Annotated in this window: 53 protein-coding genes (1 of these 53 only partly in view); 29 read left to right on the top strand and 24 right to left on the bottom strand. The window is 66.2% G+C overall.

Annotation, left to right across the window (positions count from 1 at the left end; all coding sequences use genetic code 11):
* Positions 1–239, bottom strand: the 5' portion of a protein-coding gene (locus AC6I6X_RS19755; RefSeq protein ID WP_497932280.1) for a DUF7992 family protein. Its footprint begins 229 nt before the window's first position; only the first 239 of its 468 coding nucleotides appear in the window; its start codon is at positions 237–239; its stop codon lies beyond the left edge, outside the window.
* A gap of 166 nt (positions 240–405) precedes the next feature.
* Between AC6I6X_RS19755 and AC6I6X_RS19750 the strand changes: the two genes are divergently transcribed.
* From AC6I6X_RS19750 to AC6I6X_RS19735, 4 genes are all read left to right on the top strand, one after another.
* Positions 406–792 (top strand): SHOCT domain-containing protein, encoded by a 387-nt coding sequence (locus AC6I6X_RS19750; protein WP_497932279.1) that lies wholly within the window; start codon positions 406–408, stop codon positions 790–792.
* A 160-nt stretch (positions 793–952) separates the two neighbouring features.
* Positions 953–1732 (top strand): HAD-IIA family hydrolase, encoded by a 780-nt coding sequence (locus AC6I6X_RS19745; RefSeq protein WP_497932278.1) that lies wholly within the window; start codon positions 953–955, stop codon positions 1730–1732.
* A 75-nt stretch (positions 1733–1807) separates the two neighbouring features.
* Positions 1808–2419, top strand: a complete 612-nt coding sequence (cmk, locus tag AC6I6X_RS19740) for a (d)CMP kinase (protein ID WP_497932277.1) — start codon at positions 1808–1810, stop codon at positions 2417–2419.
* An 87-nt stretch (positions 2420–2506) separates the two neighbouring features.
* Positions 2507–3421, top strand: a complete 915-nt coding sequence (locus AC6I6X_RS19735) for a DMT family transporter (RefSeq protein WP_497932276.1) — start codon at positions 2507–2509, stop codon at positions 3419–3421.
* Between the two features lie 94 nt (positions 3422–3515).
* On the opposite strand, the gene AC6I6X_RS19730 is transcribed toward AC6I6X_RS19735, so the two are convergent.
* Positions 3516–5057 (bottom strand): cryptochrome/photolyase family protein, encoded by a 1542-nt coding sequence (locus AC6I6X_RS19730; RefSeq protein ID WP_497932275.1) that lies wholly within the window; start codon positions 5055–5057, stop codon positions 3516–3518.
* Positions 5058–5226: 169 nt separating this feature from the next.
* Between AC6I6X_RS19730 and AC6I6X_RS19725 the strand changes: the two genes are divergently transcribed.
* Positions 5227–6279 carry a S66 family peptidase gene (locus tag AC6I6X_RS19725; protein ID WP_497932274.1) on the top strand — a complete coding sequence of 351 codons (1053 nt, stop codon included), beginning with the start codon at positions 5227–5229 and terminating at the stop codon, positions 6277–6279.
* A gap of 36 nt (positions 6280–6315) precedes the next feature.
* Here the strand turns inward: AC6I6X_RS19725 and AC6I6X_RS19720 are convergent, their stop codons facing one another.
* Positions 6316–6762, bottom strand: a complete 447-nt coding sequence (locus AC6I6X_RS19720; protein ID WP_497932273.1) for an acyl-CoA thioesterase — start codon at positions 6760–6762, stop codon at positions 6316–6318.
* A gap of 103 nt (positions 6763–6865) precedes the next feature.
* Between AC6I6X_RS19720 and AC6I6X_RS19715 the strand changes: the two genes are divergently transcribed.
* The 4 genes from AC6I6X_RS19715 (at position 6866) to AC6I6X_RS19700 (ending at position 10623) form a co-directional block, all read left to right on the top strand.
* Positions 6866–8641 (top strand): TraB/GumN family protein, encoded by a 1776-nt coding sequence (locus AC6I6X_RS19715; protein ID WP_497932272.1) that lies wholly within the window; start codon positions 6866–6868, stop codon positions 8639–8641.
* Positions 8638–9288, top strand: a complete 651-nt coding sequence (locus tag AC6I6X_RS19710; RefSeq protein WP_497932271.1) for a zinc metalloprotease — start codon at positions 8638–8640, stop codon at positions 9286–9288. The genes AC6I6X_RS19715 and AC6I6X_RS19710 overlap by 4 nt, the downstream gene beginning before the upstream one ends.
* An 82-nt stretch (positions 9289–9370) precedes the next feature.
* Complete coding sequence (gene purM / locus AC6I6X_RS19705) at positions 9371–10366, top strand: phosphoribosylformylglycinamidine cyclo-ligase (RefSeq protein ID WP_497932270.1); 996 nt, start codon at positions 9371–9373, stop codon at positions 10364–10366.
* Positions 10367–10455: 89 nt separating this feature from the next.
* Entirely contained in the window at positions 10456–10623 is a 168-nt protein-coding gene (locus tag AC6I6X_RS19700; RefSeq protein WP_497932269.1) for a hypothetical protein, read from the top strand.
* 109 nt (positions 10624–10732) lie between these two features.
* Here AC6I6X_RS19700 and dpsA read toward each other — a convergent pair whose 3' ends face one another.
* Positions 10733–11278, bottom strand: coding sequence for a DNA starvation/stationary phase protection protein DpsA (gene dpsA, locus AC6I6X_RS19695; RefSeq protein ID WP_497932268.1), 546 nt, complete (start codon positions 11276–11278; stop codon positions 10733–10735).
* Between the two features lie 201 nt (positions 11279–11479).
* Between dpsA and AC6I6X_RS19690 the strand changes: the two genes are divergently transcribed.
* From AC6I6X_RS19690 to AC6I6X_RS19680, 3 genes are all read left to right on the top strand, one after another.
* Positions 11480–12949, top strand: coding sequence for an aldehyde dehydrogenase family protein (locus AC6I6X_RS19690; protein ID WP_497932267.1), 1470 nt, complete (start codon positions 11480–11482; stop codon positions 12947–12949).
* Between the two features lie 103 nt (positions 12950–13052).
* The gene (locus tag AC6I6X_RS19685; protein ID WP_497932266.1) at positions 13053–14345 is read left to right on the top strand and encodes an MgtC/SapB family protein; all 1293 of its coding nucleotides are present in this window, start codon (positions 13053–13055) and stop codon (positions 14343–14345) included.
* Between the two features lie 268 nt (positions 14346–14613).
* Positions 14614–15954 (top strand): aminotransferase class III-fold pyridoxal phosphate-dependent enzyme, encoded by a 1341-nt coding sequence (locus AC6I6X_RS19680; RefSeq protein WP_497932265.1) that lies wholly within the window; start codon positions 14614–14616, stop codon positions 15952–15954.
* Positions 15955–15996: 42 nt separating this feature from the next.
* On the opposite strand, the gene AC6I6X_RS19675 is transcribed toward AC6I6X_RS19680, so the two are convergent.
* Positions 15997–18264 carry a cation:proton antiporter domain-containing protein gene (locus AC6I6X_RS19675; RefSeq protein WP_497932264.1) on the bottom strand — a complete coding sequence of 756 codons (2268 nt, stop codon included), beginning with the start codon at positions 18262–18264 and terminating at the stop codon, positions 15997–15999.
* A 213-nt stretch (positions 18265–18477) separates the two neighbouring features.
* On the opposite strand from AC6I6X_RS19675, the gene AC6I6X_RS19670 reads away from it, so the two are divergent.
* On the top strand, positions 18478–18912 hold the full coding sequence (locus AC6I6X_RS19670) for a hypothetical protein (protein WP_497932263.1): 435 nt from the start codon (positions 18478–18480) through the stop codon (positions 18910–18912).
* A gap of 12 nt (positions 18913–18924) precedes the next feature.
* Here the strand turns inward: AC6I6X_RS19670 and purD are convergent, their stop codons facing one another.
* The 3 genes from purD to AC6I6X_RS19655 form a co-directional block, all read right to left on the bottom strand.
* Positions 18925–20217, bottom strand: a complete 1293-nt coding sequence (gene purD, locus AC6I6X_RS19665; protein ID WP_497932262.1) for a phosphoribosylamine--glycine ligase — start codon at positions 20215–20217, stop codon at positions 18925–18927.
* A gap of 139 nt (positions 20218–20356) precedes the next feature.
* Positions 20357–21136: a hypothetical protein gene (locus tag AC6I6X_RS19660; protein ID WP_497932261.1), complete on the bottom strand. Its 780-nt coding sequence runs from the start codon at positions 21134–21136 to the stop codon at positions 20357–20359.
* A gap of 161 nt (positions 21137–21297) precedes the next feature.
* Positions 21298–21741, bottom strand: coding sequence for a hypothetical protein (locus AC6I6X_RS19655; RefSeq protein WP_497932260.1), 444 nt, complete (start codon positions 21739–21741; stop codon positions 21298–21300).
* Between the two features lie 161 nt (positions 21742–21902).
* Between AC6I6X_RS19655 and thyA the strand changes: the two genes are divergently transcribed.
* From thyA to AC6I6X_RS19620, 7 genes are all read left to right on the top strand, one after another.
* Entirely contained in the window at positions 21903–22919 is a 1017-nt protein-coding gene (gene thyA, locus AC6I6X_RS19650) for a thymidylate synthase (RefSeq protein WP_497932259.1), read from the top strand.
* Complete coding sequence (locus AC6I6X_RS19645) at positions 22916–23467, top strand: dihydrofolate reductase (protein ID WP_497932258.1); 552 nt, start codon at positions 22916–22918, stop codon at positions 23465–23467. Before thyA ends, AC6I6X_RS19645 begins: the two co-directional genes overlap by 4 nt.
* Before the next feature lie 367 nt (positions 23468–23834).
* Positions 23835–24254 carry a calcium-binding protein gene (locus tag AC6I6X_RS19640; RefSeq protein ID WP_497932257.1) on the top strand — a complete coding sequence of 140 codons (420 nt, stop codon included), beginning with the start codon at positions 23835–23837 and terminating at the stop codon, positions 24252–24254.
* 586 nt (positions 24255–24840) lie between these two features.
* On the top strand, positions 24841–25266 hold the full coding sequence (locus tag AC6I6X_RS19635; RefSeq protein ID WP_497932256.1) for a calcium-binding protein: 426 nt from the start codon (positions 24841–24843) through the stop codon (positions 25264–25266).
* 680 nt (positions 25267–25946) lie between these two features.
* Entirely contained in the window at positions 25947–26549 is a 603-nt protein-coding gene (locus AC6I6X_RS19630; protein WP_497932255.1) for a twin-arginine translocation signal domain-containing protein, read from the top strand.
* Positions 26550–26811: 262 nt separating this feature from the next.
* A complete protein-coding gene (gene acnA / locus AC6I6X_RS19625) occupies positions 26812–29547 on the top strand; it encodes an aconitate hydratase AcnA (protein WP_497932254.1) in 2736 nt (911 codons plus the stop codon).
* A gap of 157 nt (positions 29548–29704) precedes the next feature.
* Positions 29705–31879, top strand: a complete 2175-nt coding sequence (locus AC6I6X_RS19620; protein WP_497932253.1) for a thioredoxin domain-containing protein — start codon at positions 29705–29707, stop codon at positions 31877–31879.
* 22 nt (positions 31880–31901) lie between these two features.
* Here the strand turns inward: AC6I6X_RS19620 and AC6I6X_RS19615 are convergent, their stop codons facing one another.
* Entirely contained in the window at positions 31902–32288 is a 387-nt protein-coding gene (locus AC6I6X_RS19615) for a thioredoxin domain-containing protein (RefSeq protein ID WP_497932252.1), read from the bottom strand.
* A gap of 45 nt (positions 32289–32333) precedes the next feature.
* A complete protein-coding gene (locus tag AC6I6X_RS19610) occupies positions 32334–32663 on the bottom strand; it encodes a VOC family protein (protein WP_497932251.1) in 330 nt (109 codons plus the stop codon).
* A 113-nt stretch (positions 32664–32776) separates the two neighbouring features.
* On the opposite strand from AC6I6X_RS19610, the gene AC6I6X_RS19605 reads away from it, so the two are divergent.
* From AC6I6X_RS19605 to AC6I6X_RS19595, 3 genes are all read left to right on the top strand, one after another.
* The gene (locus AC6I6X_RS19605; RefSeq protein WP_497932250.1) at positions 32777–33835 is read left to right on the top strand and encodes a Leu/Phe/Val dehydrogenase; all 1059 of its coding nucleotides are present in this window, start codon (positions 32777–32779) and stop codon (positions 33833–33835) included.
* Between the two features lie 93 nt (positions 33836–33928).
* Positions 33929–34909, top strand: a complete 981-nt coding sequence (locus tag AC6I6X_RS19600; RefSeq protein ID WP_497932249.1) for a PLP-dependent cysteine synthase family protein — start codon at positions 33929–33931, stop codon at positions 34907–34909.
* A gap of 173 nt (positions 34910–35082) precedes the next feature.
* Positions 35083–35844, top strand: a complete 762-nt coding sequence (locus tag AC6I6X_RS19595; protein ID WP_497932248.1) for a hypothetical protein — start codon at positions 35083–35085, stop codon at positions 35842–35844.
* Positions 35845–35889: 45 nt separating this feature from the next.
* On the opposite strand, the gene AC6I6X_RS19590 is transcribed toward AC6I6X_RS19595, so the two are convergent.
* From AC6I6X_RS19590 to cyaB, 7 genes are all read right to left on the bottom strand, one after another.
* A complete protein-coding gene (locus tag AC6I6X_RS19590) occupies positions 35890–36495 on the bottom strand; it encodes a DUF5804 family protein (RefSeq protein WP_497932247.1) in 606 nt (201 codons plus the stop codon).
* Positions 36496–36589: 94 nt separating this feature from the next.
* A complete protein-coding gene (locus tag AC6I6X_RS19585) occupies positions 36590–37768 on the bottom strand; it encodes a tRNA sulfurtransferase (RefSeq protein WP_497932246.1) in 1179 nt (392 codons plus the stop codon).
* A 93-nt stretch (positions 37769–37861) separates the two neighbouring features.
* Positions 37862–38746, bottom strand: a complete 885-nt coding sequence (locus AC6I6X_RS19580) for a dihydrodipicolinate synthase family protein (protein WP_497932245.1) — start codon at positions 38744–38746, stop codon at positions 37862–37864.
* Positions 38747–38919: 173 nt separating this feature from the next.
* Complete coding sequence (locus AC6I6X_RS19575; RefSeq protein ID WP_497932244.1) at positions 38920–40149, bottom strand: MFS transporter; 1230 nt, start codon at positions 40147–40149, stop codon at positions 38920–38922.
* A gap of 135 nt (positions 40150–40284) precedes the next feature.
* Complete coding sequence (locus AC6I6X_RS19570) at positions 40285–40614, bottom strand: DUF7344 domain-containing protein (protein ID WP_497932243.1); 330 nt, start codon at positions 40612–40614, stop codon at positions 40285–40287.
* Positions 40615–40919: 305 nt separating this feature from the next.
* On the bottom strand, positions 40920–42125 hold the full coding sequence (locus AC6I6X_RS19565; RefSeq protein ID WP_497932242.1) for a methionine adenosyltransferase: 1206 nt from the start codon (positions 42123–42125) through the stop codon (positions 40920–40922).
* A gap of 89 nt (positions 42126–42214) precedes the next feature.
* Positions 42215–42757 (bottom strand): class IV adenylate cyclase, encoded by a 543-nt coding sequence (gene cyaB / locus AC6I6X_RS19560; RefSeq protein WP_497932241.1) that lies wholly within the window; start codon positions 42755–42757, stop codon positions 42215–42217.
* A gap of 88 nt (positions 42758–42845) precedes the next feature.
* Between cyaB and AC6I6X_RS19555 the strand changes: the two genes are divergently transcribed.
* On the top strand, positions 42846–43823 hold the full coding sequence (locus tag AC6I6X_RS19555) for an FKBP-type peptidyl-prolyl cis-trans isomerase (RefSeq protein ID WP_497932240.1): 978 nt from the start codon (positions 42846–42848) through the stop codon (positions 43821–43823).
* A 138-nt stretch (positions 43824–43961) separates the two neighbouring features.
* Here AC6I6X_RS19555 and AC6I6X_RS19550 read toward each other — a convergent pair whose 3' ends face one another.
* The gene (locus tag AC6I6X_RS19550; protein ID WP_497932239.1) at positions 43962–44588 is read right to left on the bottom strand and encodes an RAD55 family ATPase; all 627 of its coding nucleotides are present in this window, start codon (positions 44586–44588) and stop codon (positions 43962–43964) included.
* Between the two features lie 215 nt (positions 44589–44803).
* Between AC6I6X_RS19550 and pyrB the strand changes: the two genes are divergently transcribed.
* From pyrB to AC6I6X_RS19530, 4 genes are all read left to right on the top strand, one after another.
* Positions 44804–45733 (top strand): aspartate carbamoyltransferase, encoded by a 930-nt coding sequence (gene pyrB, locus AC6I6X_RS19545; RefSeq protein ID WP_497932238.1) that lies wholly within the window; start codon positions 44804–44806, stop codon positions 45731–45733.
* Positions 45726–46202: an aspartate carbamoyltransferase regulatory subunit gene (gene pyrI, locus AC6I6X_RS19540; protein ID WP_497932237.1), complete on the top strand. Its 477-nt coding sequence runs from the start codon at positions 45726–45728 to the stop codon at positions 46200–46202. The genes pyrB and pyrI overlap by 8 nt, the downstream gene beginning before the upstream one ends.
* A gap of 300 nt (positions 46203–46502) precedes the next feature.
* Positions 46503–47348 carry a hypothetical protein gene (locus tag AC6I6X_RS19535; protein ID WP_497932236.1) on the top strand — a complete coding sequence of 282 codons (846 nt, stop codon included), beginning with the start codon at positions 46503–46505 and terminating at the stop codon, positions 47346–47348.
* A 231-nt stretch (positions 47349–47579) separates the two neighbouring features.
* Positions 47580–48587: a hypothetical protein gene (locus AC6I6X_RS19530; protein ID WP_497932235.1), complete on the top strand. Its 1008-nt coding sequence runs from the start codon at positions 47580–47582 to the stop codon at positions 48585–48587.
* 200 nt (positions 48588–48787) lie between these two features.
* On the opposite strand, the gene AC6I6X_RS19525 is transcribed toward AC6I6X_RS19530, so the two are convergent.
* The 6 genes from AC6I6X_RS19525 to mobB form a co-directional block, all read right to left on the bottom strand.
* Positions 48788–49372, bottom strand: coding sequence for a DUF8593 domain-containing protein (locus AC6I6X_RS19525; RefSeq protein ID WP_497932234.1), 585 nt, complete (start codon positions 49370–49372; stop codon positions 48788–48790).
* Positions 49373–49509: 137 nt separating this feature from the next.
* A complete protein-coding gene (locus AC6I6X_RS19520; protein ID WP_497932233.1) occupies positions 49510–50277 on the bottom strand; it encodes an enoyl-CoA hydratase/isomerase family protein in 768 nt (255 codons plus the stop codon).
* A gap of 185 nt (positions 50278–50462) precedes the next feature.
* The gene (locus AC6I6X_RS19515) at positions 50463–51131 is read right to left on the bottom strand and encodes a helix-turn-helix domain-containing protein (protein WP_497932232.1); all 669 of its coding nucleotides are present in this window, start codon (positions 51129–51131) and stop codon (positions 50463–50465) included.
* Between the two features lie 133 nt (positions 51132–51264).
* Positions 51265–52155, bottom strand: a complete 891-nt coding sequence (locus AC6I6X_RS19510) for an ABC transporter permease (RefSeq protein WP_497932231.1) — start codon at positions 52153–52155, stop codon at positions 51265–51267.
* A complete protein-coding gene (locus AC6I6X_RS19505; protein WP_497932230.1) occupies positions 52152–53102 on the bottom strand; it encodes an extracellular solute-binding protein in 951 nt (316 codons plus the stop codon). The genes AC6I6X_RS19510 and AC6I6X_RS19505 overlap by 4 nt, the downstream gene beginning before the upstream one ends.
* 173 nt (positions 53103–53275) lie before the next feature.
* Positions 53276–53809 (bottom strand): molybdopterin-guanine dinucleotide biosynthesis protein B, encoded by a 534-nt coding sequence (gene mobB, locus AC6I6X_RS19500; protein WP_497932229.1) that lies wholly within the window; start codon positions 53807–53809, stop codon positions 53276–53278.
* Positions 53810–54308: 499 nt separating this feature from the next.
* Between mobB and AC6I6X_RS19495 the strand changes: the two genes are divergently transcribed.
* Positions 54309–55742 carry a hypothetical protein gene (locus AC6I6X_RS19495; protein ID WP_497932435.1) on the top strand — a complete coding sequence of 478 codons (1434 nt, stop codon included), beginning with the start codon at positions 54309–54311 and terminating at the stop codon, positions 55740–55742.
* The last annotated feature ends 829 nt before the right edge of the window (positions 55743–56571 follow it).

The following is a 56571-nucleotide window of genomic DNA, read 5'->3' as shown; positions in this document are numbered from 1 at the left end:
TCGAACTCCGCGAAGAGGTCGAGGTCGCGAGCGATCTCGTACTCCCGCTCCTCGAGATCGGTGTCCGCCAGCCACTCGTCGAACGCCTCCTCCCAGGCGCCCTCCTCGAGGAACTCCTGGAGGTCCTCCCGGCGGTAATCGATGTCGTTCCCGTCGGCGCTGATCGTCGTGTCGTCGTACTCGTTCGGGTCGACGAACTCCAGTTCCGGCGGCGCGGGGGGTTCGACCTCGAGTCCCATACCCCGTGATAGAGCGGGTCGCGGCATAAGAATTCCCACCGCGATCGGCACCCGTCGCCTCGATCGACGTGTGGCAGTCGGCGCGCATCGATCGACGTGTCCCGACGGCCCAAGTCGATCGAGGCGACGGGGTTCCCCTACAGTTTTCCTGTCGACGAATACACGTATGGGCAGCGAGTCGGGTGGCCGGGATTACAGCCTGACGGAGATCTTCGCGATCAAGTTCGTCCTGGCGGACGTCCTGATCATCGCGGCGTTGCTGTTCGCCGGGCCGCTGTACGCGCTCGCGTTTACGGTTCTCATGGTTCTGAGCGTCGTTCTCGTCTGGTATCTCACGACGCGAACCGACACCGGGAGCGAGGACCGGGACCGCGAGACGGCGGTCGCCGAAGCCGACCGCCTGGCCCGCTCCGGCCGCGATCCCGTGACGCGACTCCAGGAGCGGTACGCCGCGGGCGCCCTCTCCGAGGACGAGTTCGAGGCGCGACTCGATCGGCTGCTCGAGTCGAACGAACGGGCCGAAGCGGCGGGCGTCGAGACCGACGAGCGATAGTAGCCGCTGAAAGTCAATGCACACCTGATCGTAAGGCGGCTTTGCGACCAGTGTGTGAATCGTTTCAGTTGTTACTATATCGCTGGAGCGGCGCGAGTGACCGGAGCACTGGCGCCTGGCAACCAAACACTCAATCCCCGTCCAGCCGTAGCCGCGGGCGATGACCGCGTACGAGGCGGCGATTCTCGACGTCGACGGCACGATCGTCCGGGGCGAAGAACTCCTTCCGGACGTGACCGACGGATTGCACGCGCTGGACGATGCGGGCTGTGCCAGACTCCTCTTCTCGAACAATCCCACCCGCGGCAGCGACCACTACGGCGAGAAACTCGAGCCCCACGGAATCGACGTCGATCCCGGAACCGTCCTCACGTCCGCGACCGTCGCCGCGGAGTACCTCGCGACCACCCATCCCGACGACCGCGTCTTCCTCGTCGGGAGCGATCGGCTCGAGGCGATCCTCGCGGAGGCGACGGTCGAACTCACCGACGACCCCGACGCGGCCGAGGTCGTCCTCGGCTCGTTCGACACGGACTTCTCCTTCGGCACGCTCTGGGAGGCTCTGCGGGCGCTCGAGGGCGACGTGCCGTTCTACGGGACCGACCCGGACGCCACCATCCCGATCGAGGACGGATCGATTCCCGGCTCGGGGGCGATCCTCGCCGCGATGGAGGCCGTCGCCGGTCGGGAACCGGACGCGATCCTCGGGAAACCCTCCGCGATCGCCGCAACCGCGGCGATGAACCGGCTCGATGCCGACCCCGAGCGAACCCTCGTCGTCGGCGACCGGCTCGACACGGATATCGCGCTCGGGAACCGGGCCGGGATGACGACGGCCGTCGTCCTGACCGGCGTGACGGATCGAGCTGCGATCGACGCGTCGCCCGTCGAACCGGACTACGTGCTCGAGTCGCTGGGCGACGTCGATCGGCTCCTCTGAACGGGCGTCTCACAGCGGCGCCGTCGGGGAGACCGCGCCCCATCATCTTTTCACCCTTCGAGAGAAACGGGGCCTATGTCCACGAACGGCGCTTCGACCGCGGAGATCGATACCAACCTCTTCGTAACCGTCTCGGGGCCACCGGGCTGTGGTGCCACGACGCTGTGCGAGCGCCTCTCGGAGGCGATGCGCTGTCCGTACGTCTCCGGGGGCGACATCTTCCGCGAACTCGCCGACGATCGCGGCGTCAGCCTCAACCAGTTGACGGCGCAGGCGGACTCGTCCGACGAGATCGACCGGGCGCTGGACGGTCGCCTCCAGTCGATCGCCGAACAGTGGGGCGCGAGCAACAAGCCGTTCATCCTCGAATCGCGACTCGCCGGCTGGCTCGCGGGCGACCGGGCGGACCTGCGGATCTGGCTCGACGCACCCGAGGCCGTTCGTCTGGAGCGGATCAGCGACCGGGTCGAGACGGAGGCGGAGATGCGGGTTCGGGAAGTCAGCGAAGCCGGACGGTATCAGGCGTACTACGACATCGACGTCACCGATCGCGGGTTCTACGACCTCCAGATCAACACCGCCCGCTGGAGCAAGGACGGCGTATTCAGGCTCGTCAGAGCCGCGATCGACGAGTACGATCCGGACGCCGACGAGGGGTCGTTCACCACACCGGCCGTCGATCTGTAGACGGCGGCCCCCGTTCGATCGACACCGATCCCCGATCGGATCGCCGGAACCGCCAGCCATTTGCGCCGGTCGACGAAACTCGATTGCGTGACTCGACTCGTCGACGTGTCGCTTTTCCTCCTGCTCGCCGTCCTCTGGGGGTTGTCCTTTCCGGCGATTTCGGTCGGACTCGAGTACCTGCCGCCGCTCCTGTTCGCGGCGATCCGCTACGACGTCGCCGCCGTCCTGTTGCTCGGCTACGCCGCGATCCGCGTCGACGACTGGCGGCCGCGGGGCCGGCACAACGCGGCGGCGATCGTCGGCGGCGGCCTCTTCCTCGTCGGGGGCAACGGCCTGCTGTTCGTCGGCCAGCAGACGGTCCCGAGCGGCGTGGCTGCGATCATCCAGGCACTGGTCCCCATCTTTACCGCGCTGTGGGCCCTAATACTGCTCGGGGATCGACTCTCGGCAGTCGGCGCCGTGGGCGTCGCCGTCGGCTTCCTCGGGATCGGATTCGTCGTCCGGCCCGACCCGAACAACCTGCTGGTCGGCGACACTGCCGCACGACTGCTCGTTGTCCTCCAGGTCGTCAGCGTCTCGCTGGGCGGGGTGCTCGTCCAGCGGGCCGGGCCGACCATCTCCCGGGTCCCCCTCACAGGGTGGTCGATGCTCGTCGGCGCGATCGTCCTCCACGTCGTCAGTTTCGGGGCCAGCGAGGCGCCCTCGAGCGGCGCGACGGCGCCGACGGCGATCGTGATGGTGCTCTATCTCGGGGTCTTCTCGACCGCGATCGCCTTCCTCCTCTACTTCACCATTCTGGAGAAACACGGCGCGTTCGAGGCCGGCCTCGTCGCGTACCTCGTCCCGATCGTCGCGACGATCGTGGGCGTGCTCGTGCTCGACGAGTCGATCACGGCCCTGACGATCGGCGGTTTCGGACTGGTCGCGCTCGGCTTTGCCCTGCTCAAGCGCCGGGCGATCGTCGAGGTGACGGGTCTCACCTCGAGCGTCGGCCGGCCGTGATCGGTATCGGCCGCCGCCGGAACGGGAACGAATCCCGACGAGCGCCGGAGGCGCGGGTTGGCCACGGTCGGCGAGACGGGCGGAGACTCGACGCTCAGAGCGTCCCGTCGCGCGCCGCCGATCGGATCTCGCTCGCCCGTTCGCGGAGCGCGTCGCGCTCCGCGTCGGACTTCCGGTCGAGGTGGGAGTAGACCAGTCCCATCCGATGGTTCGATCGAAGGCGCTCCTCGTTGCGATCGAGGAACTCCCAGTAGAGCGCGTTGAACGGGCAGGCGTCTGCGCCGGTCGTCTCGTCGGGATCGTACCGGCAGTCGCCGCAGAAATCGCTCATCCGATCGACGTAGTTCGCGCTCGCGGCGTAGGGTTTCGTCGAGCAGACGTCGGAGGCGAAGACGCCCATTCCGATCACGTTCGGCGTCGTCACCCAGTGGTAGGCGTCCACGTACGCGAGGTGGAACCAGCGGTTGAGTTCGGCCGGATCCGCGCCGTAGAGCAGCGCGAAGTTCGAGAGGATCATCAGCCGCTCGATGTGGTGGCTGTAGCCGCGCTCGCGGACGTGATCGACGACGGTGCCGAGACAGCGCATGTCGGTCTCACCGGTGTAATAGCAGTCGGGCAGGTCGCGGGTCGCCTCGAGCGCGTTGGCGTCGGCCAGGTCGGGCATCGATCGGCGGTAGACCTGGCGCATGAACTCCCGCCAGCCGAGCAGTTGCCGGACGAGTCCCTCCACGCTCTGAAGCGGCACGTCGCCCCGCTCGTAGGCCTCGATCGCCGGTTCGATCACCTCCCGCGGGTGGAGGAGCCCGAGGTTGATCGCCGGCGAGAGGACGGCGTGGTTCAGCGCCCACTCATCGGCGAGCATCGCGTCCTGGAAGGGGCCGAACTCGGGGAGGCGCTCCGCGACGAACGCGTCGCGAGCGGCGAGCGCCTCCTCCCGGGTGACCGGCCACGCGAACCCGTCGAGGCTCCCCCAGTAGTCGAACGTCGATCCGACCCAGTCGACGACCGACCGGGTGAGGTCGTCGGGGTCGAACGCCGGCGGGTCGGGGAACGAGTCGTCGTCCGACGGCGTCTCCCGGTTCTGCTCGTCGTAGTTCCAGTCGCCGCCGACGGGTTGCGGGGGATCGTCAGCCCCGCCGCCGTCCTCCGCTGCGGGCGCCGTCATCAGGTACCCGGTCCGGCGGCGCATCCACCGGTAGAACGTCTCGTGCCGGAACGAGTCGCGATCGGCGGCCCACTCGTCGAACGCGGCCGGCGAGCAGTAGAACGTCTCGTTATCGACCACCTCGAGGGTCCCGCCGTGGCGCTCGACCAGCGTCTCGAGTCGGGACGCCGCGCCGTGGCTCGCCGGTTCCATCACGGTCAGGTCGTCGCCGGGATAGGCGTCGAAGTACGTCGCGAGTCCCTCGTCGAACGTCTCCGCCTCGACGTACTCGACGTCGTACCCCAGGTCGCGGAGCCGATCGCGGAAGTGACCCATCGCCGCGAACACGAGTACGAGCTTCTGCCCGTGGTACGGGAGTCGCCGCGCGAAGTCGCGGGATTCGACGAGCAGGACCCTGGTCTCGGACGGCTCCGCGTCCGCGAGCGGTCCGACCGCCGTCGTCAACTGGTCGCCGAGCACCCAGATTGCCATGAGATCCCTTCGTTCGCTCGACGTGTAGGTTTCCGGCCTACGATCGTCGGCTCCGGGTCGCCATCGCCGCGGGATCGCCCGCGGGCCGGATTCCCGATCCGCACCTCGAGCATGGTGTTTGGTACCGCACGTCGATCAAATACTTGAACTGACTGCTCGAGGACCCGCTATGGACGAGTTCGTCACCCCGGCGTCGCTCGAGCGAGGCGATCGAATCGCGGTCGTCGCACCGTCGAGGAACCCGTCGACCGAGTTTCCCCGCGTCTACGAGCAGGGACTCGATCGGCTCCGGAACGTGTTCGACCTCGAACCGGTGGAGTATCCGACGACCGAGAAGGACGACGACTACCTCTATGCCCACCCGGAAGAACGGGCCGGGGACGTGATGGACGCGTTCGAAGACTCCGAGATCAGCGGCGTGATCGCCGTCATCGGCGGTAACGATCAGGTCCGGGTCCTCGACCACCTCGATCCCGACGTGCTCCGGGCGAACCCGACCCGGTTCTACGGCTACAGCGACAACACGCACCTCGCGTCGTACCTGTGGAACCTCGGGATCGTCTCGTACTACGGCCCGTCCGTAATGGCCGAACTCTCGATGGAGGGTAGCCTCTTCGAGCACACCGTCGAATACACCGAACGGGCGTTCTTCGAGGACTCGTTCGGCGAGCTTCGTCCCGCGGACGAGTTCACCGACGAGTCGGGCGACTGGGCGGACCTCGACTCGCTCGACGAGCCCCGGGAGACGGAGCCGAATCCCGGCTGGCAGTGGGCCGGGGGCGACGCTCCCGTCGAGGGCCGTGTCTGGGGCGGGTGTCTCGAAGTCCTCGACCAGCAGTTCGTCGCGGACCAGTATCTTCCCGACGAGTCGGCTCTCGACGGCACGATCCTCGCGATCGAGACCTCGAAAGAACTCCCGGACCCCGCCTGGGTCGCGGGTGTATTCCGGGCGCTCGGCGAGCGGGGCCTCCTCGAACGGTTCGACGGGGTGCTCGTCGGTCGCCCGGCGGCACAGTCCCACCTCGAGTCCAGGCCGGCGGACCGCCGAGAACAGTATCGAGCCGACCAGCGGGAAGCGATCGAGGACGTGGTCGCCGAGTACAACCCCGACGCACCCGTCGTTTCGAACCTCGACTTCGGGCACACGTGGCCGACGACGCCGATCCCGATCGGCGGTCGCGTCCGGATCGATCCCGGGGCGCAGACCGTCCGGTTCGAGTAAGCCGGCCCGCGATCGGGCCGCGTCCACGAACTCTCGCTACAGATCGCCGTTTTCGCCCTCGATCGCCTCCTCTCGGAGGCGCTCTCCCTCCTCGGTACTGACCGTCAGTTCGGGAACCGCCGTCGGCGTATTGTCGTCGTCGATCGCGACGTAGACGAAGTAGGATTCGGTGGTCTTCTCGCGTTCCCGCGTTCGCAGGTCCTCCCGTTCGGTGATCAGGCGGACCTTCACGCTGGAGGTTCCAGCCTCGTAGACGTAGGCCGTGATGAACGCGGTGTCGCCGACCGGGATCGGCCGCTCGAAGTCCATTCGGTTGACCCGCGCGGTGACGCAGGTTTCCCCGGAGAACCGCATCGCCGACATCGCGCCGACCTCGTCCATCCACTTCATGACGTTTCCGCCGTGAGTGACCTCGAGGTTGTTCGCGTGGTTCGGCTGCACCATCTCCCGGTTCTCGATCAGCGTCTCCATGAGATCGGTCATTGCCCGCAGTTTTGCGACGAGGCTGATGAGTCTTGTCGTCGTCGGCGTTTCCGGCCAGCGCGGGTCCGATACTGGTAAAAGTCGTCGCCGAGTTGACCCGGTAATGAGCGATGCAGGCGACGCCGACGTGCCGGAGCCCCCCGAGCCGCCGGCCGACGGAGGTGGATCCGTCCACGTCCTCGGGACGGCTCACGTCTCGCAGGCGAGCGTCGACGACGTTCACGAGACGGTCGATCGGGAGGACCCGGACGTCGTCGCCATCGAACTCGACGAGGGTCGGTATCGACAGATGCAGGGCGGGACCCCGGACGACGTCGAAGCCAAGGACCTCCTCTCGGGGAACACTGTCTTCCAGTTTCTGGCCTACTGGATGCTGTCGTACGTCCAGTCCCGGCTCGGCGAACGGTTCGACATCGAACCCGGGGCCGACATGCGGGCGGCGATCGAGGCCGCCGAGCGGAACGGTCACGGGGTCGCACTGGTCGATCGGGACATCCAGGTGACGATCCAGCGATTCTGGAGTCGCCTGTCGTTCGTCGAGAAGCTGAAGATGGTCGGCGGCCTCGCGCTGGGGATCACCGATCCGCGGACGATCGGGCTGGCCCTCGGTGCCGTCGGCGGGCTGTTCGTCGGACTCGTCTTCGCCGCATTTCTCGGGCCGGCGCTCGGATTCGGTGACCTACTGACCCTCGGGATCAGCGACCCCACGACGTTGCAGTACGTCGGTGCGACGGGGATCGGCGTCGTCGTCGGACTGTTGCTCGGACTGGTCTTCTTGCCCTCGCTCGAGTCGGCCCAGAGCTACACCGGCGGCCTCCTCAGCGGTTTCTCGTTGCGGCTCCTGGGCGGCGTCGCGATCGGGGTTGCCGGCTGTCTCACACTGGTCGCGACGAACACGTTCGTCGGGCCGTTCTCGGCGTCGACCGTCGAAGGAGCCGGCGAGTACGCGATCCGGGGGACGATCGGCGCGCTGGCCGGGCTCGGTGTCGGGGTCGCGATCGGTGCGGTGCTCGGATTCGTCTTCGACGCGCTCGGCGGCGACGTCGAGGACATCGACGAGATCGACATCGACGAGATGACCGACGGCGACGTCGTCGCGGCGATGATGGAGGAGTTTCGCCGGTTCAGCCCCCGGGGTGCGAACGCGCTGATCGACGAACGCGACGCCTACATCGCACACAAGCTCCACCTGCTCCGGGAACAGGGGTACGAGGTCGTCGCGGTCGTCGGGGCCGGACACAAGGCCGGCATCGAACGCTACCTTCGCAATCCCGAGGAACTCCCGCCGCTAGAGTCGCTGACCGGCACCGCGTCGGGACGGCGGTTCTCGCCGCTGAAGATCGTCGGCTACCTGATCATGATCGGCTTCGTCGGCTTCTTCTTCCTGCTGATCATGGCGGGCGTCCAGAACACGTTCCTCCTCCAGCTCTTCCTCGCGTGGTTCCTGTTCAACGGCATCTTCTCGTTCACCCTGGCCCGACTGGCCGGGGCGCGCTGGACCAGCGCCGGCGTCGGCGGAAGCGTCGCCTGGCTGACCAGCATCAACCCGTTGCTGGCACCGGGCTGGTTCGCGGGGTACGTCGAACTCAAGTACCGGCCGGTGAACGTGCGCGACATCCAGACGCTCAACGAGATCGTCGGCGACACGGAACGCCCACTGACCGACGCAGTCGAGGACATGTTCGACGTCCCGCTCTTCCGACTGATCATGATCGTCGCGCTGACGAACGTCGGGAGCATGATCGCGACGTTCCTGTTCCCGATCGTCGTCCTCCCGTGGCTGGCAGGTCCCGAGATCGGCGGCGTCGACGCCCTGTTCGACGAGCTGCTCAGGGGCGCCCGTAACACGATCGAACTCCTGTGGGGGCTTTTCACGTGAGCTACCGAAGTCGCCAGAGCCCCGACGCCGAACTCACGTTCAGCGATCGGGAACTGCTGGACCTCGCGCTGGCCTGGGTCACCCTGAGCGTCGCGTTCGCGCTGTTGCTCGCGCCGATCCACCGCGGCGGCGCGACGATCGGCGGGTTCGTGCTGACGATCGGCCTGAGCTTCGTCACCGTCGGCGTCGCGTTCCTCCTGCACGAACTCGCACACAAGGTCGTCGCGATCGAGTACGGCCAGATCGCGGAGTTCCGGGCGGACTACCAGATGCTCTTCCTGGCGATCATGAGCGCCCTGATCGGCTTCCTCTTCGCCGCGCCCGGCGCGGTCTACCACAGGGGACGGATCACGAACCGGGAGAACGGCCACATCGCGCTCGCCGGGCCGGTGACGAACCACCTGCTCGCGCTCATGTTCTTCCCGCTGATGCTCTTCAGCGGCCAGCCCGGGATCGTCGGGTTCCTCGGAACGATCGGCCACCTCGGCGTCCTCATCAACCTCTTCCTGGCCGCGTTCAACATGATCCCGTTCGGACCGCTCGACGGGAAGTCGGTGCTGCAGTGGAACAAACCGATCTTCGGTATCGTCTTCGCCGCGAGCCTGGTCCTGCTGGCGGGATTCTACGTCCAGTTCGGCTTCATCTGACGCGGGGGTCCAGCGCCGGGGCGTGCACGAGTCACCGGCGCTAACCGGTGACCTTTTGCTCGCGCCACGAGGTCGTTCATCCATGACCGATCCAGCGGACGACGGGAGCGAGCAGGAGCGACTCACCTACGCCGACACCGGCGTAGACATCGAGGCCAGCGAGGACGCGACCGCGGCGCTTTTGGCGGCGTTCGGCAGCGATCTGACGACCGAGTACGCCGGCCTCCTCGACATCGGCGATCGATACCTCGCGCTCGCGACCGACGGCGTCGGGACGAAACTCCTCGTGGCGGAAGCCGTCGCGGACTTCTCGACGATCGGGATCGATTGCATCGCGATGAACGTCAACGACCTCGTCGCCGCGGGGGTCGAACCCGTCGCGTTCGTCGACTACCTCGCGATCGACGAACCGGACGAAGAACTGACGAACCAGATCGGGGAAGGGCTCGCAGTCGGACTCGAGGAGGCCGACCTGACGATGCTCGGCGGCGAGACGGCGGTGATGCCCGAAGTCGTGAAGGGATTCGACCTCGCGGGTACCTGTGCCGGACTCGCCGCGAAAGACGACGTGCTGGAGGGCGAGGCCGCGGTCGGCGACGTCCTCGTCGGCTTCCCCTCGAACGGGATCCACTCGAACGGGCTCACGCTTGCCCGCGAAGCGGTCACGCGCAACCACGACTACACCGACCCGTTTCCGTTCCACGACGAGCGGACGATCGGCGAGGAACTCCTGCGCCCGACCCGCATCTATACGGATCTGCTCGAACCGATGCACGACCACGACGTCCGCGCCGCGGCCCACGTCACCGGCGGGGGCTGGACGAACCTGCTCCGGATGGGCGATCGAACGTACGTGATCGACGCTCCCCTGCCCGCCCAACCGGTCTTCGAATTCGTCCAGGAGGAGGGGTCGGTGACGGACGAGGAGATGCACCGGACGTTCAACATGGGCACCGGCTTCGTCGTCGCCGTCCCCGAACCGGAGGCCGACGCGCTCGTCGCCGAGACCGACGGGCAGATCATCGGTCACGTCGAAGACGGCGATAGCGTCGAGATCCGCGGTCTCTCGCTGTCCTGACCGATCGAGGAGCGGGGTACCGCCGATCGGTTTCGAACTCTTAGGCCGACCAAAACCCTTATAGTTTTAGGCTCACCTAACTCCACGTGATGGACGTACCCGCCCGCAGGCAGGATGCCGATCTCGACGAGACCGTCGAAGAGCCGGCGGCGGTCGTGAGCTGTCACGAGACCCGCCCCGGCAAGATCGTCTTTACCGAGCGAGACAACACCGACGGCTGGATCGCGACCGATCTGACCGTCGATCTCGACCCCTGAGCTCTCACCACGTCGCAGTCACGACTGTCGGTAGCTATCGGTCCGAAAGAATCGATCGTTTGAGTCGGCGAACGGCCGATCGTCGTCGTCCGGCGCTAGGAGTGTCTCCTTACTTCGTCGCTTCTTCGAGCACCAGCGTGTCGTCCTCGAGGTAGTGTTCGAAGTGGTGGCCGTCCTCCTCGGTCGTCACGAGGATCTCGCGCATGAGTTCGGCCGTCGCGTAGTCCCCGAGGTTATCGGCGAGTTCGATCGTATCGCGCATCGACTCGATGATGTCGCCGTACATCTCGAGGTCGTTCTCCATCATCGTCCGGATGTCGTAGACGTCCTCACCCTCGAACTCGACGGTCGCGCGCTCCTCCTGGTTCGCGGGGCCGGAGACGGGCACGCCGCCGAGAGCCTGGGCACGTTCGGCGATTTCGTCGGCCGCTTCCTCGACGTTCTCGTAGGCTTCCTCGAAGAACTCGTGCAGCGGCAGGAACTCTGCACCCTCGACGACCCAGTGGTGTTTCTTGAGCTGGTGGTACAGGACGTACGCGTTCGCCAGTTCGGTGTTCAGCGCGTCGACGATCTGCTCGGCTTTGTCCTGGTCGAGCCGGAGACTGTTCTCCTCGACGGCATCGGCCGATTGACGGACGGTCTTCTGGGTGCTCATCGTACTCCGTACTACTCGCGCAAGCCCCTTAAACGTTATCCATGACAAAACAATTTTTGGCGAGACTAAAAAATCACTTCCGATATTGTGTCTCCATCTTCTCGGTACCGAAATACACCAACGTTTTCCCGAACGTCACCGCGATTCGGGTTTTTTCGACCGTGAGTAAATATTTTTAGTGTGGGCGTTCAAGAGGGAGATATGGCAACGAGAGTGGCACAGCGGAGAGAGCGGATCTACGTCGACGGCGAGTGGCTCGAGACCGACGACACCCTGTCGGTCACGGACCTCGCGGACGGCGGCACCTTCGCACAGATCGCGGCTGCGGGACCGTCCGAGGCTCGGACTGCCCTCGCGGCGGCCCACGAGATCAAACCCGAACTGCGGCAGACGACCGTCGTCGAGCGCGCGACCTGGTGCGAAGCGATCGCCGAGGGCCTGCGCGAGCGCGAGGAGGAACTCGCCGAGGTCATCGTCCGGGAGGCCGGCAAGCCGATCTCCTCGGCCCGCGGCGAGGTCGCCAGCGCGGCCGAACGGTTCGATCGCGCGGCCGAGGAAGCCCGGAACATCGTCAGCAAGGGCGAGTTCCGCGAGGGTTCGACGAGCGGCCACGAGGGGTGGAACGCCATCGTGAAACACGAACCGATCGGTGCGGTGCTCTGTATCACGCCGTACAACTACCCGCTGGCGACGACGGCATTACAGGTTGCCCCTGCACTCGCCGCCGGCAACAGCGTCCTGCTCAAACCCGCGAGCAAGACGCCGGTTTCGTCGGCGATCCTGGCCGACGTCATCGACGACGTCGACGGCATTCCCGCGGGCGCGTTCAACTTCGTTCCGGGCGAGGCCAGCGAGATCGGCGACGTCCTCTCGGGGGACGATCGGGTCAACGCGATCGCGATGACCGGGTCCTCCGGCGCCGGCAAGCACGTCGCCCGCGAGAGCGGCATGGTCAACCTCCACATGGAACTGGGCGGGAACGCGCCGGCGGTCGTCTTCGACGACGCCGACCTGACCGACGTCGCGGGCAACTGCGTCAAGGGGTCGCTGAAGTACGCCGGCCAGCGCTGTTCGGCCGTCTCGCGCGTGGTCGCCCACGAGTCCGTCCACGACGACCTCGTCGACCAGATCGACACCCAGATGGACGCCTGGCAGGCCGGCGACCTCTTCGACGAGAACACCGCCTTCGGCCCGCTCATCAGCGAAGACCAGGCCGAGTGGGTCCAGGAACTCGTCGACGACGCCGTCGAGAAGGGCGCCGACCTCGTCCGCGGCGGCGAACGCCGCGCCCCCGAGGGCGTCCCGGACGAACTCGGCGATCAGTTCTTCGAACCGACGCTGCTGGCGAACGTCCCGCAGGACGCCCGCATCGTCGACGAAGAGCAGTTCGGTCCCGTCGCCGCCGTCACGACGTTCGAGGACGACGAGGAAGCCGTCGAGATCGCCAACGGCTCCGACCTCGCGCTCGACGCCGCCGTCTTCACCAGCGACTACGATCGCGCGATGGAGATGGCAGACAGGATCGACGCCGGCGCGGTTCGCATCAACGGTGCACCGAGCCACGGCCTCGGCGACGTCCCCTTCGGCGGGAACAAGGATTCGGGCATCGGCCGCGAGGGTCTCGACGCCTCGATCCACGAGATGATGCGCAAGAAGAGCATCATCCTCTGAACGGGCGACCCGATCGTCTCTCTCCCTGCTGACCGCTCTCTCCGCTTTTGCGTCGCCGATAGCCAGCACGTCGTTTATACGTACTCGCGAGGAATTATCGGAAGTGAACGAGGTTACGCTGCAGGTCGCCGATGCGCCCCTCGACGAGGCGGTCGTCCGTATTGCCCTCGCCGGCGCGCTGGGGATGTTCCTCGGACTCGAGCGCGAGTGGTCCCAGAAGTCGGCGGGCATCCGGACCTTCTCGCTGATCAGCCTGCTGGCCGCCGTCTTCACCATCCTCGCGATCGAAACTGCCGTCGGGCAGGGACTGCTGATGCTCGGCGGCCTGCTCGTGATCGTTCAGGGGGTGTTGCTCGCCGTCCAGGGGTTGCTCGGCGACGAGGGCGCCGGTCTCTCGCTGACGACCTCGGTCTCGATGCTCGTCGCCTACGGCGTCGGCGCGCTCGTGGCCGCCGGCTTCATCCTGGAGGGCGTGACCGTCGCCGTCCTCTCGTCGCTGTTGCTCGTGTTGAAGCGGGAACTCCACGAGTTCGCGTGGGGGCTCTCCCGCGAGGAGATGCGATCGACGACCGAGTTCGCCATCCTGGCGTTCGTCATCTACCCGCTGTTGCCGGCCGCGTACGACCTCCCCGTCGGGCCGATTACCATCCCGCTCGAACCGCAGGTGATCTGGCTGATGGTCGTCGCCGTCGCCGGGATCGGCATTGTCAACTACGCGATCGTCTCGACCTACGGCGGCCGGGGCATCGCCGTCACGGGCTTTTTCGGCGGCCTCGCGTCGTCGACCGCGGTCGTCGGGACGATGCTCGACCACGTCAGACAGCGGCCGGAGGCGTCCTCCTACGCCGTCGCCGCAATATTGCTGGCCAACGCCGCGATGGCGACGCGAAACCTCGCGATCGCCGTCGGGTTCACGATGGGCGGGACCACCCCGGTGCTCGTCGAGGCGATCGTCCCGCTCGGGGCGGTGATCCTGATCGCGTTCGCCGTCGCCGCGGTGACCGCGGACTGGCGCGAATCCGGCCCGATGGAACTCGAGAGCCCGTTCTCGATGAAAAACGCGCTGGCGTTCGGGGCGGTCTTCCTCGTCGTCCTCGTGTTCGGGTCGCTGGCCGAGACGTGGTTCGGGACGCTCGGCTTCTACGCGACGGCCGTCGCGAGCGGGTTCGTCTCCAGCGCCGGCGCGACGACGTCGGCCGTCGTCCTCTACCGCGGGGGCCAACTCGGCCCGGCCGAGGCGACGTTCGCGATCCTGCTGGCGACGGTCTCGAGCATCGTCGTGAAAGCGATGCTCGCAGCGACCTCGACGAACCACGGCTTTCGCAACCAGGTCGCGGCCTACAGCGCGATGTTGCTGGTCGGCGGCGCGCTGGCGTCGGTCATCATCGCGGTCTAGACGCGCGATCGCGCCCTCGTCTACACCGACCCGGATCGGCACGAGATTCCGTCTCGGCCGTCCGTCGTGGATCGGTACGGCAGTTTCCGCTCGGGAGGCCGTTCGATCCGTCGGTGCCGGCCGGGGGAATTCTCGCGTTCGATCGTCGGTGATGATTCTATGCCAATCGTGTAATAGATTGTGACAGAATCGAACAGATACGAGAGTATCTCGCCCGTTCGATGATATACATCGATTAATTTTACACAGTGGCTCACCAATCGGTGCTATGGACCGCGACACGGTCGAGCCGCAGGTCGAGACGATTCCGGGCGACGGTGCGAAACGGTGGGTCGACTACCACCACCAGTTCGCCGCCCCGAGTACCTACGTCTACGAGTTCGTCTGGGATTCGCAGGCCGAGGCGATCGGGCCGTTCTGTACCGACGTCGACGGCAACGTCCTGCTTGATTTCACGAGTCACGTCGCAGCCGCCCCGCTCGGATACAACAACCCGGCGGTTCGCGATCGGCTCCGGGAGTTCGACCTCGTCGATCCGCTGAAGATCGCCGGCCAGGACTTCTACGTCAGCGGCGGCGGCGCACCCGACGACGCGGACTTCCCCGGCCCGACCCAGCTGATGGACCGGCTTGTCGCGATGACCGACCACTACGACATGGACCGCGTGTTCCTCTCGAACTCCGGGGCCGAGGCTGTCGAGAACGCCATCAAGATCTGTTATGCGTCGGGCGGCCACCGCGCGGTCACGTTCGAGGGTGCCTTCCACGGCCGGACGCTCGGCGCGCTCTCGCTCAACCGATCGAAGGCCGTCCACCGTACCGGCTACCCCGAGGTGCCGGGCGTGATCAGCGTCCCCTACCCCGCCTCCCAGGAGGACTACGAGACGCGCTGGCGGACCGACGGCCCCGGCGGCAACGTCCTCGCGGACAAACTCGACCCCGAACGGGGCGTGATCGATCCCGACGAACTCGCGTACGTCATCCTCGAACCGCTCCAGGGCGAGGGCGGCTACCGAGTTCCACACCCGGAGTTCGCGAGCGACCTCGAGGCGATCCGCGAGCGATACGACGTCAACGTCGTCGCCGACGAGATCCAGTCGGGACTCGGCCGCACGGGTGAACTCTGGGCGGTCGACCACCTCGATCTCACGCCGGACGTCATCACCAGCGCGAAGGGGCTCCGCGTCGGCGCGACCATCTCCCGATCGGACGTCTTCCCCGACGAAACTGGACGGCTGTCCTCCACCTGGGGGGCCGGCGACCTGATCGCCTCGATGCAGGGGGTGCTGACGATCGACGCCATCCACGAGCAAGACCTCCTCGCGAACGTCCGCAATCGGGGCGAACAGCTTCGGGCTATCATCGAGGCGGCCGACCCCGAGGGTATCGTCGACGTGCGAGGCCGCGGCCTGATGCTCGCCGTCGAGTTCGACACGAAGGACCGCCGGGAAGCCGTCGTCGAGGCCGCGTTCCGGCGCGGCCTGCTCACGCTCGGCTGCGGGCACAAAACGTTGCGCCTGCTCCCGCCGCTCGACGTCACCGAGCGCGAGATCGAACTCGGTGCCCGACTGCTCTTCGAGGCGATCGACGACGCTGCCGCTGACGTCTGACGATCGGCTTCCAGCCTGCTCGCCGGGTCCGCCTGCGTGCGACTAGATCGAGGTAAGCACCGCCACCGGACACGACGCGTTCCGGATGACGTACTCGACGCGTCGCCCGAGGTACGCACGCTGTGAAATCGGGCGCACGTACGATCCCATGACGATCACGTCGGCACCGGTTCGATCGGCGCGCTCGACGAGTTCCGCTTCGGGACGCTCCGAGGTCGTCACCGTCGTCAGGACCGTCGCGCCCAGCTGCCTGCCGAGTTGCGCCTCTCGCTCGACGATCTGTTCGCCGATCCGGCGCTGCTGGGAGAGGTCGGGGTCCCCGGCGAACCGATCGTCGAACGGCGGCGCGTCGACCACGTGGACGATTTCGACGAGGGCGTTCTCCCGGGCCGCGATGGTACAGGCGAGTTCGGTGGCGAAGTGACTGGACTCCGTCCCGACCGTCGGGAGCAGGATCCGATCGATCGACTCGTCGATCCACTCGTCCGACGGCTCCGAACGCCAGGCTCGCGGGGTGCTGACGATCATCGCCGGGGTCGGTGCCTCCTGGACGACCCGATCGACGGTGTCGCTAAACAGGGGCTCCTCGGGGGCCCGGCCGGCGCCGGTCTCCCCGAGCACGACCAGATCGTACCCGACGTCGACCTCCGCGAGGATCGTCTCGGCGACGCTCCCGTCGCGTTTGCGAGTGATGCGTCTGGGCGCTCGCTCCGCGAGATCCAGGTGGCGTTCGACCGACGTGAAGACCCGATCGGTCTCGCCGGAAACGACGGACGGACTCGACTCGCGGCGGCCGCGCCACCGGCGCACGAATCGACCGTTCCGGACCCGGTCGAGGAGTCCGCCGGACGTGCCGCGTTCGACGTCGACCGGTTCGCTCACGCACAGCAGGTCCAGTTCGATATCTCGATCGCGGACCAGCGGCGCGAGCAGTCGGGCCGCGTACCGGGTGTCGGTTCCGCCGCGGGTCGGTAACATGATCCGCGTGAGGTTCTCGACGAAGCTCTGCTTGAGGTACGCCTCCCGTTCCATCCGCTCGCGCTCGTCCTCGCTCACCTCGATCTTCGGGATCGACCAGCGCATGATCGCGGGGGCCATCAGCGACGTTACGATCGCGATCGCGACGATGATGCTGTACATCTCGGTCGTCAGGATCCCGGCTCCGAGGCCGATCGTCGCGACGATGATCTCCATCGCCCCGCGGGCGTTCATCCCGCCGCCGATCGTGATCCCCTCCCATCGCGAGAGGCCGGCGAGCGGTGCCACTCCCATGATGCCGGCGAACTTCCCGAAACAGGCCACCCCGAGAACGACGAGGAAGACGCCGAAAACCGTCGGATCGATCAACCCGGCGACGTCCATTCGCAGGCCCGCGATCGCGAAGAAGATCGGGGCGAAGATCGAGAGCGTGACCACCTCGAACGTGTGCCGGAGGTCGTAGTCGAACCGCTTGACCTGACCGACGAGCACGCCGACGACGAACGCCCCGAGAATCGCCTCGAGCCCCATGTACTGGGTGACCGCCCCTGCAGCGAGTGCGAGCACCATCACCGTCGAGAGCAACGCGACGTCGCTCCCGGCCGCGTTGTCGACCCAGCGGAGGAGGGCCGCCGTGAGCCGTCGCCCGACCGTGAACGCGAGCGCGAGAAAGACGAGTACCGAGACGATCGTCGCCGCGGCCGACCCGATCTCGAAGACGCCGGTGCGGGCGAGTCCGGCGACCGTGGCCAGCAGGATCCAGCCGATCGTGTCGTCGACCATCCCCGCCGCGAGGATCAACTGGCCGATGTCGCGGCGGATGACGTCGAGTTCGATGAGGACCTTCGCGATGACGGGGATCGCGGAGATGCTCATCGCCGTCGCGATGAACAGGCTGAAGACGATTCGCTGGTCGGGGTCGGCGATGAACGCCGCGGGGAGGAACCACCCGAGCGCGAAGCCGGACGCGAACGGGACGAGGATTCCGCCGAGCGAGAGGACGGTCGCCGTTCGGCCCTTACTTATGATGAGGTCGATGTCGGTCTCGAGTCCGGTGACGATCAACAGCATGACGAGCCCGAGCCACGAGATCGCCTCGAGCAGGTGAAACTGCGCCTCGCTAACGACGAACAGGGACTCGTAGAGTCCCGGTGCGACGAGGCCGAGCACCGACGGGCCGAGGACGACGCCCGCGAGGAGTTCGCCGACGACCGCCGGCTGCCCGATCGAGCGAAACAGCTCCCCCAGCGTCCGCGCGACGAACAGCAACGCCGCAAGCTGTGCGATGACGAGAAACAGTTCGTGGTGACCGAGCGGGTCGATAATCTCCATCGAGTACCTCACCGGATCGTGTGCGTTCGCTCCGTGGTCCGGGACGGTCGCTACCACCTTCAGCTACTTCGTTCCACGGAGGTACAGCCCTCGATGACCCTTTTCGCCGGCACACAGTCAGGGAGCGATCGAAACGATCGACCGCCGAACTCGTCGCGACCCTCACCACGAAAGCCACAGTCTCTTGACGCGCTCGGGCGTACTACCGATCCAATGATCGGCGCATTCACGGTCGGCAAGAAAGCGGTCACGTTCGGCTACAAACGATACGGTATCCCCGGCGCGATCGCCTCCGGCGGGCTCGCGCTGGCGGGGTACGTCGCGGTGCGGCGCGCCCTGCGCTCGATGGGCGAGTCCGACGACGGGTCGGTCGACGCGGCGATCGACGCCGCGACGATCAAGCAGGCGATCGCGGCGGACGGACTGGGAGCGGTCGCCGACCCCGGTACGCTCGACGAGGCGATCGACGCGGAACGACTGGTCTCGGACGTACAGATGGACGATCTGGCGTCGTCGGTGACCGAGCAAACCGACGCGGTGACGGAGGGGATCGCAGACGACGTGATGGACGGTGCGGGAGACGAGTCGACGGGCGCCACCGGCGGCGACGTGACGGGTAGCGGCGGAGACGACGGGACGGACGACTAACCGCGGACGTCGTTACTCCCCTCGGAGTTCGTTCACGTGATCGATCCGCTGCTGGACGAGGTCCGGTTTGCCGATGTCGTGGCGGACGTGCAGTCCCTCCTCGCCGGCGACCGCGAGCGCGTCTTCGGCCAGTTCCTCGGCCTCGGCGATCGAGTCGGCGACGCCGACCAGGGCGAACGATCGGGAGGTCGTCGTGTAGATCCCGTCATCGCGTTCGTCCACGCTGGCGTAGTAGAGCAGTGCGTCTCCGGCGCTCTCCTCGTCGACCTGCACCTTCGCACCGGCCTCGGGATCCGTCGGGTAGCCCTCGGGAACTGCGTACTTGCAGACCGTCGCCTGGTCGGCGAACTCGAGTTCGGGCAGTGCCTCGCCGTCGCGTGCCGCTATCAGGACGTCGAGGAAGTCCGTTTCGAGGACCGGCAGGGTGTTCATCGCCTCGGGATCGCCGAAGCGGGCGTTGAACTCGACGACCTTCGGCCCCTCGCTCGTGAGCATGAACTGCCCGTAGAGGATGCCCCGATAGTCGTCGAGCGCGTCGACGGTGGCTTCGATGATCTCGACCGCCGCGTCGTAGTCGTCCTCGGTCATGAAGGGAAGTTCGAAAGTCGCGTCGGAGTAACTGCCCATACCGCCGGTGTTCGGGCCCTCGTCGCCCTCGTAGGCGCGCTTGTGATCCTGGACCGCGGGCGCGGTCTCGAACTCGCCGTTGGCGACGACCGCCTGGATCGTGAACTCCTCGCCGATCAGGCGCTCTTCGAGGACGATCCGATCGTAGTTCGAGTCGCGGATGTACGCCTTGCCCTCCTCGGCGGTGACCTGATCGCCGATGACCTTCACGCCCTTGCCGCCGGTGAGGCCGGCAGGTTTGATCGCGAGGTCGCCGTCGTACTCGTCGATGAAGTCGCAGGCGGCCTCCATGTCGTCGAAGGTCTCGAAGTCCGGACAGCCCGGGACGTCGTTCTCCGCCATGAACCGACGCTGGAAGGCCTTGTCCGTCTCGATGCGGGCGTCGGCTTCCTTCGGTCCGAAGGGGTAGATCCCCGCGGCCTCGAGCGCGTCCGCGACGCCGGCCGCGAGCGGCGCCTCGGGACCGACGACGGCGATCGTCGCGTCGACTTTCTCCGCGTATTCGACGACCGCCTTGGGGTCAGTCGTGTCGAGCGTTTCGAACCCGGTCGCGATCCGGGCGATGCCGGGGTTGCGGTTCCCGGCGCAGGCGTAGAGCTCCGCTTCGCTATCCTCGAGCGCGCGAGCGATAGCGTGCTCGCGGCCGCCGCCACCGATCAGCAGGACGTGTTCTCGCATGGTCGACATCGGAACGCACGAACCTGTAAGCGTTGCTCTTTCTGCCGGCGGAAATATGCACGATCGTGGTGTGCCGATCGAGCGGCGCGCCGATCGACGCTGCGAGCGAACGCTCCGGTCGGAATCGAGGGTGGACGAACTATCTGAGATACCCGTCGTCGAAGGGCAGACTCTCATTATCGACGGGGCTGAACGAGACGGCCGCGAGGTTGCCCGCCGGATCGAAGATTTCCGACTCGTCTCGCATCACGTAGAGCCGTCCCGTCTCCGTTCGGGCGGCCTCCTGTGCGAAGAGGAGGAACCGGTCGTTCGTGCCGAGATACTCGGCGTGGACGGTGTTGTAATCGGTGAAGAGACCGCTCTGTTCGATATCCTGGGGGACCCAGCCCTGCGCTCCCGACGTGATCTCGAACAGCGCACTCGAGAAGAAGTCGTCGGGACGGACTGCGGCCTCTCCACCTCCCTGATCGATGATCTCGAAGTCCTCGTTCGCGTCGTATTCGAACGGGAGGTCCGCCTCCGTAAGGGGTCGGTACTGGACCCGCAGGAGATTGTCGATAGCCAACTCGTCCTCGATCGGCGACGACAGCCGATCGTCGAACACGTACTGTTCCCCCTCCTCGATCTCGGCGTCCGGCGGAACGAAGAGGTAGCCCTCCTCGTTCGTGTTGAAGTACTCGACGACGCGCGCCTCGTAGTTCCGAAGGGTTTCCGTGTTCTCTACGGCGGGGCTGTCCTGGAGTGGTGGCGAGACGACTCGAAAGACGGCGCCCGAAAAGTACGTCTCGTCGGTCGTAATCGCTTCGCGAAACCGATCGTCACCGCCGTCGTCACCGTTCTCGGTCGCCGTCTCCTGTGCCGCTTTGCTCCCGGTCGATCCGAGGCCCAGTACGACCGAGGCGACTGCTCCTGTCTTCACGAACCGTCGTCGTGACTTCGGAGTGGACTGATCGCTCATGCTGAATCAGATTCCCTCTCGGGTGAGCGGTCGTTCACTTCCTGTACGGATAGTAGTCGTGCTGGCGTTTGCAGTCGTTCGGAAGCGCCGTCGATCAGTCTCGCTCCAGCGGCCCGCCGAGCCTAGTTTTCGGGTTCGGAGCGAAGCCGCCGTCTGAAGAACCCGACGAGCTCGCCCACGTAACCGGTCCCCCAGACCGCTACGATCACCGATCCGACCGCGTTGAACACGAAATCCGTCACGATATCGTCGATCCCGTAGACGGTGACTGCAACCCCGCCGAGGGCGAACTCCAGAACGTCCCAGAAGACGCCGATCGCGAGGAGGAAGACGCCGATGACGGCGAGTGCGGCGACCGAGAGGAGCGGCCAGGGAACCATGGCCGTCCAATCACGGACCGACACCGCCGGTATCGATGCCACGGCGACGACGAGTAGCTCGAACCCGCCCCAGAGCGGCACGTCCCGCAGTACGCCTTCGATCCCGTCGAATGCGACGACACCGAGTAGCAGCCAGCCGATCGCAGCGTTTACCCGCTCGTCCCGAACGAGCGCCTCGAGTCTCACTATCGACTAGCTCACCGTGATCGCACTAAAATCCGGACCGCGACTGCAGTCAAGAAGAACGGACTGGACGCGGTCCCGAGCGGTTGCGGTGATCCCGTTCGCCGACCCACCGGGCCGGGGACCGATACCGATAAATTCGCACGGTCTGAACGTGACTTCCAATGCGACAGTACCTCGATCTCGTCGATTCGGTATTCACCGGGGGCACCTACAAGCCCAACCGGACCGGCGTCGACACGATTTCCTCGTTCAGCGAGCACTACGAGGTCGACCTCGGGAAGGGGTATCCCCTGCTCACGACGAAGGAGATGGACGGCTACCGGTGGGACTCGATGCTTCACGAGGTCTGCTGGTATCTCTCCGGCGAGGAACACATCCGCAATCTCCGCGAGGAGACGAAGATCTGGGACGCGTGGGCCGACGAGGAGGGCCGGCTCGACACCGCCTACGGCCGCTTCTGGCGGCGGTACCCGGTTCCGGAGGACGACGCGCAACTCGACGGCGAGTCCTGGCCGGACGACGCCAACCGGTGGGTCACCGTCGAGGACGACGGCCGCCGCACGTTCGACCAGTTACAGTACGTGATCGACACGCTCTCGGACAGCCCGAACTCACGACGACTCGTCGTGAACGCGTGGCACCCCGCCAACGCGGCCGTCTCGACGCTCCCGCCCTGTCACTACTCGTTCGTCTTCAACGTCCAGGGCGATCGGCTGAACTGCCACCTCACGCAGCGCTCGGGTGACACGGCGCTGGGAATCCCGTTCAACATCGCCGCCTACGCGCTCCTCACAGAGGTCGTCGCCCAGCAGACCGGCTTCGAACCCGGCACGTTCGCACACACCGTCGTCGACGCGCACGTCTACTGCGGCCGCGGCGATCGGGGGGAGTGGTACGGCGAACATCTCGACGAACTGCAGTCCCGACTCGCCGACGTCGACGATCGGGACGAGTATCTGGACGTCAAAGCGTGGCTCGAGGCCGAAGCGCCGCCGGAGGCCGAGGGCGACGAGCGACTCGATCACGTCCCCGGGCTGCTCGAACAGCTGTCGCGGGAACCGCTCGACCGACCGACCCTCGACCTCGCGGCGACGTCGATCGACGACCTCAGCTACGAGGACGTCCAGTTGCGCGGGTACGACTCCCACGAGGGGATCGCCTTCTCGGTGGCCGAATGACCGCGTCTCGCGAGTCCCTCCCCGCGGCCGTTCGCGAGACCGACCTCGAACTCGTCGCGATCGCCGCCGTCGCGGCGAACGGCGTCATCGGCCGGGACGGCGAGATGCCGTGGCACATCCCCGCGGATCTCGCACACTTCAAGGAGACGACGATGGACCATCCCGTCATCATGGGACGGGTTACCTACGAGGGGATCGTCGCGGCCCTCGGCGAACCGCTCCCCGGACGGACGACGATCGTCCTGACGAGTCGGGACCTCGAGACGCCCGAGAACGCGGTCGTGGCGTCCGACCTCGAGGGCGCGATCGAGGCGGCCGAAACCGCGGCCCGCGAGCGCCACGAGGGCACCGATCGGGCGTTCGTCGCCGGCGGGGCGTCGGTGTACGAGCAGTTCCTGCCCGCGATCGATCGGCTGATCCTCACCGAGGTTCACGACGCGCCCGACGGTGACACGCAGTTTCCGGCGTGGGACCGGGAGTCGTTTCGGGAGGTCTCTCGCGACGACCGCGACGGGTTCGCGTTCGTCGAGTACGTCCGCCGCGAGTGACCGCTTCGATCGGTGTCCCGGCCGCCGAGCCGTAACGATCCCGTCCCCGATCCGGGATCGACGGTGGCAACGCGACCCGATCGCTGGACGTCCACACCGCCTGCGGGCCGGTGTCGTGACCAGTCTCCGACCACACAATCACTCGTTTTTGGGCCGCCCGCGCCGACGGAACCCGACTGCGACCGTCCCCGATCGCGGCCGGAATCGATCGATCGGCGAATCGACGAGGCGGAACCCGAGGAGCCAAGGACCTAATAGGGTCGTTCTTCGGGTACAGGTCGTCTTGGACGGTGAAACAATGGGGCCGACTTATCCGAAACTGGAGCAAGAATCGCCTACCCCGAACAGGGGAACGAAGGTGAGAGACATGTCAGACGAAATTACTGGACGATCCGATGGAAAACTGCCGAAAGAAGCGCTCGCCGCGACGGGGCTCACCCTCGGCGCAGGTGCGACAGCGGCGACCGCCGCTGCCCAGGATGACGACGACGACGATCTCGTCGTCGTATTAGGAGACGACTATCGGCCCGACCTCGACTTCGAGGTCATCTCGTCGCTGGAGACCGCAACGAAAGAAGATCTGATCGACGACGCCGGTGGCGACCTCTTCGACGACCCCGACGACTGGGACGCGTACGTCATCAGTTCCGACACCGACGGGGATGCCCCGATGTGGGGCGTTCTGTTTACCGAGGACGTCGACCTCGATCCCGGCGACAGCGAGACGATGGGCGACGACGGCGATTTCCGTGACGCCCAACTGAACGTGATCGAGGTCGAACTGTGATCCCGAACTGAACTCGATCGGAGTGTTTCTTTTCACGTCCCTGTTGCGCGACGGTCGCCCGTACCGACAGTACTGCCCCCTCCCCGCTGTTCCGAACGACACCCGACGCGTCGACGGTCGCGACTGCTCGAACGGTCCCGCATAGGACCGCCGTCCGAGACCGGGAAGGATCAGGGGACGTGATACGTTTCCGCGACGAGACCCCGAGCGAACGTTCGGGAAACGAAACGGTCTCGATTTCTTGAAATTCCAACGTGCTATTGCCGGGACGACGCTCTCCGTGGGCCCCACTCCGCCGGAACGGCGTCGGCCCCACCGTCGTCGCGACGTGTCGGTTCGGACGATCACCGCGCTAAACTCGGTTAACGGGTGAGAGCGCACTATCGGAGGGGTGTTTCGATCGATACGCGATCCTCGGCGTCGGTCAGCGATCGCAGGGTCGTCGATCGCCGAACACCTCTCGTCCGGTCATAATAGGGCGGTTCTTCGAGTACAGGTCGTCTTGGTCGGTGAAACAATGGCCCTCACTTATGCGAAATTAGGTCAAGAACCGCCTACCCTAAACGGGGGGACACAGGTGAGAGACATGTCAAAAGAAACTAACGAACAGTCAGACGCAAGTCACTCGGCCGTAAAAAAAGGGGCGCTCGCAACGACGGGAGTCGCGCTCGGCGCAGCCGCGACGGCAGGGACCGCCGCCGCCCAGGAAGACGACCTCGTGATCGTACTCGAAGCGGACTACCGGCCCGACGTCGACTTCGACGTCATCGCAGAACTGGAAACGAGAACACTTGAGGAACTGATCGAGGATTCCGGAGCGGCAGACGACGTGTTCGACGACGTGGACGACTGGGACGCGTTCATCGTCGACTTCGATTTGGGTGTGGAAGCCCCCTCGTGGGGAATCCTGTTTACGGAGGATGCTGACCTCAGCGCTGGCGACAGCGAAACGTTAGGCGAAGACGGAGCGTTCCGCAGGTCCCGACTGGGGCTGGTCGAGGTCGAGCTGTAATCGAACAGATACGGATTGCTGTCCGTCTGTTCCGGCGCATTCATAAGCGGGTGGTGGTTGCGCCGGCACATCGGTACAGCAACCCGTGTGGATCCGAGCGGATCTTTTCTCGCCATTCCCAGTTGTGCGACGATCGTCAGTACCGATAAGTAGGCCCCGCTTCACCGCGTCCCGAACGACGCCCGACGCGCCGGCGGTCGCACCCGTTCGATGGGGGCCAGTTCGAACCCCCTCCGAACCGATGATAGTCACGGACTGTGACCGTTTTTCGGTGCTGATTTTCCCGGTGATAGTCCGAGGAAAGCATTTGTTTTGCTATATGAGGGGTTCCGTACTCCGCCCCTATCGCCTTAAATCGCTCGATAAACCGCCTTAGGGGCCCCAATCGGCTATCCCGGTGGGCGAAGCAAGGGATCCCGATCGGCGCGCATACGACGCCTACATATCAGGAACAGTAACGGACTGAACCACGCCTTCCGAACCCCGTTTCGATCGATAAACAACCATTGTTGACATCCGAATTCCGCGACGTCGGAAAGCACCGAAAATAGGTCGTATAGGGCCTGTTGGAGGTGTATCTGTGATTTCAGTTCGTCTTAGACGGTGAAACAATGGGGCTGACTTATGCGAAAATTGGGTCAAGAAAGGTCTACCCCGAAGAGGGGACTTAGGTGAGAGACATGACAGAAGAAGATAGCGGACTATTCGACGACTCGAGACGCTCGTTCATGAAGAAGGGAGCGCTCGCCACGACGGCGCTCGCCCTCGGCGCAGGCGCAACAGGAACTGCTGCCGCCCAGGACGACACCGACCAGGTGCTCGTGTACGGTGACGACTACCTGCCCGGCCAGGACTTCACGGTCGTCTCGGCGCTGAACACGGCAACGAAAGAGGACCTGATCGAGGAGTCCGGGTCGGCAGACGACGTGTTTGACGACCCCGACGACTGGGACGCGTACATCATCAGCTACGACCTGGGTGTGGACGCCCCGACGTGGGGCTTCGTCTTCGAGGAGAACGGCACGCTCAGCTCCGGTGACAGCGCGACGATGGGTGAGGACGGTGAGTTCCGTGACGCCGCGATCGACCTGATCGAGGTTACCCCCGGTGCGTCCGCCGACGACGGCGGTAACGGCAACGGCGAGGAAGAAGACGGCGACATGGAAGAAGAAGAAGACGGCGCCGCAGAAGACGAGAACGCCACAGATGGCGGCGGTAACGGCGGCGGAGATGGCGGCGGTAACGGCGGCGGCGGCGGCGGCGGCGACGGCGGCGGCAACTGACGCACCACCCCGTTCTCGCGCCGTTCCGATCCATTTTCCCGTTTTTTCGCGCGCGACCGAGCGCAACAGCCTCGAGAACCGATCCAGTCCGACGGCCACCTCGTGCGATCGACCGTGGCTCCCGGGCCGTCGTGCTGTCCGTGTTGGAGAGTCTTCCGACTCCGGCCGTGTTACTACATCACATTCCGACAAATACGGGGTGTATAAGGTACGTACAGAAGATTCTCGGGGGATTCAAATGTGGTGACTTACTAGGTCGAATATGGCAACTGACGAGGTTTCGGACGCCATCCGGGAGTTCGAACACGACGGCGAGACGTACAAGATGGCCGATCTCACGGTGCTCGAGGATCAGGGGCTCTGTGACCTCGAGAAACTACCCGTGAGCATCCGAGTGCTGCTCGAATCGGTGCTCCGGAACGTGGACGGCGAACGAGTGACCGAAGCGGACGTCCGGAACGCGGCGTCGTGGGAACCGGACGTTCCCGACGCGGAGGTTCCGTTCCAGCCCTCGCGGGTCGTCCTGCAGGACCTGACGGGCGTCCCCGCGGTCGTCGACCTCGCGGCGCTTCGCTCGGCCGCCGATCGCAAGGGCGTCGACCCGACCCGCGTCGAACCCGAGGTCCCCTGCGACCTCGTGATCGACCACAGCGTCCAGGTCGACTACTTCGGGAGCGAGGACGCCTACGAGAAGAACGTCGAACTCGAGTACGAGCGCAACGAGGAGCGCTACCGCGCGATCAAGTGGGCCGAACAGGCCTTCGAGGACTTCAACGTGGTCCCGCCGGGAACCGGGATCGTCCACCAGGTCAACCTGGAACACCTCGGACGCGTCGTCCACGCACGCGAGGAGGACGGCGAGCAGTGGCTCCTGCCCGACACGCTCGTCGGCACCGACAGCCACACTCCGATGATCGGCGGCATCGGCGTCGTCGGCTGGGGGGTCGGCGGCATCGAGGCCGAGGCCGCGTTGCTCGGCCAGCCGATCACGATGACCCTCCCCGAGGTCGTCGGCGTCGAACTCACCGGCGAACTGCCGGAGGGCGCGACCGCGACCGACCTCGTGCTCCACATCACCGAGAAACTCCGTCAGGTGGGCGTCGTCGACAAGTTCGTCGAGTTCTACGGCCCCGGCGTCTCGCAGCTCTCGGTCGCCGATCGGGCGACGATCGCGAACATGGCGCCCGAGCAGGGGTCGACGATCAGCATGTTCCCGGTCGACGAGAAGACGCTGGACTACCTCGAACTCACCGGCCGCGACGAGGACCACATCGAACTGGTCCGCGAGTACCTCGAGGCCCAGGGGCTGTTCGGCGAGCACGATCCGGAGTTCACCGAGGTCGTCGAGTTCGACCTCGGCGACGTCGAACCCAGCCTCGCCGGGCACAAGAAGCCCCACTCGCGCATCCCGATGGGCGACCTCGACGAGCACTTCCCGACGCTGCTCGAGGAAGAGGGCGTCATCGACGGCGGGGCCGCCACCGGCGACGGCGGACTGGTCACGGAGACCTCACCCGCCCTCGACGAGAAGGTCCCCGTGGAACTGGAGGACGGCACCGAGGTCGAGATCGGCCACGGCGACGTCCTCGTCAGCGCGATCACCTCCTGTACGAACACCTCGAACCCGTCGGTGATGGTCGCCGCGGGATTGCTCGCGCGCAACGCCGCCGAGCAGGGCCTCGAGGTGCCCGAGTACGTCAAGACCAGCCTCGCGCCCGGGAGCAAGGTCGTCACGGAGTACCTCGAGCAGGCAGACCTGCTCGACGACCTGGAGGAACTGGGCTACCACGTCGTCGGCTACGGCTGTACCACCTGTATCGGCAACGCGGGCCCGCTCCCCGAACCGATCGAGGCCGCCATCGACGAACACGACCTGTGGACGACCAGCGTCCTCTCGGGCAACCGTAACTTCGAGGCGCGCATCCATCCCAAGATCCGTGCGAACTACCTCGCGAGTCCGCCGCTGGTCGTCGCCTACGGACTCGCGGGCCGGATGGATATCGACCTCGAGGAGGAGCCGATCGGGACGAACGCCGAGGGCGAACCGGTCTACCTGGAGGACGTCTGGCCGGACCCGGAGGAGGTGCGCGAGACGATCCACGACAGCGTCTCCCCCGAGATGTTCGAGGAGAAGTACGCGAGCGTCTTCGAGGGCGACGATCGCTGGGAAGCCCTCGACGCGCCGACCGGCGAGGTCTACGACTGGGATCCCGAGTCGACGTACATCCGGGAGCCGCCGTTCTTCCAGGACTTCCCGCTCGAGGAACCCGGCGTGGAGGACATCGCGGACGCCCGCTGTCTGCTCACCCTCGGTGACACCGTCACGACCGACCACATCAGCCCCGCCGGGCCGTTCGGCGAGGACCTGCCCGCGGGTCAGTGGCTCAAAGAGCGCGGCGTCGAACCGTACGAGTTCAACACCTACGGCTCCCGCCGCGGAAACCACGAGGTCATGATGCGCGGCACCTTCGCGAACGTCCGGATCGAGAACCAGATGTTGGACGGGAAGGAGGGCGGCTACACCATCCACCACCCGACGGACGAGGAGACCACCGTCTTCGAGGCCAGCGAGCGCTACCGCGACGAGGACACCCCGCTGGTCGTCATGGCGGGCGAGGAGTTCGGGACCGGGTCCAGCCGCGACTGGGCGGCCAAGGGCACCGACCTGCTCGGGATCCGCGCGACGATCGCCGAGAGCTACGAGCGGATCTACCGGGACAACCTGATCGGCATGGGCGTCCTGCCCCTGCAGTTCGCCGAGGGCGACGGCTGGGAGCAACTCGACCTCGACGGGAGCGAGTACTTCGAGATCCGCGGCCTCGACGACGGACTCGAACCGAACGAGGAACTCACCGTGATCGCCGAGGACGAGGACGGCGAGACGACGGAGTTCGACGTGACCGCACAGGTCGGCACGCCCGCCGCCGTCGAGTACGTCGAGAACGGCGGCGTCCTGCACCTCGTGCTCCGGCGCCTGCTCCAGGAAGAAGCGGCCTGATCGGGCAATCGTTCGCCGAAAACCGTCGACATCGTCTCATCGTCTATTTTGCCGTTCGATTCGCGAGCCGTGCGACCGTGTCGTACCGCCCGCGTCGCTCACGACAACCCACGGACCACGCGCCGGTCTTTTGCCGCCGCTCCCCGTAGAGGTCCGTATGACCCAGCCAACCGAGCGCAATCGGCTCGACGAGGAGGAGAGCCCGTACCTGCGCCAGCACGCGGACAACCCCGTCAACTGGCAGCCGTGGGACGAACAGGCCCTGGAAACCGCTCGCGAGCACGACGTCCCGATCTTCCTCTCGATCGGCTACTCGGCGTGTCACTGGTGTCACGTCATGGAGGAGGAGAGCTTCGCCGACGAGGACGTCGCCGAGGTACTCAACGAGCACTTCGTCCCGATCAAGGTCGATCGGGAGGAGCGCCCGGACGTCGACTCGATCTACATGACCGTCTGCCAGCTCGTCTCCGGTGGCGGCGGCTGGCCGCTCTCCGCGTGGCTCACCCCCGAGGGGAAGCCGTTCTACGTCGGGACCTACTTCCCGAAGGAAGCCAAACGCGGCCAGCCGGGCTTTCTCGACCTGCTCGATCGGGTCAGCGAGTCCTGGCAGGATCCGGCCGATCGGACGGAGATGGAGAACCGGGCCGACCAGTGGACCGCGGCCGCGCGCGATCGACTCGAGGAGACCCCCGAGTCGGTCGGGGCAGCGGAGCCGCCCTCGAGCGAGGTCCTGGAGACGGCCGCCGACGCGGCCCTCCGGAGCGCCGATCGGGAGTACGGTGGATTCGGCTCCGGCGGGCCCAAGTTCCCACAGCCCGCGCGGCTTCGGGTGCTCGCCCGGGCGTACGATCGGACCGGTCGCGACGAGTACCGCGCGGTGCTGGCGGAGACGCTCGACGCGATGGCCGATGGGGGTCTCTACGACCACGTCGGCGGCGGGTTCCACCGCTACTGCGTCGATCGGGACTGGACGGTCCCTCACTTCGAGAAGATGCTGTACGACAACGCGGAGATTCCGCGGGCGATGCTCGCCGGCTACCAGCTAACCGGCGAGGAGCGCTACGCCGAGGTCACTCGCGAGACGCTCGAATTCGTCGATCGCGAACTCACGCACGAGGAGGGCGGCTTCTTCAGCACCCTCGACGCCCAGAGTCTGGACGAGAACGGGGAGCGCGAGGAGGGTGCCTTCTACGTCTGGACGCCCGACGAGATCCGCGAGATCCTCGACGACGAAACCGATGCCGACCTGTTCTGTGCGCGCTACGATATCACGGAGTCGGGCAATTTCGAGGGGCAGAACCAGCCGAACGTCGCGGCGTCGATCGACGCCCTCGCGTCCGAGCACGACCTCGACGAGAGCGAGGTCGCGGAGCGACTCGAATCCGCGCGGGAGGTCGTCTTCGAGGCGCGAGCGGAGCGTCCCCACCCGAACCGCGACGAGAAGGTGCTCGCGGGCTGGAACGGCCTCACGATATCGACCTGCGCGGAGGCCGCGTTCGTGCTCCGCGAGGACGACTACGCCACCATGGCCGTCGACGCCCTCGAGTTCGTCCGCGATCGGCTCTGGGACGCCGAGGCGAGGCGGCTCTCGCGCCGATTCAAGGACGACGACGTCGCGATCGACGGCTACCTCGAGGACTACGCGTTCCTCGCCCGCGGCGCGTTGCACTGTTACGAGGTCACCGGCGAGGTCGACCACCTCGCGTTCGCGCTCGACCTCGCGCGGGTGATCGAGGACGAGTTCTGGGACGCCGATCGCGGAACGCTGTACTTCACGCCCGAGAGCGGCGAGTCGCTGGTCACCCGGCCCCAGGAACTGGGTGACCAGTCGACGCCCTCGGCCGCGGGCGTGGCCGTCGAGACGCTGCTCGCGCTAGATTCGTTCGCCGAGGAGGACTTCGAATCGATCGCGTCGAGCGTCCTCGAGACCCACGCCGGCCGACTGGAATCCGACCCGCACCAGCACGCCACGCTCTGTCTCGCCGCCGATCGGCTCGAGTCGGGAGCGCTCGAGGTCACGATCGCCGCCGACGAAGTGCCGGACGAGTGGGACGATCGCTTCGCCGAGCGGTACTTGCCGGACCGACTGTTCGCCCCGCGGCCGCCGACCGACGACGGCCTCGAATCGTGGCTCGATCGACTCGGCCTCGCGGACGCGCCCGCGATCTGGGCCGGCCGCGAGGCGCGCGACGGAGAGCCGACGCTGTACGTCTGTCGCGATCGGACGTGTTCGCCGCCGACCACCGACGTCGACGACGCGATCGAGTGGATGAGCGATCGGGCGAGCGGGTCGGACGACGGATCGGAACCGGAAGAAGACGTTCCGTTCTGAGCGAGTCCGTCCGGGGCGGTCTTCAGGCCGTTTCGGCTTCGAGTTCCGCTTCGAGTTCCTGGGCCAACCAGACGGCGGGTGGGACCGTCTCTTCCTCGACGAAGCGGACGACTTCCTCTCCTTCGTCGTTCTCGACCACGATCGTCGGGATGTACTCGATACCGTACTCGTCGACACCCGGTCCCTGCTTGTCCTGGTCGACGGCGATTTCCTCGATCCGATCGTCGGGGACTTCGGCCGCTTCGAGGGCGGCTGCGAGGTCGGGCAGGAGCGCGCGGCAGTCCTTGCACCAGTCGCCGCCCCAGACCCTGTAGGTCAGTTCGTCGCGGTGGGCCGCGAGCGTGTCGACGGTATCTTCGTACGAGGCGGCGTCCCACGTCGGATTCGGTCGCATGGTTTCGAGAGTCATACTCGCGGGTTACGTGGCCGGGGGCTTAACGACGGTGGTCAGCGGTCACTCGAACGTCTGGAACTCGACGGTCCGGCCCTCGGGATCCGTGGCGAAAAACTGGTAGATGTCGTACGTCTCGTTGAACCGCGGCTCGTCGTCCGCCCGATCGGCAAGCCGGTCGTACGCGTCGTCGACGCCGGCCCGCTCGTCGAAGACGAACGTGACGATCCCCTCGGTGTCGGCGGTCTCTCGGTCGCAGAACCCGAACCGGAAGGAACCCGCTTCGAGGATGGTACAGTCCGGCTGCTCGCGCCAGACGGTCGCGCCGAGGTCGCGGTAGAACCCGACCACGTCGTCGTGGCGCTCCGTCCGGAAGAAGACGATCCCGTCCATGGCGACAGGTCAGTCGGCGGAACCAAAAATCGTTCCGGAGCGTGGCAGACGGGTCCTCCGGACGGCACGATGGAGCGGTACAATTTTTACGCTAAACCAAAGCATTATATGGTATGGTATTCCCCTCGATGGAGGACGGCGGCCACGAACAGGTATCGTACTTCACGGACCCCGAGACCGGCCTGCGGACGATCGTCGCGATTCACGACACGACGCTGGGGCCGAGCCTCGGCGGCACGCGACTGCTGGACTACGAGACGGAAGCGGACGCGCTGACGGACGTCCTCCGGCTCTCGCGGGCGATGACGTACAAGGCGGCCGCCGCGGACCTCCCGCTCGGCGGCGGCAAGGCCGTCATCCTCGGCGATCCGGCGGAACTCGAGTCCGAGGCGCTGTTCGAGGCGTACGGACGGGCCGTCGACTGCCTGGGCGGGCGCTACATCACGTCCGTCGACGTCAACACCGGCGTCGAGGACATGGACGTCGTCGCGCACGAGACGGACCACGTCGTCGGGACGAGCGAGGGTCTCGGCGATCCGTCGCCGATCACGGCCCACGGCGTCTTCCACGGGATTCGCGCCTGCACCGAGTCCGTCTACGGATCGGATTCCGTCGCGGGACTCGACGTCGTCGTCCAGGGGCTGGGGAAGGTCGGCCGATCGCTGGCCGAGGAACTGCTCGCGCGGGACGCCTCCGTAATCGTCTCCGACGTCGACGAGGCCGCGGTCGAGTCGTTCGCGGTGGACCACGACGTCGACGTCGTCGCCCCGGACGCCGTCTACGACCGGCCCTGCGACGTCTTCGCGCCCTGTGCGATCGGCGGCGTCGTCAACGACGAGACGATCCCCCGTCTCGAGTGCGACGTCGTCGCCGGCGGGGCGAACAACGTCCTCGCCGAGCGCCGCCACGCGGAGGCGCTTCGCGAGCGGAGGATTCGCTACGCTCCCGACTACGTGATCAACGCCGGCGGACTCATCACCGTCGCCAAGGAACACCTCGGCGGGGGTCGGGAGGAGGCCTACGAGGAGGCCGAAGCGATCGGCGATCGGCTCCTGGAGATGATCGAGCGGGCCGAGGACCGGGACACGACGGTGCTCGCGGCCGCCGAGGAGTACGCCGAGGCGCGGATCGACGACGCGGAGCGGGTGACGCCGGCGGTTCCGACGCGGTAATCGCCGACCCCTGCCGCCGCCGCAAGCCGACACACCGGCACGACCTGCCTCGGTCCACTACGGGTTTACGTCTCGATACCCTACCGCGGGCCAATGAAGGGAAGCATCCTGGAGACGATCGGGTCGCCGCTCGTCCAGGTCGATTCGCCGGAGGGGGTGACCGTCGCCGCCAAGATCGAGTCCTTCAATCCCGGCGGCTCGGCCAAGGACCGACCCGCCCTCGAGATGGTCCGGGCGGCCGAACAGGAGGGCCTGATCGAGCCGGGCGACTGGCTGGTCGAACCGACGAGCGGGAACACCGGCATCGGGCTCGCGCTGGTCGCCGCCGCCCGCGGATACGACCTCACGATCGTCATGCCGGCCTCGAAGTCCGAGGAGCGCCGGCGGATCATGGCCGCCTACGGCGCCGAACTCGAACTCGTCGAGGGCGAGATGGCCGACGCCCGCGCCCGTGCGGACGAACTCGAGGCCGAGGGCGCGGTCCAGCTCGGCCAGTTCGAGAACCCCGCCAACCCGAACGCCCACTACCGTACGACCGGCGAGGAGATCGTCGAACAGGTCGGCGATCGGGAGATCGACGCCTTCGTAGCCGGCGTCGGCACCGGCGGAACCCTCTCGGGGACCGGACGACGGCTCCGCGAGGAGTTCCCGGAGATGGACATCGTCGCCGTCGAACCGGAACGAAACGCCGTGCTCTCGACCGGTGAGTCCGGCGACGACGACTTCCAGGGCATGGGGCCCGGGTTCGTCAGCGAGAACCTCGATCGGGACCTGATCGATCGCGTCGAGACGGTGCGTCTCGAGGACGCGGAGGACGAGTGTCGCCGTCTCGCCCGGGAGGAGGGGGTCCTCGTCGGCCAGTCCAGCGGCGCGACGAGTCTCGTCTCCCAGCGCATCGCCGAGGAGATCGCGGACCCGTCCCAGGACTGCCCGGACGTGCCGGACGCGTTCGAGAACCGGGCGACGCCCGAACCGGACGGCGGCCGGTCGACCGAGGACTGCCCGCTGGTGGTCACCGTCTTCTGGGACAGCGGCGAGCGCTACCTCTCGACCGGCCTCTTCGACGTCGCGTGATACGGACTGCTGTAGTCAATTACCGCCGATCGCCGACCCCGTCCTGGTGATCGGCGGTACATAGTTACAGCAATCCGTATGAGTCGACCCGTTCCCGATCGAGGTCGGCACCCGAAATCGTTCTTTCACCTTGAACAATCCCTTTTACCAAGTGCTGTGTACGTCCGGACACGATGACTCGACCCTTCGATCGACCCGGCCGCTCGCGCCGATCGGTACTCGGTGCGACGACCGCCCTGTTCGCACTCACCGCTGGCTGTATCTCCGACGACTCGGCCCAGGGGACGACCGACGACGAGACCGACGACACCGACGGCGATCCGGGCGCTGATGAGGACGAGACCGACGAAGAGAACGGCGGGGAGAACGGAGACGGCGAGAACGGAGACGGCGACGACGACTCCGACCGGTACGAGACGCAGTCGCTGACGTACCCCGAGACGCCGGACGAGCCGGACGTCGAGATTCACTTCGACCGGGACGACATCGACGAGTGGCTCGCGGACCGGACCCCGACCGACGACGAAGCCGTCGCCGACTTCGTCGACGAGACGTCGTTCGAGGAGTCGGTGCTGGTGTCGCTGGAGGCCAGCGCACCCGATCTCTGTCACGAACTGGTCGTAGACGAGGTCACCGTCGGCGAGAAGTCGATCGACGTCACCGCGAGGGTGAGCGACGAATCCAGCCCGGACGAGGCCTGTGCACAGCAGCTGACGGCGGTCGGACAGCTCGTCCGGGCCACCCCGACCGGCGACGAGGTATCCGAACTTTCGGCCACGATCGTCGATCAGGACGGGACCGAGCACGGGTTCGAGACGGGGTTCGACAGCAGCGAAGGATCGGCCTCGGAATCCCGCTCGGTATCGGAGTCCGGTAGCGACGCCGACGACGGATCGGACGGCGAGAGCGAATCCGACGACGACTCCTCGGCGTAGTCCGATCGCACGACGTCACGCGATCGATCCGTCTCGCCGCCCCGCTCAGGGCGAGTACTCGGCTTCGGTCAGGCGAACGACGAGCGTCTCCTCGACGTCCCGGAGGTCGTACGCCGGGAGTTCCCCGTCCGTCCGGCGGACGTACAGGGGTTCGACGAGCCGGTAGCTGGTCGCTCGGGGAGCCGATCGATCGTCCCCGGTCGCGTCCGCGTCGGTCTCGTCGCCTGCCGTCGACTCGGCGGTTCCCGCTGAATCGACACCGCTCGCATCTGATTCTGCCGGATCGCCGCCGCCCGGACCGACGCCTTCGGGACCGACGCGTTCGAGCCCGTAGATCTTGCAGAACTCCCCGGTTTCGGTCGCTTCGACGTCGCCGTTTCGAAGCTCTCGGGCCAGCGGGCGCGAGAGCCACTCCTCGTCGCTGACGCTCGGTTCCTGGACGAGCGCCTCGTCGACGAAACGGACCAGGTACCAGTTGAGGTCGTTCAGCAACGAGACGGCGGCCCCGACGCTGACGGTCCGGAGCGCGAGCGAGTTTTCGAACGGCCGTTCGAGGTCGTAGGTCGCGAGTGCCTCACGTGCGGTTTCCCGGGAGAGAAGCTCGTACTGGAGGTTCACGTCGGCGGTCCCGATGAGACAGACGCGCGTCACTGGTCAGTGGTGGGTGCGTCTGTGTAATGTCGGTTTCGGCTTTCGACGGGTGGACCGATCGGCGGCGAGTGAAGATCGAGGGAGACCGTCCTCGTCACGGTTCGACCAGTTCCGCGTTCCGAGCGGCGTCTGCCGCCCGATCGAACAGGTCGTCGGGTTCGGATTCGAGCAGCGGTTCGAGGCGGGCGTTCGTCTCGACGCGATCGGGTGCTACCCGATTACAGCCGGCGTCGATCGTCGAGTCGGTGAAGGTACCGATCTCGCGGGCTTTCTCGACGATGTCCGCCTTGTCCCACGTCAGCAGCGGGCGGTGGATCGGCAGGACGGCCGCGCGACTCGTAATCGCGAGGTTCTGGACGGTCTGGCTCGACTTCTGGCCCGCGGCCTCGCCGGTCACGATGCCGTGGGCGTCGACGCGATCGGCGAGGTGCTCCGCGGCCCGGTAGAAAAAGCGCCGCAGGGAGAGCATGCGCCCCTGTTCCATCTCCCGAACCAGCAGGTCGACCGTCTCGCCGCCCGGAATCTCGTACACCTGCATGTCGAAGTTGGGCGCGTACCGCGAGAGGGTCCGGACCGTTTCCATCGCCCGTGCCTCGTGGTCGATCCCGCCGTAGGGCCCGAGATCGACGTAGACGGGGACGATCGGACTGCCGCGTTTCATCATCTCGTAGGCGGCGACCGGCGAGTCGATCCCGCCGCTGATCATCGCGATCGTCTGCTCCTGTGCGCCGAGGGGGAGTCCGCCGGGTCCGGGTCGCATCTCGAGGTAGACGAACGCGACGTCTTCGCGGACCTCGACGCCGAACGTGAGGTCGGGATCGTCGAGGTCGACTTCCGGTTCGAACTCGTCCGCGACGGCGTCCCAGATCGCGGTGCCGCCCTCGCGAGCCAGGTCCTCGCTGTCGTAGGGGAGCCGTTTGTTCGCCCGGCGGGCGTCGACGGCGAACGTCCCCCCGTCGTAGCACGCACGGGCGGTCTCCACGAGGACGTCGAGGATTTCTTCTTTCCCGGTCCCGACCGTCCGCGCGGGACTCGCCGAAACCACGCCGAAGGTGTCCGTGGCGGCCGCCGTCGCGGCCTCGACGGTCTCCTCGGTGGCGTGGATCAGGGGTCGGTTCCAGCGATTCTCGACCGTGCCGGGGAGCGATCGGAACGAGAGCACGGCCTCGAGGTTCTCGACGAGCAGGCCCTCCATGTGCCGCTTGACGGCGTTGCTCTTGGTGTTGACGTCGCCGTGACGGACGAGGACCGTGTCGGCTCCCGGCGGGTGCATGCGGTGGACTAGACGAGTGGGGGTATAAGGCGATTACGAGGGGACCGCCGCACGCGTACCGTCAGCCGTGTGACGGCAACCGCGCCCGCCCGGTCACCGATCGGCGACCGCCAGCGCTCGATCGACCGCCTCGGCGATCGGGTCGGTGTCGTCGACGGGGACCAGCGGCGGGCGGACGTCGTCGCCGGGGATGACCCCTCGTTCGACGAGTGCGGCTTTCGTCGCCGGGGCGAAGTCGTGAGTCGTACACGCCTCGAACAGCGGGGCGATCGCCTCCGCCTGCAGTTCCCGGGCCCGATCGGCCTCGGGATCGTCGGCGACCTCGCGGAAGACCGTCGGCACGACCTGTGAGAGCGCGTTGATACCGCCGTCGGCGCCCATCCGGAGCGACGGGACCAGAAGCGCATCGAATCCCTGCAGACACAGGAACTCGTCGGGCGTCCGTTCGAGGACGGACAGGAAGTACGCGAGGTCGCCGCTCGAGTCCTTGATGCCCAGCGCCTGCTCGTGGTCCGCGACGGCCGCGACCGTCTCGGGTTCGATCCGCTGGCCCGTACATTGCGGAATGTTGTACAGAAGCACGGGGATCGACGCCGCGTCGAGGACGGCCTCGAAGAACCGCCGGTTGCCCGCCGGATCGTTCGCTGTCGTGAAGTAGGGCGCGACGATCGCGGCGGCGTCGGCACCGACCGAGGCGGCGTTCTCGACCGCGTCGATCGTCTCGGCGACGCTGGTCGCCTCGGCACCCGCGACGACGGGGACGTCGGCGTGTTCGACCGTTCGTTCGATCACGTCGAGCCGTTCCGCGGGGGTGAGACTCGGGAACTCGCCGGTCGTCCCGCAGGGGAAGACGGCGTCGATCCCGCCCGACTCGAGGTGGTCTATGAGGTCGGCCAGCGCCGCCTCGTCGATCGCGCCGTCGTCGAACGGCGTCACCAGCGGGCAGGTGATTCCTCGCAGCGCAGTGTGGACGTCCATACCGACACCTCACGTCGTTTCCTCAAAGGCGTTGTGTCGGATCGAGTGTCAGCAATCGGGCGGTGGACGGCGGCCGCGGCGATCGGAGTCTCATACGGTTTCCTGTAAGTCATTTCCGGCGCAACTGCGATCCGGGCGGCGGTTGCGCCGGTACATCGGTACAGCAATCCGTATCAGGTCGCGGACTCCTCTACCGTCGGACTCAGTCGACCCGTGTGGCTGTAGATGCCCACCAGGAGGACGCCGCCGGCCACGAGCGGGACGATCGCGCTCAGCCCGTACAGCACCTCGAACGAAAACGCCTCGGCGAACGGCAGGGAGACCAGCGGTCCGAGGCCGCCACCGACGTCGCCGAGGACGTTGTTCGTTCCCATCGCCCGTCCCATCCGATCCTCGGGCGTGAGGTCGGCGAGCAGGGCCGTCAACGGACCGCCGACACCGCCCTGGCCGGCGCCGATCAGGGCGCACGCGATCACGAGGGTTTCGAACCGCGATCCGACGGCGAGCACCGCGAACCCGAGACAGGCCGTCACCAGGAAGCCGAGCATCACCGGGACGCGCGCGCCGACGGAATCGCTCAGGACGCCCCCGCCGAGGGTGAACACCGCGCCGGCGAGCACCGTCACGGCCATCAGCATGCCCGAGGACCCCTGAGCGTCGAGGCCGAAGATCGAGATCCCCCGTTCGCCGAGCAGGAGGACGAGCGTCGAGAACAGGACCCCGATGTAGGCGAAGTAGAGTCCGAAGTTGACCAGCCCGATCGTCAGCGCGGGGACGCTGCGTTCGACGTCCCAGGGCTTGACCGACTCCTGTTCGCCCTCGACGTGGGTCTCCGGGACGATCCGGTACGCGACGACGCTGGCGAGACCGGCGAACGCGGCCGCGAGGACGAACGCTTCGGCGTTCCCCCAGATGTCGCTGACGATGCCGCCGAGGACGAGTCCGGCGGGAAAGCCGAACGTGATCCCCGCCCGGACGATCCCCATGCTCGTCCCACGCGAGTCCGCCTCGCTCACGTCGGCGGTGATCGTGTAGGCCGTCGCGAAGACGAGCGCGCTTCCCAGCCCCCAGAGGATCCGGGCGATCATGAACCAGACCTCGGGGAACGAGGAGAGGATCGCGACCACGTAGCCGAACGTCGCGAGACCCTCGATCGCCAGTCCCGCGACGAACGGTTTCCGGGTGCCGACCCGATCGACGAGCGCCCCGGCCGGCGCGTTGCTCACCAGCCGCGTAAACCGGTTCGCGCTCAGGATGAGTCCGACCATGAACGCCGAGATGCCCAGTACCTCCCCGAGGTTCGGGAGGATCGGGAAGATCACGCCACCCCCGAAGCCGACGAAGAAGGTGCTGGCGACGACGGCGAGAACGGTCCGGTTCGAACTGACAGCGGGGCGTGACACTGGCGATCGCTCTCGAGGATATTTCGATTCGTAACTCGCTACTCGACTACCACAGCGACCACGTTAATGGGTCTATCGAATCCGGAGAGCGAACGGGTCCGATCGTCGTCTCGAATCCGACGGGTCAGCGCACGATTATTCGAGCGGTGGACCGACGGTCCACTCGTCGGGCAACCCCTCGCGATGGTCGAGAAACAGTTCGAGCAACGGTTCGACGTCGGCGAATCTGTCCCCCGTAGCGATTTCGTTGCGCTCTCGATCCCACTCGATTAGGTCGCTCTCGGCCAGCATGGGAAGGTGGCAGTGACGTAACTCGACGAGACGGGTATCGGGGTTCGTCCCGCCGATAGCGACGTCGTCCGGGAGGCGAGTGGTCTCTTTTGTCCGGGAGTCCCGGTCAAAGAGAGCGATCAACGTGCAGCGACGATAGTCGTTCGCGATGATAGTGAGCATGTCGTTAATCATCGATCATCGGTTTCGCTACCACTCCTCTCTCGTTGAGTCTGTAGCATTACGTGGCAAGCGGCCGAGTGCCGACGGCTGGCGTCGGTCGATCGCTATCGTCGCCACTGAAAGTCACTGCACACCTGATCGCAGGACAGCGTTGCGATCAGTGTGTCAATCGTTTCAGTGGCTACGATAGGACAGGAGATGAGGCGTCGGGCCGCCCGGAGCGCGACGCGGCCGCTCACACGGTCCGCTGTACCGGTGTCCCGGTGCAACCGCAGGACGATCGCGGTTACACCGGAACTGACGGACGGGAGTCCGTCTCAGAACGTCGTGAGTTCGCCGTCGATCACGCGGCGGGTGATCCCCGTGACGTCGGCCAGTTCGCGGTCGACGATCGCCTCGATCTCGCTCTCGACGTCCGAGAGGGCGACGCCGTCGTCGGTGACGACGTGGACGTCGGCGACGTGTGGCTGGTCGATCGGGCGGCCGATCTGGGAGAGCAGACGCACGCGAAGGTCGCGGATGCCGTCGACTTCGGCGACGACCGCCTCTGCGATCTCCGTCGAGAGGAGATTGTAGATCTTCCCGATGTGATTCACGGGGTTCTTGCCGCTGGTGGCCTCCATCGACATCGATCGGTTGGGCGTGATGAGCCCGTTCGCGCGGTTGCCCCGGCCGACGGACCCGTCGTCGCCCTGCTCGGCGGAGGTGCCGGTCACGGTGAGGTAGATCGAGCCCTCCTCGTAGTCGTCGGCGGTGTTGACGTGGACCTCGACCTCGCGATCGGTGTGTTCGTTCGCGACGTCGGCGACGAACTCCCGGACGGATTCGACGGCCTCGACGTACGCGTCGAGGTCGGGGACGTACTCGTCGATCATCGCCGCCGCGACGGTGACGTCGATCCGATCGCCCTCGCGCTTGCCCATCAGCTTCACGTCGGGGCCGAGGTAGGGGTTCTCGTCGGCGAACTCGCCGTTCAGCCGCCGCTCGGCGTCGAGGACGATCCGCTCGGTCTCGGTCAGCGGCGCGTGGCCGACGCCGAAACTCGTGTCGTTTGCCATCGGGACGCTTACTTCATCCTCGCCGAAGACCTCCTGCAGATCGCCGCTCCCCTCGCCGAGTTTGACGTCGACGACGATGTCCTCGCCGACCTCGAGTTGCGGGATCGTCTCCTCGAGATACCCGCGAGCGGCCCGGAGCGCGATCGTCTCCGTCGGGATCGTCTGGCCCTCGTAGTGTTTGGTGGCGCGGCCGACGATCAGCAGGTAGATCGGGTCGACGACCTCGCCGCCGCCGAACGCGGGCGCGGCCTCCCCCGCGACGAGTTGCGTCTCGTCGGTGTTGAAGTGGAGCACTTCGCCGACGCGGTCGAGGTACTCGCTCGCGAGCGCCCTGGCGACGCTCTCGGCGACGCCGTCGCAGATGGAGTCGGGGTGACCGATCCCCTTTCGCTCGACGATTTCGACCTCCTGGTCCTCTACTGCCCGTCGGTCGATCGGTTCGACCCGGATGTTCCGCTCGCTCATTGGTGGTCGTAGACCCGTCGCCGTTCTATAACTTGCGGAAAGCACCTGCACACCGAAAATACGTGGGGGTTATACACCGCGGCGGACGATCAGCCCTCGAGCTGGAGTCCCAGGTACGAGGTTCGAAGCTGATCGTCGGGATCGAGATCCAGTTTCTCGAGGACCTCGTAGGCCCCCTCGCGGGCCGACTCGAGGTCGTCTTCGTGTTCGACCGCCGTCTCGACTTCGACGTACTCGCCGACCTCGTCCACCGAATCCAGCGTGATCGTGTACTCCTCGAGCGCGAATCGCTCGCGGTCCTTTCGAACGGTCGCGGCCGGCTCGAAGCCGAGGTTCGAGAGCACCGCATCCATTTTCCCGCCGTTTCCGATCGCCGTCTCGACTTCCTCGCGAGTCTTGGACTCGTCGTCGAGGAGAGGGCCCTTGTAGGTGACGCGCGTCTCGTTCGGGCCGTCGGCGGGCCGTTCCTCGCGGATCCGCAGCGCCTCGTCGGTCTCCGGGAACGATCGGTGTGGTGCGTCGTAGTAGGTATCCTCCTGCACCACGGCCCCCATCGGTGTCGCTCCGATCTCGTCGAGTCTGACCCGTACGCGCTCGAGATCGGCCGGGACCTTCACTTCCACCTCGTACATATCCGCTTCCACGGGCACCGATCGTAAGTATCGGTCGTTCCCGGGGGAAAACGTGTTCCTTAAATGTAGACGGCGGGACGTACAACGTATGACCGAGGATCAGGAGGCCGAGCTCGAGGAGCAGGCCGATGACGCTGCAACGGACGAAGAAGACGCCACCGAGGACGCCGCGGGGCTCCAGGAAGGCGACTTCGTCGAGATCGAGTACACCGCCTACACCGCGGACGGCGACCAGTTGGTCGACACGACCGATCCCGAAGTCGCCGAGGAGGAGGGCGTCGACGACCAGGGCCAGGAGTTCAAACCCCGAACCATCGTTCTGGGTGAGGGTCACATCTTCGAAGACGTCGAAGACGCCGTCATCGGGAGCGAACCCGGCGACTCCGGCACCGTGACGATCGACGCCGCGGACGCCTTCGGCGAGTACGACCCCGACGACGTCCAGACCGTCAGCGCCGAGAAGATCGACGAGGACGATCGCTACCCCGGTGCGAACGTGACCGTCGACGGCCAGCAGGGCTACATCAGCACGATCATCGGCGGCCGCGCGCGCGTCGACTTCAACCACCCGCTGGCCGGCGAGGACGTCGAGTACGAGTACACGATCGTCGACGCGGTCGACGACCGCGAACAGCAGGCCGCCGGCCTGTTCGAGATGTACCTCGGCTTCGAACCCGACCTCTGGATCGAGACGGACGAGGTCGAGGAGGAGGTCCCCGTCGAACCCGACGAGGACGAAGACGAGGACGAGGACGCCGAACCCGAGTTCGAGACCGAGGTCGTCGAGAAGGAGACGCTCTACCTCGAGGCCACGCCCCAGATGACGATGAACCAGCAGTGGATGATGGGCAAACAGCAGATCGGCCAGGACGTCATCGACAAGGTCGGCGTCGATCGCGTCATCGTCCAGGAAGTCATCGACGGCATGGGCGGCATGGGCATGGGCATGGGCGGCATGATGGGCGGTATGGGCGGCATGGGCGGCGGCGACATCGAGGAGGCACTCGAGGACGCCGACGTCGACGCCGACGAGATCGTCGAAGAACTCGAAGGCGCCGAAGAGTAACGACCCCGTCTTTCCGTCCGATATCTGGCCGACCAGCCGCGCGTTCCTGCCGATCGGAGACTCACCAGTGGGCGGGACGGTCGGCGTCGCTGCAACTGGACCGCGAGGACCGCTGTACTCCGAGGGAGAGCGGGGCGTCTAGGCGATGTCCCGACTCGTGTCGATCGCTACCTCCTCGACGAGTTCGAGTTTGATCGCCTCGACCGGCTGGTCGCCGCAGCGGAACTTGGGGATCGTGAGGTGGTTCTCGAGTTCGGTGCCGGAGATCTCGGTCTGCAGGTCGAAGACGGCGTCGGCGGCGTGGTGGGTTCGGGCCCGGTTGGCGGGTTCGGCGTCGCCTTTCAGGCAGTGCAAGACGGCGACGCTGTTGGTCTCGAGCATCTGGGTCTTGAGATCGTTGAGAAAGGTGACGTACTCGTCGGTGTCGGCTCGCTCGAGCACGTCCATCGTGTCGATGATGAGGTTCGCGCCGTCCGGGAGCGCGCTGATGAGTCGCGTCGCCTCCTTGAGCGGCGAGTCGCTGGTAACGTGTCTGACCGTCGGACTGCCGACGTCCGACGGCGACGTCTCGATGGCGTGCCGGACGGCGTCGTCGGATCGCTCGGTCGTGAGATACAGCGTGCCGCGGGCGGCGGTCAGTTCGTAGAGAAGCAGCTCCGACTGGCTGTCTGCGTTGGCAGTGTAGGCGACGATACAGCCCGGTGGGAGTCCCCCGTCGAGCTTCCGATCCAGCACGTCGATCCCGGTTTCCAGCCGACCCACCATACGATTGTGACCAATTGCTGTAGTGCCTGTATAACTCTTTGCCTTACGTTCGGTCGTCAACCCGGCGACGGCGCTCCGAACCGATCGCCGACTCGCATCCGTTCGACCTCCGTTCGCCGACCTACCGATGATTGGCCCCGCCTTCCCTTATAAATGCACGGGCGCCGATCGTGAATGGAGAGATTGAAGGGGGCGGCAAGAGCGTACACGAACGAATGCGCCACGATCACCTCATCACGAGCAAACAACTCTCGAGGGCGGACATCGAGCAGGTCCTCGACTACGCGGCCGAGATCGACGCCGATCCGTCGGCCGTCGCCGACCGCCACGCGGACACACTGCTCGGGTTGCTCTTTTTCGAGCCCAGTACGCGGACGAAGATGAGCTTCGAGACCGCGATGAAACGCCTCGGCGGCGACGTGGTCGACATGGGTTCGGTAGAGTCCTCGAGCGTCAAGAAGGGAGAAACGCTCGCCGACACGGTGCGGGTCATCGAGGGGTACACCGACGCGCTCGTCCTGCGCCACCCAAAGCAGGGTGCCGCGGCGATGGCCAGCGAGTTCGTCGACGTCCCCTTGCTCAACGCCGGCGACGGGGCCGGTCACCACCCGACCCAGACGATGCTGGATCTGTACACGATCCGAGAGAACGCGGGCCTGGACGACCTGACGATCGGCATCATGGGCGATCTGAAGTACGGCCGAACCGTCCACTCGCTCGCGTACGCGCTGTCGAACTTCGACGCGCGCCAGCACTTCATCAGCCCCGAAAGCCTGCAACTTCCACGGGAGGTCGTCTACGATCTCCACCAGCAGGAGGGCGCCCAGGTCCGCGAACACGAGGTGATCGACGAGGTGTTGCCGTCGCTGGACGTGCTCTACGTCACCCGGATCCAGCGCGAGCGCTTCCCCGACGAGAACGAGTACCAGCAGGTGGCCGGTGAGTACCAGATCGACACGGACACGCTCGAGGCCGCGAGCGACGATCTGACGGTGATGCACCCGCTGCCCCGCGTCGACGAGATCGCCCCGGAAGTCGACGAAACCGACCACGCGGCCTACTTCGAGCAGGCACACAACGGCGTCCCGGTCCGGATGGCGTTGCTCGATCTCCTCCTTCGGGAGGGAGGTGATAGCGATGAGTGACGAGCACCACGACGACGAGCACGAACTCCGCGTCAGCAAGATCCGCAGCGGGACCGTCATCGACCACGTCAGGGGCGGCCAGGCCCTGAACGTCCTCGCGATCCTCGGTATCGACGGGAGCGAGGGCGAGGAGGTGTCGGTCGGGATGAACGTCCCCTCCGATCGACTCGCGCGCAAGGACATCGTCAAGGTCGAGGGACGGGAGTTGAGCCAGGACGAGGTCGACGTCCTCTCGCTGATCGCGCCGGACGCGACGATCAACATCGTCCGCGACTACGAGGTGATCGAGAAACATCGCGTCGAACGGCCGGATGTCGTCACCGGCGTCCTCTCCTGTCCGAACCCGGGCTGTATCACCACCGCCGGCGAACCGGTCACCTCCCGGTTCGAGGTGCTCGACGACGGCGTCAGGTGTACCTACTGCGAGACGATCGTGCGGGACGATATCGCGTCCCTGATCGATACCTGACCGGTCTGGCGCGTTCGTCCGCGGGGGACCATCCAGAATCTCTAAGTGTTCGCCGCCCAACTATCTACGTGCATATGTCCCGGACATTCAAGATCTTGATCGCCCTGTTCGTCATCACCGTCCTCTACAAAGTCGTCGCCGGCGGCCCGTCAGAGGTCGACGTCGAGTACGATCCGGTCGAATAGGTCACTGTCGAGGAGTGGGGGTTCGCCAGCACACCGCGGTAGATCCCGGATAGCGAACCATCAGGAACCGTTCGATTCCGAACGGCTTTCCCGCGCGGCGCCGTATCGCTCCGACATGTACGGCGTCGTCACGCGGAACGCGGAAGAAGTACGGTGGCCGGAGTTCGATCGCGGGTTCTACGAGGTCAAAGACGTCACCGGCCGGTCCGCCGACCCGATCGAGGACGGCGTGAACATGGTCTCCTGTTTCGGCGACAACGCTGCCGCGGACGCCGATCCGTCGCTCGTCACGGTCGACGACATGGGCCGGCCGGCCACGCGCGATCGGCAGTACTTCGACTGGGCGTACATCTGCCCGTCCCGCGAGGACTACCGCGAGGGACTCTTCGAGATCATCGACGACTGCGTCGCGGCGAACGAGGACGTCCGCCTCGACGACGTCGGGTTCCCGCGGGCGGAGTACTGTCGGTGTGGCGTCTGCGAACAGTCCTTCGAACGGAGCGAGTACGACGATCGGTTCGAGTGGCGCGCGAGCGTCATCACCGAGTTCGTCGCGGAGGCGGCCGATCGCATCCCCGGAACGGTGTACCTGACGCTCTATCCGGACCCCTACCCCGGCCACCTCTACGAGCGCGCCGGCATCGACCTCGCGGCGCTCGAGGAGTACGTCGACGAGTTCGTCGTTCCCCTCTACGACATGGCCTACGAGACGACCTACTGGCTGGAGACGATCGCGCGGGGGTTCGAGAGCGCCCTCGAGACGCCGTTCGACGTCGAACTCTACGCGGTCGACGTCGACGTGGACAACCTGATTCACGCCACCGAGGTCGCCGAGGCGTACGGGACGGACGTCTTCTTCGGCTACGACGCGAGCAACGCGCGGGCGGCGATTCGGCGGCGGCGGGCGGAGGAACGCGAGGGCGTGACCCACGGCGAGCCCGAGTCCGGCTCCGATACCTGATCAAGTTCGGTTCCCAAGCGACGGTTACGTTCCGGTACACCGCGATTGCGCGTCCGGTTTCCGGGAGCGACGGGTCGCTTGCGCCGCACTCGCGTCGGCCCGATCGATCGCGATCGATCGGTTCGGTTTACCGGCCGAGTTCGTGACTGCCGCTGGAACCGACGTGGATCTTTATTGTGCTCACTCGCGCCGACCGTGACGAGCGAGGATCCGCCTCCTCGAGTGAGACTGATGAGAGACCCCCAGCAATCGCAGTACGATCCGACCGCACAGATTCAGCAGACCACGATGACGCACGGGCAGGAGGCAATGGAGCAGGCGATCGATCTCCAGCGCAACGTGGCGCGAATGGCTCTGAGTGCGATGAAGTGGCAGGAGACGGCCCAGCGACAGGGCATCGAGCTGACGGCGTCAATGCTACGGGGGTTCCCGGGCCAGCAGTTCACGGAGTCGATGATGGAGAGCTACCTGCAGGGTCTCGAGGCGGTCGTGCCGGAGATGGAACGGGCGATCGAGAAGGGCGTGTCCGCCGCGACCCAGCCGGGATCCATGCAGGGCCAGCAGATGGAGACGGGGCAGGGCCAGCAGATGGGACAACCGCATACTGGTGGCCAGATGACCGGTCAGCAGCCGACCGGCCGGATGGACCGACAGCATCCCGGCGGTCAGCAGCCGGAACCGCAATACCGATCGCGCCAGGAGACGGGTGCCCGATCCCAGCCACCGACCCAGCAGTATCCACAGACCGGTGAGTGGATCCAGGGATCGTCGTACGGCGGCGAGTCCGCCGGTCAGTACCCGTCCCAGCAGACAGCGACAGGCGGTCGGCCCGAACCGCAGCCACAGGGGACGGAGACACCGCCCCAGAGCCAGTCTCGGCCGCACGAACCGGACCAGCGAGGTCCCGACGTCCCGACGGAAGGACGATACCAGGAACAGTACGACCGGGATTACGAGTCCGGACAGTCGACTCGGCGCCGAGAGTCGCCACGGCCTCCGTCGGATCGAGGCGGTCCGCGCGACCAGCCCTCTCAGCGAATCGACACCGATCGGCGTGAGCGCGCCCAGGAACGGCGCCACCAGCCGATCGCACGGGGCCAGCAGGGAAGCGGCGGACGGATCGAGGAACGACGACCCGAATCGGAACCGGATCGCGACCGCAACGAGAGGAGTGCCGAGGACGTCTCGGCCCGGACCGATCGCCCCCCGGAAGGCACCGACGAGGAACCCGAACGATAGCGCGTGCGTCACGACGGATCGAGACGTACAGACGATCGGGGTCTCTTTTCGTCCCATCCGAGGATGGGCCTCACGGAGTCCCGGATCGCGGACCCGCCTACCGCTCCGTCGGTCAGGAGTCGATCGCGGCGGAGTCGAAAAAGCAGTTTCAGTGGGCAATCTGACGAGTTGGCGAGCGTCGCTCGAGGACCCGGTGTCGATTATTTGCGCCTGTCGTCGTCGCCGATCAGTTCGTCATCGTCGTCACTCATCATCCCGTCATCGTCGTCACCGATGAGGTCGTCATCGTCGTCGTCGCCGATCAGTTCGTCGTCGTCCGACCCTCGGTCGCGTCCGCGCGGTTCTCCCGGGTCCTCGCCGCCGATCGTGTCGCGATCGTCGTCGTCGCGCATCATGCTATCATCGTCGTCACCGATCAGATCGTCGTCGTCACGACGGGTGTCAGTTCCCCGATCGCGACCCGTTCCGGTGTCGGTGCCGGCGACGCCTGTCGATCCGGCACCTCCGGTGTCGCGAGTCGTGCCGGCGCCGGAACTGCCAGTACCGGCCATGTCGCTCTCGAGGCGCACCTCGTCGCGTGTGACGGATGCGACCGCCTCCTCCTGGAGCGGGTACGTGTCGTCGGTCCCGCCCCACCCGAGTTTCGCCTTGATCGTGTCGGTGATGCCCGGATCCGGTTCGACGTGGGCCGTGCCGTGTTCGACGCTGGCGACGATGCCGACGTCCTCGCCGTGTTCGTTGACGACGGTCTTGCCGATATCGTCGTCGGTAAACTGTGGGGACATTGCACTATGACGGTATCCAGACAGGTGCAAGATGGTGGTGCTTGCGGTGGCCTGCGGCGAGAGCCGTGGCCACCGTAACCCGCCATTAGCTAGTGCGATCGTCTCTCAACGGGGACTTACGTTACTGCTCGGCGTCCTCACTCGTTGAACTCCGGATCTCGACCCTCGAGGAAGGCGCTGACGCCCTCCTCGTGGGAGTCGGAACTGCGCGCCTGGACCTGCAAGAGGTTCTCGTAATCGAGCGCTTCGTCCCAGTGACGACCCATGTTCTCGTGCATCGCCTGTTTCATCAGTCCGATGACGTCCGTGGGGCGACGGCCGAGTCGATCGACGGTGTCGGCGACCCGCTCGTCGAGTTCCTCGGCCGGGACCGACTCGTTGATCAGGTCGAGGTCGGCCGCCCGATCGGCGTCGAAGAATTCGCCGGTGAACGCGAGCTTCTTCGCGGCCCGGAGGCCGACGATGTGGGGAAGCATGAAGGTCCCGCCGGTGTCCGGGATGAGGCCGACGCGAACGAACGCACAGGAGAAGGTGGCGTCCGCGGCGGCGTAGGCGATATCCGAGAGGGCGACGATCGCCAGTCCGGCGCCGACGGCGTCGCCGTTTACCTTCGCGACGATCGGAACCGGACACTCGAGCGTGGCCTCGACCACGCGACCGAAGGTCTCGGTGACCTCGTCGTACGACTCCATGGGCGGGGCGGGTTCTTCCGCCATCGCTTCGATATCGCCGCCGGCGCTGAACGCGTCACCCTCGCCGGTCACGACGATCGCGTGGTACTCCTCGGGCGAGGCGTCCTCGATCGTGTCGGCGAGCGTCGCCGCCGTCTCGGTCGTGAGCGCGTTGAGGACGCCCGGCCGATCGAACGTGATTCGAAGCACTCCGTCGTCGCTGTCGACGTTCATGTCACGAGCGTGGGGTGCACCGGTAATAATGGTGGTCTTTCGGGACAGATCCCGGGCGGACGCGAGCGAGGGTGCTGTCGAGTGGCGGGGCGATGCGACTGTCGAGGGGCGACGGTCGGACAAAATAGCGGGTTACGACGAACCGTTCGTGTGCACGTGATTCCGTGTGACGGTCGGGGTGCCCATCAGTTCGACGGGATCGGCGGTGCGGTCGTTTCGTCTTCGGAGACGTTCAGTTCGGAGGTCACGAGTGCCCGATAGGCCCGGCGGAGCCGTTCCGAGAGCGCCTGGTGGGAGATGTCGAGTTCCTCCGAGAGTTCCTGCATCGAGACCTCGCGCGGGATCTCGAAGTAGCCGTGGTCGATCGCCGCGACCAGCGTCTCGTACTGGCGGGTGGTGAGCCCACACTGGGAGTGGCTCTCCTCGGTCATGTCGAACAGGCGGACGATCGTCGGCGTGACGTCCTGCTCGACGAGTCGATCGTAGAGCGAACTCACGCTCTCCCGGTCGGTGAATCGGATGCTCAGCAGCCACGTCCCGCTCGAGGCGGAGGCGCTCAGTACCGTGCCGCCCTCCTCGAGGACGACTTCGAAGACGTCGAGTGTCTCGGGGTCGAACTCGATGTCGTACAGCCAGCGATCCTCGTCCTCGCTGATCAGTCCGAAGTCGCCGATCGCGGACGCCTCGTCGAGGCCGTCCTCGATCTCCGACCGCGATGCGCCGGCGAGCCACAGGCCGTGGCCGTCCGACGCGATTACACGTTCCATCTCGCACGTGAGCGAGGGGAGGGTCTCGAACAACTCTCCCATGCCCGTCCCGTCAGCCGGAATCTCGATGTCTGCGATTGAGGTCATGTGTCTCGTACACGGGTTGGACAGGGAACGCAATAACCCCGATTCCAAAAGGATTAGTACGGCTGAACGGAACTTTCACGACCGATTATCTATTTTGACGAGCGAGCGACGACAGAACGACCGGCTCGCACCCTTACCACCGCCTGGGCGCACCGAGGCGGAACTGGACGAGACCGACGACGACCACCGCGATGGCGAGCAGCGCCAGCGCGATCGGGACGATCGCGTCCAGTCCCTTCGAGATCCGCACTACCTCGATCCGCGTCGGCATCGTCCGCGGGTTGTACGCGACCATCATCGTCGCCCCGAACTCCCCGAGAGCGCGGACGAACGTCAGGACGATCCCGGCGGCGATGGCGTTCCGGGCGAGCGGGAGGGAGACGTGCCACACCGTCTCGATCGGCCCGTACCCGAGCGTCCGGGCCGCCTCTTCGAGGCGTTCGTCGACGCCGTCGAAACCGGCCCGCGCGGTGACCACGAGAAACGGCGCGGCGACGAACGTCTGGGCGAGTATCACGCCGGCCCGGCTCCCGGTCAGGGGCATTCCGAGCGCGGCGGCCGCGGCCCCGATCGGCGTGTACCGGCCGAGAACGGTCAGCAGCATGACCCCGCCGACGATCGGCGGGACCACGAGCGGCAGCAGGACGGCGGCTTCGACGAGCCGTTTGCCCCGGAACGACCCGCGCGAGAGGACGTACGCGAGCGGGACGCCGAAGACGGTCGCGATCGCCGTCGCGATCGGCGCGGTCACCAGCGAGGTCCTGACCGCCTGCCGCGTCGCCGGCTCCGCGAGCCCCGCGACGACGTCGACCGATCGCACCTGGCCGAAGAAGGCGATAAACGGGACCACGAAGTACGCGAGCAGGATCGTCCCGAGCAGGACTGGCACGGCGCGGGGGCTCGTGACCCGATCGATCGCGGCCCCGAGACGGCTCCCGCGATCGCGCTCGGCGCTGGGAGGCTCGCGGACGCGCGACGCGCCGGATCCGGAATCGTCGTGGGCGGACGGAGTCTGGCGGCTCATCCGTCGAGTTCCTCCGGCGGATCGCCGTGGCGTCGCGGGAGCGCGTCCGGAACCCGGAGTCCGTGTTCGGCGAGCAATTCGGGCCGGTCGAGCAGAAAGTTCACGAACGACCGACCGGCGTCCGCCTCGTCCGCGCCGGTTCGGACCGTCGCGTTGTAGACGACCGGCGACCCGGACACCGTGTAGCCGTCCGCGGTCGTGTAGGTCGCCCGTTCGTATCGATCGGCGTCCGCCGGATCGGCGAAGTTGTACGCGTCCGGCAACTCGAGAAACGGCACGCCGTGGTCGCTGGCCATGTTCCGGTAACAGATCGCACAGGCTCGATCGCCGGCCTCGACGCCGGCGAGCAACGCGGATTCGCTCGGCTCACGATAGGCTCGATCGACCATCGTCTCGCGGAACCCCTCGAGGTCGTGCTCGCGCTCGGCGAGTTCGAACAGCAACACGGCGCGGTACCCCAGCGGATCCAAGTCCGGATCGCTGATCGCGACCTCGCCCGGCCCCGCGTCCGCGAGCACCTCGTACCACGGCTCCCCGTCGGCCAGTCGGCCGCCGACGTCGGCCGACGGATCGTAGGCGATACCGACGGCGTTGGTCGCGAACTCGACGTCCCAGTCGGCGTGATCGGGATAGAGGCGCTCCCGGAGGAGGTCGACGTCCGCACTGATCACGACGTCGGGATGTTTGGTCCGTTCCTCGATCATCCGCATGAGCGCGTTCGAGCCGTGGTACTCGCCCGCGTACCGGATTCCGGCGTCCGCCCGGAAGGCCGGTCCCACGTGTTCTTCGAGGACGACCGCGAGGCTCCCCGCGGCGAGCACTCGGACGCGACCGTCGTCGCTCCCGAGACACCCGCCGACCGTCCCCGCCGTCGCGCCCCCGACAGCGGCCAGAACGGCACGTCGACCGTGGTGCGACGTCCGATCCCGGCCACCACCCGTGCTCATATCGGCGTGTCGGACACGGAGAGTAATATAACTACTTCCGATTCTAAACTCCTGGAAATATAACCACATTCGGTTTCTCGCCAGCAGACGTACCGAACCGTTTCGGAGTACGAGTCACTGCGTAACGGGATCCCGTCTCCGCTGACTGTTCGACCGGGACCGTCGCCGGCCGATCACCCGTCCCGATGGGGGGACGGATCGATCGGGTCGAGGTCCCGGATCGTCCCGACCAGGGTCGCGAGGTCGTCCGTTCCGTGACCCACGACGTCGCCGCCGATTTCGGATGGATCGCGATCGCCGACGACGATCGTCGGCAGGGGTGCCGCCGTGAAGCCCTCGACGAGGACGACGTCGTAGCCCCGGCCCGCGAGACGCTCGAGGGTACTCTCGAGCGCCTGCAGTTCGGGGTCATCGCTCTCGAACACCGCGGCCCCATCCGACGGTTCCGGTGGATCCCGTTTCCCGCGGGTACTGACTTCGAACGTCGATCCGGGCGTGATGCCGACGACGGTTTCGGCACCGGCGGTCCGATGCCGGTACGTGTCCGTTCCCGGTGTGTCGATCTCGACGTCGTGGTGGATCGATTTCACCGTGGCAACGCGATCGTCCGCGGCGAGTCGCGGGACGAGGTCCTCGACGAGCGACGTCTTTCCAGAGTCGCTCGGTCCGGCGAGACAAACGACCCGCAACTTCGAGTGCTGGCTCATGATCGATATTCTACTATGGGGGACCAAGAATAACTGGACTGGAGCCTCCCAGTGTCGGAGTGACCGTCGTTCGTGAACGCGAATCTCTCCGTCGCGACTGCGATCGAGCGCACGCTCCGACGATGCCGAGCGACCGACCGTTCCAGCGGGACTCCGTGGCGACTGTCTGTGAGTCGCTGTCCGCTTCGATCGGCGGACTCGCCGACGACCGTGTGGCAACCTGACACTGCGCGTAGCACTCCGTCCCAGTGCAACTGTTTCGAGTCGAATTAACCCGGGTATACGTAATACACCGCATTGCCGACGACGAGACGTGACTTCGAACGATACACGCGGGTCGCGACTCGGGCGGCGATCGTATCTGGCGAGCAGTCTCGCCGGACTCGGAACGGTTTCGATCGCCGGGAGCGGGATCGCAGACGGGAGCGGCGATCAGTCCGGCAACCAGTGTCCCGCGCCACAACCCGACGAGGAGACCGACGAGCGACAGGACGAGGCGATCGACGACCAGCACGAAGAAGACGCCGACGACAACGCCGACGAACCGGCGGACGAGCAGTACGAGACCGTCGTCGACGTCGTCGAAGCCGGCGCGGATCCCGAGGGGAACGAGTCCATCACGCCCGTGTTACGAGATCACGTCGGCGACGACACGCTTCTGGAGTTCCCGGCGGGGGAGTACTACATGGCCGAGCAGTTGCGGCTCACCGGGTTCGAGAACGTCGGGTTCGTCGGTGAGAACGCGACGCTGGTGCCGGCGACCTACCACGAATTCGACGGCCCGCAGTATCGGTTGTTCCGGTTGGGAACCAGCGACAACCCCGGACGCGACCTCCGGTTCGAGAACTTCGACGTCGACCAGACCGCCGACGACACGGGTATTCGCGTCATCAATGCCGAGGTCGAGGACGGCCTCGTCGTCCGGAACGTCACCGTCCGCGGTATCCACGACAGCGGAACCTGGGGGCCAGGCCTGTTCAACGTCACCGATCCGGACGGAGAGGGCCTCGTTTCCCGCTTCCATGCGACCAGCGGCGCCGTCCACGTCGACGAGACGCCCAACGCGGGGAACATGTGGCGCGGCGCGACCGGCATCAACGTCAACCAGCACCACCGCGGAGCGCTCGTCTTCCGAAACTGTAGCCTGGGCGGCTTCCCCGACAACGGGTTGTACGTATCGAGCGAGACCGGCCGGGTCGATGTCGAGGGCGGGTGGTACCAGAACAGCGGCACCGCCTCGATCCGACTCAGCGGTCGTCACGGGACGATCACGGACGCGGTCGCCGTCGTCGACGCGGATCCGCACGATTCGGCGGGCCAGCATCCGATTCGACTCGACGGCGGCGATCGGTTCGAGATCGCCGGCGTCACCGTCGACGTTCCGCGGCCGAACGGCGACGCGATCAGGATCATGGACGACGTCGAGTCGACCGCGATCGCCAACACGGAGATCACCGTCGGCGACGGCCCGAACAACGGCATCAAGATCGGCTCCGGGGCGGGACAGACCCACATCGAGAACGTCGACATCGAGGTCGACGGGAGTGCCAACGCGGTCCGTATTCTCGGCCAGGACGCCGGCGCGGTCGAACTGGACGACGTCCGGATCACAGGCGACGCACCCGGTACCCGGCTTCGCCACGCTATCTACTGCGAGCGAAACGAGTGTCGGTTCACCGGGCTCTCCGTCGATCAGCCGGGACCCGACAAACGCCGCGGGATCGAACTCCGCGGCGAGACGTACCTCCTCCGGGAGAGCGAGTTCCAGACGACCCACGTCCCGATCGTCGTCAACGGCGCGGACGGCGTCCGGATCGAGAACTGTTACGCCGGGACCGCCGAGGGGGACTACTCCCTGCGCATCATCAGCGACTCCGGTTCCGTGTCGCTCTCGAACAACGATTTCCCCGCGGGCGTGCGCGACGATCGGTAACCTGCCGGATCGGCCGGGAGCAGTACTATAGTAGCAACTGAAACGATGTACATACTGATCACGAAGCCGTCCTGTGATCAGGTGTGCATTGACTTTCAGTTGCTACTATAGCGAGCGGCTCTCGGTGTCCGATCGGTCTCGTTCACAACCGTCTCGATCGACGTCGCCGGGGAATAGTCGGACCGAAGTGTGAAGGACGCCCTCGTGGGGTGACGGGGCTATCAATGAGGGTCGCGCCCTCCACCCGTCCGTATCAGCCACTGGTAGATAATCCTGAACCCAACACACGTTGGACTGTGTCCGTTGCTGTCGGTTCGTGATCTGATGCCCCGTCGGTCACCGCCACGGCGATACCGATCCGGGAAGGTGCGCCCGGATCAATCAGGCCGGGCCGATTGGGCTTCGATCGTTCCCCGTCGCGGAATCGATTGTCAGTCGGCGGGGCAGGCGCGATGTGACCGTCGCCGACACAGTCTCTTGCCCTCCCGGCGGACGGCGCTACCTCGGGGCCAGACGAGTCGATCGTGCGGTCGCTCCGAGCGTAAGTCACTCATGAGAGTCCGTCCGTCTTGGTTGGTACTCACTATCTTTGACGGTCCAGTTCGGAGGCCTTAAATAGTGGTCGGCGGTTACAACTTAATCCGAAGGAAATGAGGACCCCACCCCTGCGGTCTTCCGTACAGATGGGATCTGATGTTAGCCTCGACAGTTCGGTGACGCCCGATCGGTCGGCGATTCCGATCAGTGTCATCGAACGTGTGGACCCAACTGTGTGAGTGTGTACTACATTCACCGCCAACAGACCCTCCCAGTCTACGACTGGGAGTAC

The sequence above is a fragment of the Halosolutus sp. YCN4 genome (assembly GCF_059736495.1).
The sequence above is the reverse complement of the archived record's forward strand: the minus strand, read 5'-3'. Positions and strand labels throughout refer to the sequence as shown.

What these genes read in the sequence shown, in the direction of transcription:
- AC6I6X_RS19750 (WP_497932279.1), top strand. Translation starts at nt 406, where the DNA reads ATGGGCAGCGAGTCGGGTGGCCGGGATTACAGCCTGACGGAGATCTTC.
- AC6I6X_RS19745 (WP_497932278.1), top strand. Translation starts at nt 953, where the DNA reads ATGACCGCGTACGAGGCGGCGATTCTCGACGTCGACGGCACGATCGTC.
- cmk (WP_497932277.1), top strand. Translation starts at nt 1,808, where the DNA reads ATGTCCACGAACGGCGCTTCGACCGCGGAGATCGATACCAACCTCTTC.
- AC6I6X_RS19730 (WP_497932275.1), bottom strand. Translation starts at nt 5,057, where the DNA reads ATGGCAATCTGGGTGCTCGGCGACCAGTTGACGACGGCGGTCGGACCG.
- AC6I6X_RS19725 (WP_497932274.1), top strand. Translation starts at nt 5,227, where the DNA reads ATGGACGAGTTCGTCACCCCGGCGTCGCTCGAGCGAGGCGATCGAATC.
- AC6I6X_RS19720 (WP_497932273.1), bottom strand. Translation starts at nt 6,762, where the DNA reads ATGACCGATCTCATGGAGACGCTGATCGAGAACCGGGAGATGGTGCAG.
- AC6I6X_RS19715 (WP_497932272.1), top strand. Translation starts at nt 6,866, where the DNA reads ATGAGCGATGCAGGCGACGCCGACGTGCCGGAGCCCCCCGAGCCGCCG.
- purM (WP_497932270.1), top strand. Translation starts at nt 9,371, where the DNA reads ATGACCGATCCAGCGGACGACGGGAGCGAGCAGGAGCGACTCACCTAC.
- AC6I6X_RS19700 (WP_497932269.1), top strand. Translation starts at nt 10,456, where the DNA reads ATGGACGTACCCGCCCGCAGGCAGGATGCCGATCTCGACGAGACCGTC.
- dpsA (WP_497932268.1), bottom strand. Translation starts at nt 11,278, where the DNA reads ATGAGCACCCAGAAGACCGTCCGTCAATCGGCCGATGCCGTCGAGGAG.
- AC6I6X_RS19690 (WP_497932267.1), top strand. Translation starts at nt 11,480, where the DNA reads ATGGCAACGAGAGTGGCACAGCGGAGAGAGCGGATCTACGTCGACGGC.
- AC6I6X_RS19680 (WP_497932265.1), top strand. Translation starts at nt 14,614, where the DNA reads ATGGACCGCGACACGGTCGAGCCGCAGGTCGAGACGATTCCGGGCGAC.
- AC6I6X_RS19675 (WP_497932264.1), bottom strand. Translation starts at nt 18,264, where the DNA reads ATGGAGATTATCGACCCGCTCGGTCACCACGAACTGTTTCTCGTCATC.
- AC6I6X_RS19670 (WP_497932263.1), top strand. Translation starts at nt 18,478, where the DNA reads ATGATCGGCGCATTCACGGTCGGCAAGAAAGCGGTCACGTTCGGCTAC.
- purD (WP_497932262.1), bottom strand. Translation starts at nt 20,217, where the DNA reads ATGCGAGAACACGTCCTGCTGATCGGTGGCGGCGGCCGCGAGCACGCT.
- thyA (WP_497932259.1), top strand. Translation starts at nt 21,903, where the DNA reads ATGCGACAGTACCTCGATCTCGTCGATTCGGTATTCACCGGGGGCACC.
- AC6I6X_RS19645 (WP_497932258.1), top strand. Translation starts at nt 22,916, where the DNA reads ATGACCGCGTCTCGCGAGTCCCTCCCCGCGGCCGTTCGCGAGACCGAC.
- AC6I6X_RS19640 (WP_497932257.1), top strand. Translation starts at nt 23,835, where the DNA reads ATGTCAGACGAAATTACTGGACGATCCGATGGAAAACTGCCGAAAGAA.
- AC6I6X_RS19635 (WP_497932256.1), top strand. Translation starts at nt 24,841, where the DNA reads ATGTCAAAAGAAACTAACGAACAGTCAGACGCAAGTCACTCGGCCGTA.
- AC6I6X_RS19630 (WP_497932255.1), top strand. Translation starts at nt 25,947, where the DNA reads ATGACAGAAGAAGATAGCGGACTATTCGACGACTCGAGACGCTCGTTC.
- acnA (WP_497932254.1), top strand. Translation starts at nt 26,812, where the DNA reads ATGGCAACTGACGAGGTTTCGGACGCCATCCGGGAGTTCGAACACGAC.
- AC6I6X_RS19620 (WP_497932253.1), top strand. Translation starts at nt 29,705, where the DNA reads ATGACCCAGCCAACCGAGCGCAATCGGCTCGACGAGGAGGAGAGCCCG.
- AC6I6X_RS19615 (WP_497932252.1), bottom strand. Translation starts at nt 32,288, where the DNA reads ATGACTCTCGAAACCATGCGACCGAATCCGACGTGGGACGCCGCCTCG.
- AC6I6X_RS19610 (WP_497932251.1), bottom strand. Translation starts at nt 32,663, where the DNA reads ATGGACGGGATCGTCTTCTTCCGGACGGAGCGCCACGACGACGTGGTC.
- AC6I6X_RS19605 (WP_497932250.1), top strand. Translation starts at nt 32,777, where the DNA reads ATGGTATTCCCCTCGATGGAGGACGGCGGCCACGAACAGGTATCGTAC.
- AC6I6X_RS19600 (WP_497932249.1), top strand. Translation starts at nt 33,929, where the DNA reads ATGAAGGGAAGCATCCTGGAGACGATCGGGTCGCCGCTCGTCCAGGTC.
- AC6I6X_RS19595 (WP_497932248.1), top strand. Translation starts at nt 35,083, where the DNA reads ATGACTCGACCCTTCGATCGACCCGGCCGCTCGCGCCGATCGGTACTC.
- AC6I6X_RS19585 (WP_497932246.1), bottom strand. Translation starts at nt 37,768, where the DNA reads ATGCACCCGCCGGGAGCCGACACGGTCCTCGTCCGTCACGGCGACGTC.
- AC6I6X_RS19580 (WP_497932245.1), bottom strand. Translation starts at nt 38,746, where the DNA reads ATGGACGTCCACACTGCGCTGCGAGGAATCACCTGCCCGCTGGTGACG.
- AC6I6X_RS19570 (WP_497932243.1), bottom strand. Translation starts at nt 40,614, where the DNA reads ATGATTAACGACATGCTCACTATCATCGCGAACGACTATCGTCGCTGC.
- AC6I6X_RS19565 (WP_497932242.1), bottom strand. Translation starts at nt 42,125, where the DNA reads ATGAGCGAGCGGAACATCCGGGTCGAACCGATCGACCGACGGGCAGTA.
- cyaB (WP_497932241.1), bottom strand. Translation starts at nt 42,757, where the DNA reads ATGTACGAGGTGGAAGTGAAGGTCCCGGCCGATCTCGAGCGCGTACGG.
- AC6I6X_RS19555 (WP_497932240.1), top strand. Translation starts at nt 42,846, where the DNA reads ATGACCGAGGATCAGGAGGCCGAGCTCGAGGAGCAGGCCGATGACGCT.
- AC6I6X_RS19550 (WP_497932239.1), bottom strand. Translation starts at nt 44,588, where the DNA reads ATGGTGGGTCGGCTGGAAACCGGGATCGACGTGCTGGATCGGAAGCTC.
- pyrB (WP_497932238.1), top strand. Translation starts at nt 44,804, where the DNA reads ATGCGCCACGATCACCTCATCACGAGCAAACAACTCTCGAGGGCGGAC.
- pyrI (WP_497932237.1), top strand. Translation starts at nt 45,726, where the DNA reads ATGAGTGACGAGCACCACGACGACGAGCACGAACTCCGCGTCAGCAAG.
- AC6I6X_RS19535 (WP_497932236.1), top strand. Translation starts at nt 46,503, where the DNA reads ATGTACGGCGTCGTCACGCGGAACGCGGAAGAAGTACGGTGGCCGGAG.
- AC6I6X_RS19530 (WP_497932235.1), top strand. Translation starts at nt 47,580, where the DNA reads ATGAGAGACCCCCAGCAATCGCAGTACGATCCGACCGCACAGATTCAG.
- AC6I6X_RS19525 (WP_497932234.1), bottom strand. Translation starts at nt 49,372, where the DNA reads ATGTCCCCACAGTTTACCGACGACGATATCGGCAAGACCGTCGTCAAC.
- AC6I6X_RS19520 (WP_497932233.1), bottom strand. Translation starts at nt 50,277, where the DNA reads ATGAACGTCGACAGCGACGACGGAGTGCTTCGAATCACGTTCGATCGG.
- AC6I6X_RS19515 (WP_497932232.1), bottom strand. Translation starts at nt 51,131, where the DNA reads ATGACCTCAATCGCAGACATCGAGATTCCGGCTGACGGGACGGGCATG.
- AC6I6X_RS19510 (WP_497932231.1), bottom strand. Translation starts at nt 52,155, where the DNA reads ATGAGCCGCCAGACTCCGTCCGCCCACGACGATTCCGGATCCGGCGCG.
- AC6I6X_RS19505 (WP_497932230.1), bottom strand. Translation starts at nt 53,102, where the DNA reads ATGAGCACGGGTGGTGGCCGGGATCGGACGTCGCACCACGGTCGACGT.
- mobB (WP_497932229.1), bottom strand. Translation starts at nt 53,809, where the DNA reads ATGAGCCAGCACTCGAAGTTGCGGGTCGTTTGTCTCGCCGGACCGAGC.